Origin of the sequence: Photobacterium obscurum (genome assembly GCF_026191635.1) — a bacterium.
Classification (GTDB): domain Bacteria; phylum Pseudomonadota; class Gammaproteobacteria; order Enterobacterales; family Vibrionaceae; genus Photobacterium; species Photobacterium obscurum.
Window position 1 is genome coordinate 1 of the sequence record NZ_JAKRRW010000009.1, and the last position, 57,671, is coordinate 57,671.

Below are 57,671 nucleotides of genomic sequence, written 5' to 3' on the forward strand. Positions count from 1 at the left end.
TGATAGCAAGCGTATGCAAAGCATTTGAGCGTCACGAGGCAGATTGTGGAAGGTATTTATCCAGCTTAATTCTTCGGCACTAAGTAGATCTTGGTAGCGCTGTTCGATATTGTTGAGCAAGACTATAAAGTTTTGGAGGTAGTAATCTGGCTTTAGTTCAATGGGTTTCATAGTGATTACTTTATCGCATTTGATTTGATTCTCAATGGTTTAGGCACAAGCTAACTGTTAACATGCATGCCTGAACTCTACCTGATGAGGTCAATTGTGATTGCTCAGCTAAATATCTTTCTTCGTCTATGTATCTTACATTTTATTGTCGGCCTTTTCTCTCCGGTTTTTGCAGGCAATGCAACTGTTGATGGAGCTACTGATCTACCGGATGGTATTATCGGTGCTGTCTGCATTATTCGCCATGAAAACAAAATGATCATGATGTCAGAAGTTATTACGAAGAAAATTTCGTTACCTGGCGGTTATATTGATCAGGGAGATACTCCGCAGCAGGCTGCCGCACGGGAGGCATTAGAAGAAACGGGTATTGTGGTGACAGTGGGGGATTTGCTGCAATATCGAGGACGCGCAGCCATTTATCGCTGTGTGGCGGAGTCTCCAATTCTTGTGTCTTCTTTCAAAGATCATACTGGCCATCAAATTGTTGCATCATGGTTTTCACAACATTTTGCGACTGAAATACAGCGTGTCTACTTAATTGATCCCAGCGAGGTTGATCCTAAAGACTATCGTTATCCAGATGATGCTCCTCTGCTTGGTGATTGGCTTGAAAGAACTCCGTCGAGTGAGCTAGAAATTTATTCGGATCTCAGTGAGCAGGTAAACACTTTGCACCGCCTGGAGCTGACGTTGATTAGGCAGTTTCAGCAGTCGATAAAAGCGATGCCGGAAATATATCAGACAGTTTTTGAACGCGTAATGTACCTTGCCAACCTGCCTGGCGAATCCTTATTTATTGGCTTGTTAGTTGTGGTTGTCGCAGGGTTATACGGCCCTCTGGCACTGCTGCAGTTGGTTGTACTGTTGTTGTTGGCGATCTTTACCGCTTCATTGTTTAAGCTTGGTATAGCCTCACCTCGTCCGTCTTATATTATTCCTGAGTTACAGCAGATCAACGCCTATGGTTTTGGCTTTCCAAGTACCCATACACTGATGGCAACCATACTGTGGGGAATGTGCTGGTACATGCTAAGCCTGCGGGTTAGCCGTACTGTTAAATGGCTATCTTTGCCATTGTTCTTTTTGCTAGTTATTGGCCAGGCGGTTGCCCGAGTGTGGTTTGGGGTTCACTTCATCAGCGACACGATTGTTAGTATTCTGCTTGGCTTGGCAATGGTTTCTGCACTTATTGTGTGGCGAACTGCGGCACGTTCTTCGTTACAAGCCTGTATTGCCAGCAAATGGTTTTGGCTCTCGGTGGCTATTGCGATCGGGGTTACGGCAAGTCTTACCCTGGCTCCTGTCCATGTGTATATATTTGCAATCGTGCTGGGAATACTTTTTGCTGTAGAAGCGTTACCGATAAAGCCTGTAAAGGTTCCAGCTGTAGGCCGGTTAGTGCTGATGGTCATATTGGTGGTTGGTTTGGCCGCCATTGGCTATGGGGTTGAAGCCCTGGCAAATCAATCAACAGTGAGCCTAATTGTTTTGGCTATTCGGGTAGTCGGTTGGATACTGGCCGCTTTTTGGCTGGTAGCGGGCACCTCGTTGTTATCCCGTAAGTTGGCATCCTAGATTTAAGCAGTTGCACTCTGTCACACTTTGTTTCATACCCGTAGTGAGGTAAAGTGAATGCAATCGATTATAAAGAGAGGCCAGTAGTCGTAGGATACGACAGTTATGCTGGACAAGGAGAGCAATGTTACCCGCACTGACGCACCAGCACAGTATCGACGATGTTGTGCTGTCATACCTGAACGAGTTGGACACAGCCGGTTTTTCCGGCGATATCGAGCAAGCCTATGCCAGTAGATTAGCAGTTGCCACAGACAACAGTGTCTATCAGCTGTTACCGCAGGCAGTCGTATTTCCCCGCTCTGTGGATGATCTCATTCTGATTGGTCGAATTGGCCAACACTCTGATTATAAGCAAGTTACGTTCTCCGCCCGTGGCGGCGGCACCGGTACCAATGGTCAGTCGCTGACGCCTGGTATTGTTGTGGACTTGTCACGCCATATGAACCAGATCCTTGAAGTTAACCCTGAAGAGGGGTGGGTGAAAGTACAAACGGGTGTGATAAAGGATCAGCTTAATGATGCCCTACGTCCTTACGGCTATTTCTTCTCACCGGATCTTTCAACCAGCAACCGGGCAACGATTGGCGGGATGATTAATACCGATGCGTCGGGGCAGGGATCACTGAAGTACGGAAAAACATCAGATCATGTTTTGTCGCTTACTGCGGTGTTGGTTGACGGTTCGGTACTCAACACCGAGCCGCTAAGCGAGGATGCACTACTTGCCTTACCGCAGGTGGATGATCTGGCATCGGTTGCACTTCATACCTCATCACAGGTTTGTCGCGACAAACGCCAACAAATTATTGAAAAGTTTCCGCAATTAAACCGCTTTCTAACCGGTTATGATTTAAAAAATGTGTTCGATGACACGGTGACGTCGTTTGATATTGCCCGTCTGTTGTGTGGTGCCGAAGGGTCGCTGGCCTTTATCGCGGAAGCCAAGCTTAATATTACACCGATCCCGAAATCTCGCGCTCTAGTTAATATTAAATACGATAGTTTTGACTCGGCATTGCGTAATGCGCCAATGATGGTTGAAGCGCAGGCGCTATCGGTTGAGACCGTTGATTCCCGTGTGTTGAACCTGGCCAAGCAAGATATTGTCTGGCATACCGTCAGTGATCTTCTGACTGATGTGCCTGGCAAAGAGCTGCTGGGTATCAACATGGTTGAATTTGCCAGCAATCATCCGGAGGAAAACCAGCGTCAGGTTGAGGCTTTGTGTGCGCAGCTTGATGAGTTAATCGCGAAAAAGAGAAGCGGGGTGATTGGCTACCAGGTTTGTAATGATCTGGCCGGGATCCAAAAAATCTATGGGATGCGGAAAAAAGCCGTCGGTCTGTTAGGGGCGGCGAAAGGCAGTAAAAAGCCTGTCGCATTCGCTGAAGATACTTGTGTACCTCCGGAAAACCTTGCGGACTTTATCGTTGAATTTCGTCAGTTGCTTGATGAAAAACAGCTTGATTACGGTATGTTCGGCCATGTTGACGCCGGGGTACTTCATGTTCGCCCTGCGCTGGATATGTGCGATCCGAAGCAAGAACGCCTGATGAAGGAAATCTCTGATCAGGTTGTCGCTCTGGTTGCCAAATACGGCGGTTTGATGTGGGGCGAGCACGGCAAAGGCTTCCGCTCCGAATACGGTCCGGAATTTTTCGGTGACGAACTGTTTACTGAACTACGGCGGATCAAGGCTGCGTTTGATCCGGATAACCGGATGAATCCCGGCAAGATCTGTACGCCACTTCATAGCGACGCAGATCTAGTTAAAGTGGATGGGGTGAAACGTGGATTTTACGACCGTCAGATCCCGGTGAAAGTGCGGGACAGCTTCAAGCAGGCGATGGAGTGCAATGGTAATGGCTTGTGCTTTAACTACGATACCAGTTCGCCAATGTGCCCATCGATGAAGATCACCGCCGATCGTCGCCACTCACCGAAAGGCCGAGCAGGTTTGGTCCGTGAATGGCTAAGGCAGCTGTCTGAGCTGGGGATCGATCCGATCAAGCTAGAGACGGAACTGATGAGCCAGTCTCCTTCGGTGAAGCAGATCATCGACCGTTTCAGAAATAGCTTTGGCCGTCGCAAGGCTGACTACGATTTTTCCCATGAAGTTATGGAAGCTATGAACGGCTGCCTGGCCTGTAAGGCCTGTGCGAGCCAATGCCCGATTAAAGTGGATGTACCGAGCTTCCGTTCACGTTTTATGAACCTATACTACAGCCGTTATCAGCGTCCGGCGAAAGATTATCTGGTCGCTTATGTAGAGAGCTACCTACCATTAATGGCAAAAGCCCCCGCCACCTTTAACGCCTTTATGCGCCCTTCTTGGTCACAGAAACTAACCGAGAAAACGATAGGCTATGTTGATATGCCAAGCTTATCGGTACCGACGTTAATGGAGGGGCTAGATGGCCACCATGCCACGCGTTTCGACCTGAAATGGTTACAGGCTTTATCAGAACGTGAGCGTCAGGACTATGTGTTGATCGTTCAGGATCCATTCACCAGTTTTTACGATGCAGAGGTAGTAAGAGATTTTGTCTACCTGATTGAGAAGCTGGGCAAGAAACCAATGCTACTGCCGTTTAAGCCGAACGGTAAGGCCCAGCACGTGAAGGGTTTTTTGCGTCAGTTTGCCAAGACGGCTCGTAATACTGCCGACTTCTTAAACCAGCTTGCGGAATTGAATATTCCACTCGTAGGCGTCGATCCTGCCTTGGTTCTTTGTTACCGGGATGAGTATGCGGAAATGCTTGCTGACAAGCGTGGTGATTTCCATGTGCTAACGGCGCATGAATGGCTGATGCCTTTATTACAGGAGATGCCATCCTATCCGTTGCGACAAGATGATATTTGGTACTTGTTTGCTCATTGTACCGAGAAAACCAAGATGCCAAATGCTGAGAAGGAGTGGGCGGCTATCTTTGGTCAGTTCGGTGCCAATTTGATGCCTGTTTCTGTCGGGTGCTGCGGGATGGCCGGAACTTTTGGTCATGAGAAAGACAAGATGGCAATGTCGAAAGATATTTACAACTTGAGTTGGCAGCCAAACCTCGAACAGCTTGATACAGACCGCTGTATGGCAACAGGCTACTCATGCCGTAGTCAGGTGAAACGTATTGAGCACATTAAAATGAAACATCCGGTACAGGTGCTGCTGCGGGTAGTGAATAATCTGCCTTGAGGCTAACCCATAGGGCGAGAGCAGAAAAATATCAAGCGAGAGTCTGTTGGCTCTCGCTTTTTCGTAATTTTATACAGCTGTTAATCGTTTGGGCTCAGCCAGCGATAAACAAATCCGGCGGCAATAGCCCCCAGAATTGGCGCAACCCAGAATAGCCACAGTTGAGCCATGGCCCAGTCGCCTACCATAATGGCAGGGCCGGTGCTCCTAGCCGGGTTAACAGATGTATTCGTCACCGGGATACTGATCAAGTGGATGAGTACCAGGGCCAAACCGATTGCCAAACCAGCCATCGATGGTGTGGCGAGCTTATGGGTAGCACCGAGGATCACGATGAGGAACATGAATGTCATAACGACTTCGGTGATGAACCCCGATAGCATGGTATAGCCTCCGGGGGAGTGGTCGCCGTAGCCGTTAGAAGCTAGGCCGCCCGCAAGGTCAAATCCGGCTTGCCCACTGGCAATGATATATAGAACAAAGGCACCCAATATACCGCCCAATACTTGAAATACGATGTATTGGGCGACCTCATTGGCGGGAAAGCGCCCTCCAGCCCAAAGTCCAACGGTAACCGCCGGATTGAGGTGACAGCCGGAAATATGCCCGATGGCATAGGCCATAGTCACAACGGTTAAACCAAAAGCAAATGATACGCCAAGCAGACCGATGCCGACGTCGGGAAAGGCTGCTGCAAGTACTGCACTGCTACAACCTCCTAGGACTAACCAGAAGGTTCCGATAAACTCAGCCACTAGCTTCTTAATCATTATTGTTATCCTCAATGACAGGGGAACACCAGATCAGAGTATAGGAAGAGAATTTTCGAACTCCGTGCTCAAAATAGAAAAGTTAGCCTGTAGCTGATGTTGTTTGATAATACCAATCTGGATAAGTATGACACTTAGCTAGTGGTTAGCATCCAATAAGAAGTTTTCAAGTCGATCTGACAGCCATTCGATAACAACTCCCCGCCTGGTTTCATTTTCAATTATTTCGCCGTATGGCTGCCAGCTCGTTGCCTTATTGTGCTTGAGTACCTTGATGTCGCCATCGCGCAGGTGATCGTTTATCAGCAGGGCGGGTACATAAGACCAGCCCGTACCATCGAGTACTGCATCTCTGAGGTGTTCATAGAAGGGCAGGGCAATGAAATTGCTTGAGCGTGGCGTAACAGCTCGTAGACTCTCGTTTTCGATATAAGCAAGAGCGATTTCGGTATAGCGTTCTAAGTCGGTACTGATCACTTTCCTTAATTGGCTTAAGGGGTGGTCTTTGTGGGCTACCGACATCATACGAATCTGCCCAAGCTCCCGATGATAGACTGTCGGAATTTGATGGTCGCCAGGTAGCAGGCCGTAAGCAACGTCAATAACATTCTGTTTTACCATCTGTTCTAGTTCTGGCGGTGGTGCAACATATACAGAAATGCTGGTATCAGGAAAGCGTTCACTCATCTGTTGTACCAAACTGCGCCATAGCGATTCGGGCAAGGTATCATCGCGTGCAATTCGTATCGCAGACTCTACCCCATTAAGATGTTGGGAACATTTATTATGAATGTCATTCGCTATCATCAGCAAGCGCTCGCAGTCATTGGCAATTGCTTCGCCAATATCGGTTAATTGAACCTTGTTGCCGGTACGGTGTAATAGCTGAACACCAAGATCGTCCTCAAAAGCACTTAATGCTGCGCTTACGGTAGTGCGGCTTTTATTTAATTTGCGTGCCGCTTCCGTAATTGAACCGCTCTGGAGAGTGTGAATGAACATTTCTATTTGGTTAATTTTCACTGTATACACCCTAGATGAATGATTAATTGCATTTCATTGGTTAGTGTTATGGTTGTGGCGCTTGAGCGACGAAAAGATTGACACTGAGTGATTATAGCAACAAAAAATAATGAGTTAATATAGGGATATAAATTAGTCAATGAAGAATGCCCGACGAAAAGTACGTCGGCTGGTAGAGGTTAATATGTCTTGTAATGTGCAGCTAGAGCGTAGGCTGCTTCAGTTTTCAACCTTATCATCATTTCTGTTTGCCATGATGGGGATCGGCCTTGGGCTATGGATGGGATCTTTGGTTATCGTTTTCGACGGGGCCTATTCGTTTGTGAGCCTGGCGCTGACATTAGTGTCGTTAGGTGCTGCCGTTTATATTCGCAAGCCTGCTGTAAAAATGAAGCCGCAGAATGTAGCCAAGATTGAACCGGCGGTGATTGCGTTTAAAGGCATCGTAATTGCGGTAATGTGTTGCATTTCATTTAGTTCGGCTGTTATCGCTATTATGGATGGAGGACGTGAAGTTGATGCGGGATTGGCGTTATTATTTGGGGTCATTAATATTGTCGGCTGCTTGTTGACCATTTTGGTTATGGTCAAGAAAGGCAAGCAAGCCAACTCGGCACTGGTGGAAGCTGAAACCAAGCAATGGGTAATGGATACGGTGATTAGCGGAGCGGTAATGTGCGGGTTTATCATTGCCACTATTATGAAATACACTCAGCTCTCGGATTATTCTGTATATGCCGACCCGGTAATGGTGGTGATTGCTTCGATTTATTTCGTCATTGTCCCGATAAAAATGGTATTAGGTGCGGTTAACGAGCTTAAAACACTTTCAACAATTCAAGTTAGTGATACTGTTGCAAATGATGTTTAGGGAGGGGAAAGCGGGTTGGCGCTTTCCCTTACCGCTTATTGTTTTTGACCTAAAAGCAGAGTGCCTTCAATTTCACGGAAGTACTTGGCGGTATTGATGAGCGAGCTAGCAGTTAACGCTGGAACCCCATAAACCTCGACACTCACGTTGAACTTGGACTGCACTTTATCAACCAGAAGGTCGAAATCGCCATCGCCTGAAAGCAGAATAATATGGTCAACGTCAGGGGCATGTTCAATCACATCCAGTGTAATACCGACATCCCAGTCACCTTTCGCAGAACCATCACTGCGTTGGATAAATGGCTTTAATTTCACATCAAACCCAATCCCTCTTAGGATGTTCTGGAATTGGCGCTGTTTTTCATCACCCCGGTGGATAGCATAGGCATAGGCCGCGACAACCTCGCGGCCCTGAGTGGCTTCAGCCCAGAATGCATTGTAATCAAAATTACACCCGTAAGTATCTTTTACCGTGTAGTAAATGTTTTGTACATCGACGAAAATAGCGACTTTTTCCACAATAACTCAGACCAGATGAATGAAGTACACAGATTGCCTATTAACAGCTAAAAAAACAAGTTGATAATATAAATCCGGACAATTACTTGAGTATTGTATGGGTCTTATATCGGCGTATTCTTAGCAGATCAGGGGATTTGCGGCACTTGTAGATCGGGTTGAAAAATGTGACAGTTAACCCAGAGAAAGATTCAAATTTGAGAAGACAGTAATGATGAAAAAATTTGTGATGGCTAGCCTTTTTGTTTGCTCAACAGGAGTCTATGCGCAGAGTTGCCCGGTTAATGTACAGAACGAAATTCATATTGCCGGGGAGCAAGTATCTGTCTATCAAGAAGGCCAACCCAAAATGCTGATTGATGAAAATAATCAGGTTTACATCAATGGAAAGCAGTTAACACTGGACTCGATGCAACAGAAAGCCGTTGATACCTACAGCCAAGGCGTTAAAGAGTACCTGCCTAAGATGGCTGATATAGCTGATGATGGTGTGAGTATGGCCTCCGACATTTTGAAGGAAGTTTCAGAGGACTTTGATTCTAAGGAATCATTTACCAAGGTTGAGGCACTGATCGACGAATACGGGCAAAAAGCACAGCAAAAATTCTATCAAGATGGTGAGTTCGTGATGCCGACGAACTTGTTTGAAAGTGTTGACTCAGATTGGAAACAGGAATTTGAGCAAGCGATGAAACATGTCAGTGTTGAATCGATGTCAGGTTTATTTGCCGCATTGTCACAGGAAATGAAAAATGGAGAGATCAATTTCACTGAACTTCAACAGAAATTTTCTGAACTCAAAGTTCGTATAGAAGAGAAAATTCGCTCTCGTTCGGGCGAAATATCAATAAAAGCAAATGATCTTTGTGAGTCAATAACAGGCCTTGCAGAAGAAGAGCAAGAATTGCATAAGGCTATACCTGAATTGAAAGATTACCAGATGTTTGAAATATAATTTAAAGTATAGATTTGTAATAGTTTGTAATCTGCTTTGCAGCCATAAAATAAAAATGCCACTCAGTATACGAGTGGCATTTTTATATTGACCGGAAGGGGTATCTCGTTTTGGCACACGAAGTGTGAGCTGAGGTTGTATTTAGGTATCAGTAACAATAATGTCAATACGTGCTAACAAGTATAAGTGGCACATTTATTTCCCTTTGTGATTGTATCAATTAAAGCTCTTGCTAAAATAATAATTTGCAACGTTGCAGTAATGATCTGATTGTTGAACAGCATTAAGGCATAAATATATGGATATTAAACCGCTACATACAGCGTCATGTCACTGTGGAAGCGTGAAGTTTGAGCTGACATTACCTCGTGGGCTTGAGCACCTTCGTCGATGTGATTGCTCCATGTGTCGGCGCAAAGGGGCGATTGTAGCCTCGGTGTCTCTAGATGGTATTAAAATCACTGAAGGTGAGTCGTATCTTAGTCTGTATCAGTTTAATACCTATACAGCAAAGCATTATTTCTGCTCACGTTGTGGTATTTATACGCACCACCTGCGGAGGTCAAACCCTAATGAATATGGATTTAATGTTGGTTGCCTGGAAGGAGTGAATCCTTATGAACTTGAAAACGTGCCGGTTCACGATGGTATAAATCATCCATCAGATCACAACTGAAGCAAATGTCGGTGATAGGTATATACCCAAGTTACTTCAAGGTGTTGAAACAAACATTTTGCGGTTACTTGAGTATATATCTTCACCCTATAGAGTTAGGAGGTTTGAATTTCAGGTGTGTGAAGAAGAGAAATATAGTGCCATCATGTTGATTATGAGTTTTCTGAACAACATAGGTCTCTCGATAGAATATACATTGTTAGATGAGAAAACATTTTGTTCTGGAATTAGCCTTAAAGAAGGAAGGCTATATATTGATAGAGGAAAGTTATTCTCACCCGGAGAGCTGTTGTATCAAGCTGGAAAAATTGCTGTATCCCCATCTGTGGATAGAGCGAAGCTAAACGGTCATATTTTACATGAGCCATGTGACGATATGATGGTAATCGCCTGGTGTTGGGCTGCACTGAAGCATTTGAATTTAACCTCGGATGTCATTTTTGCTACAAGCCGTTATGGTGACAGCTCTTGTGAAATTATTGAGAAATTTAGTACGGGGCGCTCTATCGGTGTACCGCTATTACAGTGGGCAGGAATGACTAATGAGCCAACCCGGAATTTAAATGACAATATGGTTGTGTTTCCGGCAATGATCAAATGGCTTCGGGACTAACAATAAATTTAACCATGATCAAAAATAGGTAAAGGTATTGATTTCACAAGCTTAACCTATAACAAAAGTGTGCTAGGGTGAGTAATGTCGTCAGTTTGGTGTCTAGGGTGAACATATGTTAAAAATCGCCGTTATCATTGTCCTGTTACTCTTGGCTTTTTTGGCGACCAATTATTTGGATGAAAGCGCCCAGAAGAAAGTGCTTATCGGATTAGGTATTGTGATAGGCAGTGCTGTAGTGTTCTTGATGGCCACTGAGTTACTACGTTAGTTATCGTGATATTGCATCAGTAGAGATAAACAGGCCCAAGTTAAAGACAGATATAATAAAGCCCGCTTGATAGCGGGCTTTTATGTTTATCGCTTGCTTATTAGCGAGCTTTTGTGCGGTTTCGGTTTGGCTTGCCACCCTGACGCTGGCCACCCGCAGCGGGTTTACCGTTACCACCATTACGGTTCGGCCGGTTAGAGCCTGTGCTATTTCGGTTCCCCGACGGCTGCCCTGCCGGCTTATTGCCATTTCTGGTCTTTCCGCCTTGCTGGCTACCTTTGTTGTTACCGTTAGAGCGGTTGCCCGATTGGCGCTTACCGTCTTTACGGATATCCGGCTGATTCGGGTGTTTGGTAGCAAACCGTTTGGCACCATGGCGGCCTGAGCCTCGGCGTTGCGCCGGGGTCATCTCTGCTTCGCTGCCTTCTTCAGGTACGAGGCAGTTTGGTCGATCACCGATCAGATATTTTTTCCCCATTGATACCAGGGCTTCGCGGATCAGCGGCCAGTTCAGCGGATCGTGGTAGCGCAATAGTGCTTTATGCAGGCGGCGTTGACGCTCACCCTTGGCAACAAACAGGTCTTCACGCTTTTTGTACTTTACTCGTTTGAGTGGGTTCGTTTCCGAGTGATACATCGCGGTCGCGTTACACATCGGCGACGGGTAGAAGTTCTGTACCTGATCACACTGGAAGTCATTTTTCTTGAGCCAAAGCGCAAGGTTCAGCATGTCTTCATCAGTAGAACCTGGGTGTGCCGAAATGAAATACGGGATCAGATACTGCTTTTTACCGGCATCTTTGCTGTATTTCTCAAACATTTCCTTGAAGCGGTCATAGGTGCCCATGCCCGGCTTCATCATCAGATCCAGCGTACCTTTTTCGGTATGCTCAGGCGCAATCTTCAGGTAACCACCGACATGGTGGGTAACTAGCTCGCGGACATATTCTGGAGACTCAACCGCCAGATCGTAGCGTACACCGGAAGCGATCATGATCTTTTTGATACCATCAACATTACGTGCCTTACGGTAAAGGTCGATGGTATGTTTATGGTCTGTATTTAGCTTCTTACAGATTTCGGGGAAGATACATGACGGACGACGGCAGTTAGCCTCTGCACGCACATCAGAACAACCCAGACGATACATATTTGCTGTCGGGCCACCCAAATCTGAAATGGTGCCGGTAAAGCCCGGTACTTTGTCGCGAATATCTTCGAGTTCGCTCAAAATCGACTCCTGAGAGCGATTTTGAATGATACGCCCCTCGTGCTCGGTAATAGAGCAGAAAGAACAGCCACCAAAGCAACCACGCATGATATTCACACTGGTTTTGATCATATCGTAGGCCGGAATTTTCGCCTTGCCGTATGAAGGGTGCGGAACACGAGCGAAAGGCAGGCCAAACACAAAGTCCATTTCTTCAGTCGTCAGCGGAATTGGCGGTTTATTGATCCAAAGCTCACGATCGGCATGTTTCTGGATCAGGGCTCGTGACGAATATGGGTTGGTTTCCAAGTGCATCACGCGGCTTGCGTGCGCATACAGAATACGGTCGTTACGTAGCTTTTCAAACGACGGCAGGCGAATGACCGTTGTGTTTGAATCGTGGCGAGACGGTTGGACCTGCACTGGTTTGGCTTCGATCTCCGCTTTTTTCTCGGCTTTATTGCTTTCGCAGTTTTCTTCCGTCGCATAAGGGTTTGGCATGGCCATTGCCTTGCCCGGTTTTTCTATGCGGCTCGAATCGATTTCGCGGTAACCTTCCGGCAGCTCTTTCATGATCACTGCGGTACCGGCGATATTGGTCAGGGTTGCAATGTCTTCGCCATTGGATAGACGGTGAGCGACCTCAACCAGTGCACGCTCGGCATTACCGAACAGCAGAATGTCGCCTTTGGCATCAAACAACACAGAGCGACGAACTTTATCAGACCAGTAGTCGTAGTGTGACAGTCGGCGTAGGCTGGCTTCGATACCACCCAAGACGATTGGGGTTTCTTTATAGGCTTCACGGCAACGCTGGGAATAAACAAGAACCGCACGGTCTGGGCGCTTGCCACCTTCGTTGTTTGGGGTATACGCATCATCATGGCGTAGTTTACGGTCAGCCGTATAGCGGTTGATCATGGAATCCATGTTACCAGCGGTGATACCAAAGAATAGATTTGGCTTGCCCAGTGACATGAAAGCGTCTTTGTTATTCCATTCCGGCTGCGCGATGATCCCGACACGGAACCCCTGGGATTCGAGCAAACGGCCAATAACGGCCATCCCAAAGCTCGGATGGTCAACATAAGCATCACCGGTAACGATAATAATGTCGCAGCTATCCCAGCCCAGTGCATCCATTTCCGCCCGTGTCGTCGGCAGGAACGGCGCGGTGCCGTAGCATTCAGCCCAGTATTTTGGATAGCTATTTATTGGTGTTACTTCAGTGTGCATACATTGGCCTCAATCTTAGAAGGCGGGAATTATAGCCGCTTGGTAAATAACTGGCTAGCCCCGATATTCCCTGGGATTGGCGAGTACAGAAGGCATGATAATTCTGTTGATTAATCTTAGTGCGAATTTATGTAAAAAAGGCAGCATGGCTGCCTTAATCATTCGCTTTACTCTAGGGTGTGTCCCTCAATTATGTTGCGTCCATCGCTGCTGCTATTTTCAAGCAGAGCAACTTGAAAATTACGTGATTTGGTGGGCCAAATGAGTGATTTTTAAGGCAGTTATGCACAGAAAATAGCACAGCCCGAAGGGTTATGGCCAAAATCCACGCTAGCTGCCCCAAATAGCTTGAAGATAGAACCACTATGTTCATCACCATTTGGATTGCCATCACGAATTTTGGACCAATAACGATGGTGCAAATAATTAAGGGACACACCCTAGTCTAGTCATTTGTCCATGGTTGTAGTGAGTTAAAAATTACCACATTTCCCATAGTTGAGACTCAATTTCGTCTTCAATACTCTCTGGTAGAGTGCTAAAGAAATCGAGTTGTGTAACTTGTTCAACTTCATCAACAGTTGTAATGAAAGAAGGTAATTCAGATGAAGATACTTTTCGGTGCGGGAGAATAAATGCGATCGCATCATTGTAATTTGGATCGAGAATTACTTTATAGAAACGATTAGGAATGTAGACACCGTTACCAATATACGTTTCATTACCATCCCAAATCGGACCAGAAACAACATAAAGCTCGTCGTAAGTATTGGCCCATTCACGTACTTTTTCTTCAAGGGCTTTCCAGCCACCACGATTAAAACCTGGCAGTTGTGGTGCCATATTCGACATTAAGAAACTTTGCTGCATCGACTCCTGGGAGAAGTCCATGGTACCTGATGGTGCTAAGTGTCCTCGGTCATAGCCTGATTTTGTATAGTCACTGCTTGTTGCGCGGAAAACGGCAGGTAGCTCTTTATCAGTACGAAAGCTGTTAGAACGCTCATAAAAAGCATTCACACTCTCTTTAGTTATGTGGTACGCAACCCAGTTAGATACTTTATTCTGGTAATTATATCCTGCAGCATAACCGTCTCTGCATAAAATTTGATCGCTGCTGTTTGGTGTACCTTTTTCAAGGTGTTGGTGGCAGATTGCAGCGGAAGCGGATGCTGATAGGGCAATACCTAATATTGCAAATAAGAGGTGTTTCATGTTTCGTCCATATTAAGTGTGTATAGGACGGTCAATAATATTAATCATATCAATATGTCGGTATTGATATGCCTGTAGATTGTGATAGATATTTTTTATGAATTACAAGAGTGGGATTTTACGCACTTTATCAACAATATTAGTAGCATAGATATGATTGCGTGTCTTGAGGTCAGCGCTTGAGAATACTTGTTATCTTTTATAAAAAAGCCCACAAGGCTGTGGGCTTTTAGACTTCTAGAATTAGAGAGCTGGTAACTTTATGCTGCCGGTACCATGATTTGGGTAGAAATGATCACGATAATGATGCCAACAAAAACAGGAACCGAAGTACGTTTCACGACTTCAAATGGCGATAGTTTTGCCATTCCGGAACAGGCAACCACTACACCAGATACCGGAGAGATAGTACGGCCAAGGTTCGACGCCTGAAGCATAGGGATTACCAGGTAAGCAGGGTTGATGCCCATTTTGGCTGCAAGGCTTGGGATTAGTTCTACAAATGCGTAGAAAGGAGCATTACCAGAACCTGTTGTTACCGCGGCAATTGCCGTGATACCAACCAGTAGAACCATTAGGAAGATGCCGCCGGCACCTGCTACTTCTGCAAGGTGTAGTAGGTTGTCGATAAAGCCCACTGATTTCAGACCTTGAGCAAATACGCCGGCAGCAATTAACAGCATCACTACTCCGGAGAACGCATCCGCCATGCCTTTATAGGCCGCATCTAAACCTTCAAATACTGCGGTTGAATTACGGTGGCGAGCAAGCTCGATAAGTGCAGACAGGAACATACAGATAACCAAGATGGTTACGATGTGCAGTTCAGGCAGCAATTTACCACTAAATAGAAGAACACCGATAATAGGCGTGAAAGGAAGAATGCAGAAGAATTTCGGTGCATTAACTTCTAGCTCGCTGACATCCAGTTTTTCATGAACGACACCTTCTTTATCATCAAGGTAGCGCTGCCAGAAAAAGTGCGCCACAGCCATGCCGATAATCGCGACGATTGAAATCGGTAATGTCGTCTTGAAGGCAAAGTCGATCAGCTCCATACCTGCTGATTCAGCAGCGACTACAACATCACCTGAAGTAGGAGAAAGAATGATTGCTGCAGGTGATGCACAGATAGCGGCTGCCGCACCACGGCTGATACCCATGTTAACCATTAACGGGAACAGCGTAGCCATTAGCAAAACACCAAGGCCAGTTGCAGACGATACTGCTAATGACATCAGGCAGGCAACAAAATAAGTTGCCACCATAAGTACATACGGTGACTTGATGAACTGAAGTGGTTTAGAGGCCATTTTAACCACCATGTCGTTAGCACCGATCTTAGTCATGTAGGCTGCGAAACCACACAACATCATGATCATCATGCCAAGTCCGCCGGCACGATACATCAGTAGGTATTTGATGTACTCGAATACGTCTGTTAACGGGTTGCCTGTCGATGTCACGCCAGTAGGCAGTACGTTTTTACCTAACGCCGCAGTGATGGCCAGTAGAATAATACCGCCAGTTAAAAGCACTCCAGTTGCTGTGTATCCCTTGAAGATGTAACGACCTACACCCACTGCAACCAGAAGACCAATTAATAGTTCCAACATGGAAATGTCCTCTTAAACCACAAATAAAACAAAAAAAGCGAAAATGTGTATTTTCTAAAATACTTTCTTACACAATATTTATGATTAATTTACCTAAAAGTTAGGAAATCAACGACATAAAATCAGCCCATTCATGATCTAAAGCAGTATTTTTAGTGGGGTATTATCATTGTGCTACTGTGATGATAATTTTTATAAAAGCCACTGTGAATGCAAGGTTAACTACGGTTTTTGGTCTATATATTGAGCAGTTTGCCGCTAGGGCCGCTAATACGGACTATCACGGCAGCAAAATATTAGGAGAAGAAATTTTAAATGTAACAAAGCTGGTTTATTGGCAATGTTTTTTAACAAACTCCATAAATGCCCGATCAGCGACGGATAAGTACCCATTTTTGCGCCAGGCAATAGCAATATCGAGAAATACAGCTTGCTCAAACGGGATTGGGACTAACCCTTTTTCATGCTCTGTGACCATCTCAAGCAATGCGGTGATGGCAAAGTCATTACGTACAATCTTCAAAATCATCGGCAGAAGATTCGTCTCAAAGGCAATGTTGGGCTGAAACCGGTATTGATGGCAGATCTCGTCAATGAATTCACGGTGAAAATAGCCCGGTTTGAACATGACTAATTCTTGTTCGAAGAAATTGCGAAAACTGACAGTTTGTTGGCGGGAGAGGGGATGCTCTTCACTGGCGACGGCGACCATTTGCGAGGTGAGTAAATGTTCGGTCTGCAAGCTGTCTGGTACTTCTGCGTTGTGAATAATACCAAGATCTAGCTCGCCACTGAGTAGCATTTTCCGGATTGACTGGGTACCAGCTTCCACAATGGTCAGTTTCAAATTGGGGTACTGGCTCTTAAACGCCATGAGGATCTCAGGAAAGAAATAGGATCCCAGCATACTCGGTAACCCTAGACGTACTTCGCCTTTCTCTAATCCTTTTAGTTCGGCCATTGCGATATTGGCATCTTTCATTTGTTGCAGGATCAGCCTCGCGTGTTCAAGCAAGATATTACCTTCATGTGTGAGTACGACCTTGCGATCATTTCGGTGAAACAGAGGTAACTCTAACTGATTTTCCAGCTTTTTTATCGCAATGCTCAGTGCCGGCTGGGCAATATGGAGCTGTTCGGCAGCACGGGTGAAGTTGCCGGTTTCAGCAAGTGTGACGAAGTAAGTGAGTTGGCGTATATCCATGGCTATAAACAACATTTATCATCTTTATAGTTTTAATATATTTTCATTATTGTAAGTAAATTGCTACCGTTTTATGAGTTCTCTATCTTTCTCTCAATTAATACGGTATGGCAGTCACGACAATGATCGACATTAAAACCCCCGCTTATAGACGGGCAAGTTTAGCGCTGGCATTGGGTTCATTTCTGGTGTTTTGTAACCTCTACCTTTTTCAGCCAATGCTGCCGTTGATGGCTAATGAATTTTCAGCCAGTGCGACCCAGGCTAACTGGCTGCTGGCAGCAGGAACATTGGCACTGGCTATCATGCTTGTGCCGTGGGCGGTTGGTTCGGAAATTATTGGGCGTCGTAAGGTGATGCTCATGAGCCTGTTCTTGCTGCCTGTTGTCGGGTTGCTGATGCTATTTGCCGACAACCTGCTGATGCTGAGCCTTGCCAGGGCTGGGATGGGCGCGGCCTTGGCCGGTTTTGCAGCGGTTGCCGTCGCTTATATGGCCGAGGAGTTTACCCCCCGGGCCTTGATGGTTGCTGTTGGTAGTTATATCAGTGCGAATTCATTAGGTGGGATTGTCGGGCGTTTGGCGGGTGGTTTTATTGCAGATACCTGGGGGTGGAAAGTCGCGGTGATTGCCATGGCGGTATTCAGTCTTGTCGTTGCACTGATTGTTTTGAGGCTGCTTCCGCCTCAACAGCATTTTGTTGCTCAAAAGAGCCAGCTCCGAGGGCACATGCGGAGTGTTATCCAGCATCTAAGGCAGCCGGTACTCTGGTATGCGATGTTGATTGGTGGGGTGAATTTTGCTCTGTTTGTGAACCTATACAGCGTGATGGGCTTTCGCTTGGTAGCTGAGCCCTACTCAGTGCCTGTTAGCTGGGCATCGATGATATTCCTCTGTTACCTCAGTGGTACATTGACCGCAAAATTCAGTGGAAAATGGAGTCAGACGCATAGCCCGGTTACTGGAATGTTTATCGGGACCACGGTAAGCGTCGTAGGGATGTGGGTTGCGGCTGCCGATAATATTCCGGCGATGATGGCCGGTTTGATGTTGATCAGCTCCGGTGCATTCTTTACCCACTCATTGGCCTATGGCTGGGTAAGTCAGAAAGCTACGACGGCCAAAGCGACGGCGACGGCACTTTATCTGGTGCATTACTATGCCGGGGGAAGCTTGGGAGGATTTTACCTGATAGCTTGTTGGCAATACGGGGCATGGCCTGCCGTGCTTGCTGGGGGCTGCGTATTGTACGGTCTTATTTATTGCCTGTGTTTTCGTTTGATAAAAGAAAAAGCCGCAGTAGAAGGTGTTCAGCCTGCGGCTTAAGGGACAAACTCTATATCGGCATCAGTATTTAAACTGACCGACGACATTATCCAGTTGTTGCGCCATTGCCGAAACCCCACGGCTGGCTGTCGAAGATTGATTCACCGCGGTTGCCGTGCTGATGGCCAGTTCCGAGATACGGGTGATATTTTGATCGATTTCGGCTGAAACCATAGCCTGTTGCTCCGAGGCCGAGGCTATCTGCAGGTTCTTGTCCGAGATTTCCGTAATGGCAGCCACGATACGGTTGACCGCTTCAGTTGCCTGATTGGTCTGGCTGACGGTAACCTCTGTTTGGGCCTGGCTCTTCTGCATAATCGTTACGCTCTGCTCGACACCGTCGTGCAGTTTTTCGATGGTCTGTTCAATTTCTTGGGTTGAACTGTGAGTGCGTTGAGCCAGCAGACGAACTTCATCAGCAACAACAGCAAAGCCACGCCCATGTTCACCGGCCCGTGCAGCCTCGATAGCCGCATTGAGTGCCAGCAGGTTGGTTTGCTCGGTAATATCGCGGATAACCGCAATCACTTTGTTAATGCTGGTACTATCGTCTTCAAGGCGCTCGATTAGAGTCTGAGCCTCGGCGATATCGGAAGCTAGGGCCTGTATGCAGTCGCCGGCCAGCTGGCTGGTTTGCAAACTGCTTTGAGCCTCGGTTTTAACCCGCTCTGCAGAGTCTGCTGCATCATTAATATTGCTGGCAATTTCATTGCTGGTTGCCAGCAACTGGTTAATTGCTGCCGCAACATTGGCAGACTCTGCCTGTTGCTGTTCGGCGTTAGTTAAACTGTTGTCAGAGGCCGTGGTTGACTCATTCGCTGCTGTAGAAAGCTGTTGCGAAATACCGGCTGTGCTAGAGATGATCGACTGTAGCTTCGAGGTGAATTTATCAAAGGAGTTGCTGAGCTGAGCCAGCTCGTCTTTGCCGTTATCGTTCATTCGTACTGTTAGATCACCGTTGCCTTCGGCAATATCTTTCATCATATGGTTAACGCTGCTTAGGCGTTTGGTGATTTGACGGCTGAACATCAGCAGCACCGCCAGCATCATCAGAGTCAGGCCGATTCCGCTTGCCGCCAGCGTAACTTTTTCTTGCTTCTGAAGGCGATGGATCTCACTGAGGATTTCCTGTTCAAGCTGCTTTATTTGCTCTTCAACCACATGGACTGTTTTTCTTAATTTGCCATAGAGCCCCTCGGTGTGGCTTAAACCGATAGTGGTGTAACCTTCAACCAGCTCTTCGAACATCATCTGGTACATGATCAGGCTGCGCTTTAGCGCCTTTAGCTCAGAGCGGCTGTAAGATTTGTCCTGAATTGTACTTTGCAGGGTGTCTAGGTTGTTGTTGAAATAGGTGAGGTGATCAGGATTTTTGGTGATAATGAAGTCTTTCTCGTTGCGTCTTAGTGTAAGCAGCATGCGATAAAGCTGCTCATCACCGGTTGCGAGGATTTTTTCCTCGGCATCATTAGCGGCATTGCCGATGTTGCCCCGTAACCCTTCGTTCATGCTGAGCCCAATAAGGAGGCTCTGGTCGGCAATAAGGCTGAATTGGTTTGAGTACTGCTCGAGTAAAGCCAATAGCTGTTCAAATTGGTTGTTATGCTGTTCACTGTATTGCTCAAGGATGGATTTTATTCCATCAATCCGCTGGCTTAGTGCAATCTGATCCTGGTTGAATTTCTCGATATATTGCGGATCTAGCCGAGAGAGGAAATCCTTTTCATGCCGGCGTAATTTTAGTAAATCCGTATTGCTATGTGCCGTTTCTTGCGCGGCAAACTGCAGCTTTTCTATTTTGTTGAAAGAGCTGGCCTCGAATAGACCGAAGGCAATCATCGAAATGGCAAGAATAAAGCTGAACAGGTAGAGTTTGGCCTTAATTGTGTGAACAGAAAGTAGATGCATTAACGACTCCCATAGTGGTTATCAACACCGTTACTGAACGGTGATATCCATGGGGCTGGTACCTGTTGCCGGCAGCGCTCAAGCGCAACTGGTAACAATGATAGCTACTGCATACTTCAGCTATAGGATGGTCATCCTGACGCTCCCCCCGAATTTAGCCTCTCTATCATCATTGAACGAGAGGTCGTTACCAGAAAAATAATCTGAGCCTAGATTTAACTACGCTGGTGACTATTTTTCTAGCACACAAATAACTATAGGATCTATATCAGGAAATTGGTAAAAAAATGGAAAGAGGGTCAAACGACCCTCTGGGTATTACTCGATAGCCATGGCCAGTAGCGAGACTGGGTGAATAGTCTCAAGGTCGGTATTTTCTTCGATTTGCCATTTGCATGTTTCACAGTCAGTGATGGCAAAGTCTGCGTTTTCATGGCGAATTTGTTTAAACAGCTTACTGCCAATGGCCATCGAGGTGTCGTAGTTTTCTGTTTTGAAACCGTAGGTACCTGCAAGCCCACAACATTGGCTATCCAGCACAACGACTTCTAGCCCCGGGATCATTTTCAGCAGTTCAATGGTGTAAAGGCTACCGCCAGTACGCTCAAGGTGACATGGAGTGTGATAAACCACTTTTTTGTTGATTGGTTTCATTTTTGGCGTTTTGCCATTCATGAAGCTTTTTAACAAAAAGCGTGTGACGTATTCAATCTTGTCTGCCACCTGCTGGTTATCGACTTTTAGTACGCTTGGGTACTCTTCACGTAGGGTGAAAGAGCAGGTAGATGATGTTGAAATGATCGGCGCATCATACTTTTCAATCGCTTCGGAAAAATTCTTCACATTAAGGCGAGCATTTTTCTTGGCTTTGTCAAAGAAGCCATTGGCGATTAACGGTACGCCACAACACTTTTCTTTGTCCAGCAACTGAACGCCGATACTCATTGCGTTCATCACTTTGACGAAATCTTTACCCAGCTGGGGGTGGTTGTAGTTTACATAGCAACCGTGGAAGTAATGCACCTGTTGTGGATACAGTGCCTGGCTGGTGCAGTTTTGCTTGTACCAGCGGCGGAACGTGCCGTGGGAATACTTAGGCAGGCTTTTATGATCATGCACGCCAATGGTTTTGTGCATGATTTTCTTCACCGGCTTCAAACCGGTGACCGCGTTGATAACAGGGGCAAACGGTGTTGCCGCAGAGCCCATGAGATCAGTATGGCTGAGCACGAAATCTCGAATTGTCTTGATGTTCATTGGCATTTTGGCGTGCTCATCACGCGCCACTGCAATCATATCGCCAATTTTAACCCCGGAAGGACAAGCTGTTTCGCAGCGCTTGCAGTTTGTACATAGCTTCAGGGTTTCGTCATAGAATTCAGGACTTTTAATTCGTAGACGCTCGCCATCGGGACCACACTGTTTTGGCCCCGGGTACTCAGGGTTAGCCTTGGCAACAGGACAGTAAACGGTGCAGACTGTGCACTTAATGCATTGATCAAAGCTAGTGTCTTTTTTTAGAAGGCTCATGCGATAGTCCTTTCTTGTTGCTTTTCTTCTGTTGTTTGGTTCGAGTTCTGTGCCGCAATCATCTGTTCAGCTACATAGTAGCCAGTGCTGATTGCCACACCGCTGCCGCAGCCTTCAAAAACCGGGTCATAATGGGCGAGTAGGGCGCCCGCGCAATAGAGGTTGCTGATTCTCTGGTTATTGATAGACGGTTGTAATTGTGCGTTGCAAGTCACGCCCATTTTTAGAAACGGATGACTTTGCTTGGCAAAGAACTGAGATTGGTACCAATGGTCCCGGTGCGGCAGATCTGTCATATCCAGGCCGAATACCGGCTCTTCGACTTTGTGGCGCTGGGCACTCATACCGCGGCTGAAGAAACTGCCGCTCGCAATGAGGTAGTGATTGGCCGTTAGCGGCATATCGTGATGATTTTTAGTGTAGATTCGTTTAAGCACTCCGTTTTCGAAATCGCCTTTGCGCACCTCATCGCCAGAAAGGATCAATCCCCCAAGAGCCTTGAAGTGCGATTTCATCGCTTCTTCAATACGGATCCCTAGCAGGGACGGTGGCATGGTCGGGATTTCACAGATCTTGTAACCGGTTAAGCCTTCCAGCAGCTTGATGGTAGCCGCGCCGTCACCATTGCCGAACATGGCTGGCAATATGACGAGATCGGCCTGGCCGACTTGATGGATCATCGATTTGGCAAAAGCATGAAGCTTGGATTCGTCACGTAGAACGCGAGAGACATCGATCGAGCGAAACTCGCACGGATTACGCTGCATGTTATCAAAGTCAGGCAGTTCAACCGCTGCTGTTTTGATCGCGACATCTTTGAATTGTGGCAGCTTTGCAAGGTTATCGGCAGCAAGCTGAGGCTGAAAGTCACGGAAGCCGTCGATAGTAACCAAGGCGATTTTGTTCAGGCCTGCAGCTACATCAGTAAGGGAAAATTGATGAACCGTCTGCTGAGATAACCACGTCGAACGGAATGTCCCCATTGGGGTGACGCGAAAGTGGTTTGAGTCGTCATCTTGAGCCGTTAGGTATACGCCGCGTTTTTCCATTGTAGCTTGGTACCAAGCCAGTGCTTCACGGGTCGTTTCGCTTCCCAGTTTGCTATAAGGGTGTTCGGGGCTCTGTGCCTTCAGGGCATCAAATGCTCTAAATGGGTTGGCAACCGGTTGGCCGTCTGGCAGGTGGCTCAGTACATCGATAGAACCTGATGAAAAGTGCAGGGCACTTTGGCCGGCAGCAATAACGGCAGTTTTCAATCCGGCTTCGGCACAGCGGATCGCACAACTCAGGCCGGCCACACCACCGCCAATAATTAAGCTATCAAATTTCATTGCGCGACCTCATCTGATGTTTCGCTGGTAGTGTTTGTTTGTGTAGGCGTTTGGGCCATTGGAGAAAGGGCTTGTTGTTCCGGTAGATCACTGACACCGAACAGGCCTTCGTAAATCCAGTAAGTGAATTCACCTTCACGCAGTGCATCGCCCCAGAATACCGGTTTGATCCCTTTCCAGCGTTCTTCAAGGAATTCGCTTAGTAAGTGGCTGGCTTCGGTACCGGATGTTTTGCCGTACTCGGAGAACAGGCCAGCAGCGCGGTAAGAACAGAGTTCACCTTGGCACGGCCCCATTCCAACACGAGTACGACGACGTAAATCTACCAAGTTATGAACATCTAGTTCTTTTATGGCATATTCCACTTCACCGCAGGTTACCATCTCGCATTCGCAGATCACGGCCTGGCTTTTCTTGTCGCCCTTGAGAAATTTCTCTGCGCGCTCGCCATGGCGATAATAGGCTGACTGATAAACAGGTTTTGCCAGGCTGGCCGTTTTCTTTGTTTTCTCGGTAGCTTGTTCTGATCCCGGCAGCGGCTTCTCGTGGGTGATACAGCGTTGGTTGTTGCCAAGCTTCTTAGCAACAAGATCTGTTGTCCATTCTGCCATCATACGGTAGGTCATCAGCTTGCCGCCGGTGATGGTGATGAAACCGTCCATCCCGTCGCGATCGGCATGATCGAGCAGTACAATACCGCGACTGATATTGCGCCCGCTGGTATCGCCATCGACAGCTACCAGTGGACGAACACCGGCATAGGCACGGAGTACGCGAGTATTGGCCATGATCGGTGCCAGTTTGGTCCCTTCTTCAAGCAGAATATCGATTTCCTTGCTGGTTACGTGCAAATCGTCGATCTTGTCGTAGTCGATACGTTCAGACGTTGTACCGATCAGGGAAATCGTATCGCCAGGCACTAGGATATCTGCATCAGATGGTTTACGGCAGCGGTTGATCACCAGGTTGTTGATACGGTAGTCGAGGATCAGCAGCGATCCTTTCGCCGGGAACATCTTGATCGCCAGATCGCCATATTCACAGATCTGCTGACCCCAGATCCCGGCTGCATTTACAACCTGTTTGGCGCGTATCTCAAAATGTTCACCCGTTTTTAAATTTAGACAATTCACACCACGAACAGTATGGCCATCGCGAATAAGGCCGGTGACCATTGTATGGTTGAAAAGTCGTGCTCCGTGCTCAACGGCATCAAGCACATTAGAAGCCGCAAGGCGGAATGGATCCAGTGTGCCGTCAGGCACTTTCACTGCCCCAATCAGGTTGGGATTACAGTTTGGCTCTAGTTGTAATGCTTCCTGCGGCGTGAGCTGCTCAACATCAATATCGGCAGTCAGGCAAGCGGACAGAAAGTGTTTTTGAAAATCGAGGTCGTCATCAGGCAGCGAGATGAAAAGCCCCTGTGTATCTTCAACACAATGGCGAGCTATATTCTTTAGAATTCGATTTTCCTGAATACATTCTTTGGCCGATTCCTGATCGGTTACGGCGTATCGGGCTCCGGAGTGGAGTAGGCCATGGTTGCGGCCAGTCGTACCCGATGCAAGATCATCCCTTTCAACCAAGATGCAATCCATACCGCGTAACGCGCAATCGCGCATAATGCCTGTACCGGTTGCGCCTCCACCGATGATAACAACGTCTGTTTCAAACCAACTAGTCATGTTCGTTTTCGCTTATTGTTTTTGGTCAGTTACACAGGAACTGTTTGATTCCCTTTCTTATAGGCATAAATATGCCATTTTTATTAAGGGTATTATTTGATCTATTACACATAAATGAGCGTTCGCGCATTCGTTCGCGCTTAATGATGTGTGTTTGGGCGAAAACTAAACAAAAAAAGAACCCGAAGGTTCTTTATTAATGGAAGTGAGAATTGTTTATGTAGTTAGGCTAACGCCTTGCGACGCTCATTGCCCTGATATTGATAGCCTACGGGGTGGAAGCGGGAGCAATCTCGGCCTGAGTCTTTACACTCATATAAGGCACGGTCTGCCCGCTCGATCATTGAGGATAGCGTATCCCCTTGTAAGAAAGAGGCTATACCTATGCAAGTTGTTATTTTTAATCTAGTTTCGTTGAATCCAATTGGAAGCTCTAGTCGCCGGATATGGTTTAGCATCCGATCGGCAATAGTTTCAGCCATGTCTGCATTGCAGCGGGGAAGAAAGAGGATGAACTCTTCGCCTCCGTAGCGACCGAATAAATCGGTTTTACGAATCTGGCTTTGCATAAAGTCGGTAAAACCACGCAAGACTTTATCACCTGCGCCGTGCCCCCATGTATCATTTATGCGCTTAAATTTGTCGATATCGAAAAGCAGAACTGAAAATGGTGCGCCTTTGATATCACAGCTGATTAGAGATTTTTGTGCTAGTTGCAATAGCATACGCCGGTTATAAATACCCGTTAGCGGATCCAGGGTGGCCTGGCGGTATAGCCGCATCAGCATAGAAAGCTTGGATAATTGTGACCAGATGACCATGACAGCCAGCACATTTTGTAGCCAGTAATCGGCCAGATTTTCCGGGGTGAATAACCGCTGCGCTTGAAAATCGACAAACAACTGTGTGCCTGCGGTAATCGCCAGTAGTCCAAGACTTTCCTTCAGGGTAACAGGGAGGATGGTCAAAATGGCGACATGGAGAATAGGTAGAAGAGTATATCCGTATTCGAATCCACTGTAGACGATGGGATAATCGAGTTGATGCATTGAATAGAGATAAAACAGGTTAAGCCCGATCACCATCAAGCTCATACACCATTGAGCATGTCTTAGGGAGGTTTGTTGGTTGTTAATTCTCGCGATAAAAAAGAGTGCGGCACCAAGGAGAACTCTAGCAATTACGATACTGGAGTCTTGATGCGCGGGCAGATAATACAGATCAAAAGGAACCCATAAGATAATCAAGATGCCCCAGACAATGGAAAGCATTGAAATACGGTTACGCAAATAACCACTGCGGGTATTCTGAAAACTGGCTGTATGCGCTTTGGCACTCCATAAATCAGGAATATACAGTTTGAGTGTTTTCAACAGGTGCTCTTGATTGTCTTGCATTCCCTTAGCCAGCTTAGTCATTTGGCTCCTGTGATTAAGTCTTTGACAGCCTGATTTAGATGAATATTCTGTGTATAGCGGGCTGGACAAAGTCAACACAAATTGTCCGTGAACTAAGGGATAATTATTCTACATATTGAATAAACAAACAGTGATACTGATCCAGTAAATTGATTGATATTTCTAATGGTATTGACCGAATTTATTGTATGCGAACTCGGAATTTGATGCTTGAAACGAGCCGCGATATACGCTGTCGAGGACTTGATTGTGCAATCGAGCAATGAACTTGCTATTATTCCCCTCCTCATTTTGAACAACACAAGTTAAATCATGTTTACAGGTTATCTGACGTTTCTTATTCCTGCTTTGTTAGGCGCCCAATTGATTCTGACCCTGGTACTGACCAAAGGTGAAATTTGCCCAGGCCAACGTGGCAGGGTACATAAAACGTTACCTGTAATTCTTGTTGGCTGGGTGTTGGCGATTAGTAGCCACCCTGTCTCATTACTGCCATTGCTGACACTGGGATATTTCACTTTCAAAGTGAAAACAGGAAAGACCCGCGATGCGGGGCCGCTTCCGGTGCTTTATGCTGCCAATTTGTTTGCCGCTTTGAGCTGGCTGATGCTGCTGCCGACAATGAGCTACCCGCAAATGGGACTGAGCCTGATGGCGGTTGCCTTGTTTGGTGCATCATTGGCACACCTATTGTTGACCCAGGCACGCACTCGTCTGCAGGCGTTCCACCGACTGCTGCCTTTCACTGGATTTGCCAGTGCGATCATCAGCGTGCTGTTAATGCTGTGGTTGCTGACTGGTATGGAGGAATCGACTGTACAGGCAATGACCACAGATGTTGTCGGTGCGCTGGTGTTACTGGTGATGTCATTACTGGTCTGGGCAGGACATATCTTGCTGACCAAAAAGGTTAACCGCTGGCAGCTTCTTGCAGCATCACTGTTACTGGTCGCTTCGGGCGGGATGCAGTTGGCATTATTCTGATCATCGTGAATTGAAACAAGCCCTTCTTATTAGAAGGGCTTCTTTTTAGTTAGATAATGACTATGCTTATCTTTAGGTACAGCTCAGTAGTGCGCAAGATCTAAGGGGATTAGCATGGAAATTAGTAATCTACTAAATATGGATGGCAATATTGTGCTTGGTATTGTCAATGAAAGGCTTCGCCTGGAGTGCTCGACCATTGAGGAGTTAGTCAGTCGGTACGAGCTAGATTTTGATGAACTGAACAATAAGATGGAAGCGATGGGGTATCACTACGATCCCATCAGTAATCAGTTTAAATAACGGTTGTTCTGCCATTAGTAGGCACTTAAGTGGCTTTGATTCCCTCTAGGTGGGTTTGGCATTGTTGTTTGGCGGTTGCAAAAAACGCCTGTAAATAATGCCTTTCCCGTTCAGAGGCGCGAATGGCGGCAAACAGACGCCGCCATAACCCTTCTCCCAGTGGTTTACTGACCACCAACCCCTGACGAGCAAAATCATAGATTGCCCAGTTGGGCAGTGCCGCCACCCCTAATCCTGCAGATACCATCTGTACGAGCATTAGCGTATTGTCAGCTTGCTTCCAGTTCATAGGTTCGATTTCAGCGGGTTGTAAGAAATGCTTAACAACATCGAGTCGGCCTTTTTGAACCGGATAGCTAAGCATTGTCTGGTCAGCGAGATCTTCCGGAGTGATGTACTCCTTGCTGACCAATGGTGATTGTGGAGAAACCACCAGGCGCATTTCAAAATCAAACAGCGGCTCGAAATGTACCTCGCTCCGGGCTTGAATATCTGAGGTGATCACTAAATCGAGCTCGCCGGCACTAAGCGCGGGCAGTGGTTCGAAACCGAAGCCGGACGAGAAATCCAGTGTCACGCTAGGCCAATGGATCTGGTATTCCTTCAATGCGGGCATCAGCCATTGAAAGCATGAGTGACACTCGATGGCCATATGTAACCGGCCATTGGCGTCTTCCTTCAAGCTGGCCAGCTCGTGCTCGGCCTTTGCTATTCGCGGGATCAGTTCATCAGCCAGTCTTAAGAGGATTTCACCTTCAGCCGTAAATTTCACCGGACGAGTTTTCCTCAAAAAGAGTTGTCCGCCCAGCCGTTGCTCCAAATCTTTTAGTTGATGAGAGAGGGCTGATTGGGTCAGGCATAGGGTGTTGGCTGTGGCTGTCAGCGAACCTGTGTCTCGGAGTACCGATAATGTCCTAAGGTGCTTAATTTCAATCATGACGTTTCTACTATCCCTGTCACTAATAACTTATACCCAAGCAATCTGGGTATATTTCCCTTTTAGTTGTTGAAAGTGAAGCCTTTCTCAACGTCATGAGGGATGATCCTTTGAATTTAATGTACCTGCAAATCAGAGCGGTGTAAACATCTAGACGTCTATATGGGGGTGGGTTGAATGAAGTCGTGATTATTAAATTCTTTCATGATCATAGTGAATGATAAGAAATTGTTCATGTAATTAAGTTAAGTCATTGTTTAGCCAACCACGACGACTAAGCACGAGAGACATAACAATGACAACGAATTTAGATAAAACGGCAGCCTCGAATGAAACAACCACCTCAGCGAAAACAATCACCCATGTTCTTGGTTATCCGCGAATTGGTAGCCAGCGTGAATTAAAGTTTGCCCAGGAGAAATACTGGCGAGGTGAGATAGAACAAAGCGAACTCAAACAACTGGGCAGTCTGCTACGCCATCGCCACTGGGGGGACCAGGCTGGTGCCGGTTTAGATTATGTCTCGGTCGGTGACTTTGCCTGGTATGATCATGTTCTTGGCACCAGTATGCTGCTTGGCCACATCCCTCAGCGTCACAACAATGGCTTTCCTGACTTGGATACCCTGTTTCGGGTTGCTCGCGGCAAGGCTCCGACAGGATGCGCCTGTGCGGCTTCAGATATGACGAAATGGTTTAACACCAATTACCATTACATTGTCCCGGAGTTCACCAAAGACGATCAGTTCAATGTCAGTTGGCAGCAACTATTTGAAGAAGTGGCCGAAGCGAAGAAAGCCGGATATGACGTAAAGCCAGTTCTGTTAGGGCCGCTGTCTTATTTATGGCTTGGCAAAGAGAAAGAGCCGGATTTTGACCGTCTGTCGCTGTTGCCTCGCTTACTGACGGCATATCAGCAGATTCTGAACAAATTGGCAGGGCTTGGTGTGGAGTGGGTGCAGATTGATGAGCCAGTACTGGCGCTTGAACTGCCAAAAGCCTGGTCGGACTCATTCAAACTGGCCTATCAGGTATTGAGTGGCAGTACAAAGTTACTGCTGACGACGTATTTCGATCATATTACTCACTATCTGGATAAGATTGTGGAACTTAAAGTAGATGGTTTGCATATCGATTTGTCTGCATCACCACAACAGTTAGGCGAAGTCATCGTGGCATTGCCGGAACACTGGGTGCTCTCCGCCGGAGTCATTAACGGCCGTAATGTATGGCGTGCCGATCTTGCTCAATTGCTCGAAACTTTACGGCCGATTAAAGAACAGCTTGGTGAACGTCTCTGGTTGGCGAGTTCATGCTCCCTGCTGCACAGCCCGATTGACCTAGACTTGGAAACCGAGCTTAAGCCCGAAGTGCGTCAGTGGCTGTCGTTTGCCAAGCAGAAATGTCGGGAAGTAACGTTGCTGGCTCACGCCCTTGATGGTAGTGATTTGGCGATACAGGAATGCCAGCACTACAGTGCTCCGATTAAAGTCCGGGCGACTAGCGATCTGGTAAACGATGCCGATGTTCGTCAGCGTTCTCTGGCGATCACACCGAGCTTGGGTGATCGTAAGGCACCGTATGCCGAGCGTGCCCGCCAACAGCGTGCAGCATTGAACTTGCCCTTGTTGCCAACGACAACGATTGGCTCCTTCCCCCAGACTGATGAGATACGCCTCCAACGGAGGGATTTTAAAGCAGGGCGACTGACTGAGGCTGGCTACAATACCGCATTAAAGAGGCATATAGCCAATGCGATTGAACGTCAGCAGGCTTTGGATCTTGATGTGTTGGTGCACGGTGAGGCCGAGCGTAATGATATGGTTGAATATTTTGCCGAGCTGCTGGAAGGTTTCGCGGTGACGCGATTTGGCTGGGTACAAAGTTATGGTTCGCGTTGCGTTAAACCTGCCGTCATTGTATCGGATATCTACCGCGCCAAGCCAATGACAGTTGAGTGGACAACCTATGCCCAGTCTTTAACCTCTAAACTGGTGAAAGGAATGCTAACTGGGCCGGTAACGATTCTTGGCTGGACGTTCCCGCGTGAAGATTTAACCCGAGAAGAGATAGCCAATCAAATTGCGCTGGCGCTGCGTGATGAGGTTGCAGATTTGCAATCGGCAGGCATTAAAGTGATCCAAATAGATGAACCGGCTATTCGTGAAGGGTTACCGTTGAAAGCATCCGAGTGGCAGGGATACCTTGATTGGGCGGTCAATGCATTCAAGATTTCCGCGGCCAGTGCCGAGCCGTGTACGCAGATCCATACCCATATGTGTTATAGCGAATTTAACGATATTATCGAGTCAGTTGCGGCGCTGGATGCTGACGTTATTACGATCGAAACATCGCGATCAGATATGGAACTGCTAAAAGCTTTTGAAGAGTTTGATTACCCCAATGAAATTGGGCCGGGTGTTTACGATATTCACACTCCTAATATTCCTGCGGTAGAAGAAATAACTCAGCTGGTAGAAAAAGCAGAGGCCCTAGTACCAGCAGAGCGGTTATGGATTAACCCTGATTGTGGTTTAAAAACCCGAAACTGGGAAGAGACCGAAGCGGCATTGGGTAATATGGTCAAAGCAGCAAAATTACTCAGAAAACAATGGCAAGCGAAAGCCGTTTAGCAGAGCTGTTTAGTCGATATACCCAAGTAACCTCAAGATGCTCGTTTCAGCGAGAATTTCCAGGCGCTAAGGTCAGGCGCTGATTTGCAGATATAGCGTTCTACATCAAAAATCAGCAACGCAACATTAGTGCCTGGAAAACTCGCCCTTCGGGAGTGATCCAGCCCGCCCACTTCTGTGTTAAATGCATTCGAAAAGACCAGTCATTCCCTCGCACATTTTCCTTGAATTGAACTGGCTGGCATCAATCTGAATCCTGCATCTTGAGGTAACTTGGGCATAGATAAGTGACATAAAAAAGGAAAAGAGCGCGATTGCGCTCTTTTTGAATTAGGAGCTGATAAATACTGGAAAAATTATAAAAGTTGTCTTAAATGAATAAGATGCGCTAATTATTTTCGAATGGATCTTATGGAACGACGACTGTATTACATTACGTTATTCTCTGTTATGACGGGCATAGTACTGTCGTGCCTTCTCTTTGGCTTGTTCTATCAAGTTGAAACGAAAAATATCCAGCAACAATTTCAGGCAGAAGTAGACAAGAAAGCCGATGCCATTACCCAGGCAATGGAGTTGCACTTTGAAGCACTGTATAGCCTGAGATTGGCTTATGATAATTATGGTCTGTTGGGCCATGATGAGTTTCTGTCACTAGCTGAGACGATTATATCCCGCCACCCTTCAATTCAAGCCTTGGAGTGGATCCCCAGGGTGCCAGACAGTGAAAGGGCAAACATAGAAGCACAATTATCCGAAGGAAATCCAAATCTTTTTTTTACCGAACGCGTAGCCTCCGGTGAAATGGTCCGAGCATCTGATCGGTCTGTCTATTATCCTGTGCATTTTATCGAGCCGATGGCGGGTAATGAGGCAGCCTTAGGCTATGATCTAGGATCGAATGCTCTTCGACTTGATGTGATACACCGTGCACGAGACACCGGTACACTGCAATTATCTGAAGGACTGAAATTGGTTCAGGCCAATGATGAACATAGTGGGTTGCTGAGCTTCATTCCTGTATATCAAATGGTATCTCCCCAGTCGGTGCAACATCGAAGGGATACGCTGGTAGGCTTCGTACTTGGGGTCTTTAAGTTGGGAGAAATACTCTCTGAGACTTACATCCGTGGTGAAGAAGATATCATGGAATTTAAGCTGATCGACATAGGGGCCTCGACGGATAATAAGGTGTTATTCAAGCAACCGAATATTGATGCTCCGGAACAGTTATTAGAGCTGGACTTTCGCTACACCCATTCAGTGCTTGATCTCGGTGGGCGCCGTTGGGTTATTGAAGCCACGCCGACCCAAACGTATTTTGCCCAGAAAAGAACTCAAACACCGTGGGCTGTGTTTGCGGTTGGAATATTCTTTTTTGGCCTTTCCTCTTGGTTTGGCTTAGTGACGATGAGGCAAAACAAGCTTTTCCTCGAAGAAATTGATATTAAAAATCAGGCATTGAATCAGGCGAATGCAAAGCTTGAACGACTGACCAAAACAGATGGTTTAACGGGTATTGCCAATCGACGATTCTTTGATGAATATTTTGAGCAAGAGTTCCGGCGGGCTCAGCGCGAAGATAAGCCGATAGCCTTGCTCGTTATCGATATTGACTATTTTAAAGAGTTCAATGATGCCTACGGACATCAGGCAGGAGACCGCTGCCTGAGATTGGTAGCCAGTGAACTTGAGCGTGTACTCAAGCGCCCGGCTGATATGATTGCACGGATTGGCGGCGAAGAATTCGGAGTACTGCTGCCAAATACCACTAACGGTGAAGTGGTTGCGAAACAATGCCGTACAATAGTAGAACGATTAAGTATTGAGCATTGTGGGGCGGGGGAGCTGGCGTTTGTTACCGTATCGATTGGGGCTGTATCGGCAGAAAGTGCCAGAGGACAGACAGCAGATACTTTCTTCAATACTGCAGATTCGGCACTTTACCAGGCCAAGAAGGCGGGGAGAAATCGAGTGAGGGCGATTAAAGTTCGGCGTGAACTAACCGCGGATCTGGCATCGTTATGCTAGGGTGTGTCCTTTAATTATTTGCAACATAATTGAGGGACTCCCCCAAGTAAACAGGACGAGTTTTATCTCGTCCTGTTTGCTATAAATTATTTCACGTCTGAACGTTTGAATGTCAGTGTGTGATTGGTATTGGTCAACGTTAGCTCGTTGCCTAGAACCGTTGCGTCACTCCATTCCATTAGGGTACCGCTCATGACTCTTTCCATCTCCATTGCAGGCTCTGGACAGGCCATCATAGTCATCCCCATTTTTTCGATACGCAGCTTGCCATCTTTTAATTCAGCCTGCCCGAAATAACGGTTACAACCCGAGTGGCCATTAGCTGCCATATCTTGGTTTAATTCAAGGGTTGGCGCTTTAAACGGTTCCGGTAGTTCTATCGCTTTATTATCAACTTTGGTTAGTATCCAGTTATGAGTAACAATATCTGACTTGGCGACCACAGAGGTATCTTCATTGCTGGCTGCACAGGCAGCAAGGATAATAGGAAGGGCTAAAGCGGCTAGAAAACGTTTTTTCATAATGTATGATTCCCGGAGTAGGTTGTTATGTAGCGTATTCGAGCATAGGTTTCCTGAATATTCAGTTAACGACTTACACTAATAATTGTACGCTGTTTCTTATTTAATTGACCTTAATATAGAGTAAGAGTTCATATTAGTGAACAATTACAGATTAGAAAAGGTCACTGATTATGTAAATTGTTGTTATATAGTGGCTCACAGTATGAGTTACTAGGGTATAACCAGTTTGCCCGAATGCCTAAAGGTTTGTGTTAGAAGGCTGTCATATTATCCGATTTAAATTATGGGCTATCAGACTTGGCGTAGAAAGATAAGTATCACTATTTGCTGGCGTGATTCTCTGGGATGATCTTATGGCTTTAATGTATGAATGATGCTCGCTTACTCAGTTTTAATTGAATCTACATTTTCTTATCGACGGTATGTAGGTGTACGTCTTGTTGTGGAAACGGAATAGATAATCCTTCTTTGTCGAAGCGCATTTTGACCTCACGGGTTATATCCCAATAAACATCCCAATAGTCATCCGTTTTTACCCAAGGACGAACAATAAAGTCGACAGAAGAGGTATTAAGCACATGCAGCTTGATGGTTTTTTCTGGGGAACGTAATACGGCAGGATGAGAATCTACGATGTCATTGAGCACACGTTCCGCATGCTCGACATCGTCGTTATAACTAATACCAAATATCATATCGACCCGCCGCACTCGCTCATGGGTCACGTTCTTAATGGTATCTCCCCAAATCTTACTGTTCGGGATGATGAGGATCTGGTTATCGAAGGTTTTGATCGTAGTGCTTACCAGGCTCATGTGGCTTACCTTGCCAGAGGCGCCACCGGCTTCGACAAAATCACCCACATCGAATGGGCGGTAAATGAGTAGCATCATGCCGGATGCAAAGTTAGACAGGGTATCTTGTAGTGCAAAGCCGATAATGACACCTGCGACACCGAAACCAGTTAAGATCGGGGTCATGTCGAGCCCGATTTGAGAAAGGGCGAACAGTAATCCGATAATAAAAACGCCTTTACCCGACATTGAGATAAAGAACTCTTGCATCAGCTGTGACATGCGTAGATTGGGAGATGATACTGCACGAGTCACAATTTTGCGGGTCAGGTTTTTGAGGAGCCTGAAAATGAAGATCACCAGGCTGAAAATAAAAATCTTAAATAGAACCTGAGGGGTATTTTCAATCAACCACTGCCCAAGGTCATATAGCCAACCTGATAGTATTGACAATATAACCTTAGGGTCGAGAATTTCGTTGGTTAAATTACCTGTTACCTCAAAAAGCTGCTTGGTATAAGTTGTCGTATCGAATTGTATTTTGTTTGCCAGCTCCACGAGAAATTGCAAATTATCGATATCGCTGGCGACTTTACGCTGGGCAAGAGTATGTAATAACTGGATGGCGGCTTTTTCACCTTCTGCGGCAGACTTAAGCTGCTTTGCCAATAAGGTTTCTTGTTGGCGGTCGAAGGTTAAAGAAGCTGACATAAAGTCCAGCAGGTGCTCTAGATCATTGATAAGAGATTGATTTTTTTGGGGCTGAGGTTCTCCAAGCAGTTCAAGCCACTGGTAGTTAATCCACTGTTCGCCAAGCATTCGAGTATAGAAACGGCGTGATTCATCCAAGGCCTTCTGGACGATAAGCTTTTCTTCTTGAATTGCGGTGTCGAGTTGCTTTTCCTCTGTGGCGATTTTTTCGGCTAGGAAGGTCGAGGCTTTTGCGATGAAGCCGACTTGTTGCTTTACGTATTGCTTCAGTACGGGTTCTGTCTCATCAGTACGGTTGTTGATCAAGTCTTTGATTATCTTGCGAAGTTCGTCATTCTTGTTGAGCAACTGCATTTCAATGACACTTCTGGCCGAACCTGTTTTGGCTTGTGACTCCTGATAAAGCGTAGTGATCTCGCTGTCCAATCTTTTTAGCTGTTCAGTGGCATCGTTAGCTTGTTCTGCAGCCAGCAACGATGACACAAATAATAAAGTAATCACCAGTATACGCATATTGCAACTAACTCCAGCGAGCAGAGGACTGGCAATGCACCGGGCCTGCTCCACCTGCTGTAACTAGAGAAGCATGATGTTTGTTAGTCCAGATCCTGCTGACATAAAAAACGATGTCGGGGAAGTTGCCAGCACCAATCGGGTGTCCAGCATTCCTGATTAAGGATAATCGTCATTGGTTTATGTTGAAGGCTTAAAATGTAGATTAGCAGGTCATAATGCTGACGGTCGCTGATTAGAGTATCGCAACCTGAGGCAGCAATGGTTTCTGCCATGAGCTGCTGTTCCAAAGTTGTTGTTGTACAAAATGACATTAAATCATGATGTTGGCAGCAGGCGGAAAACTGGCGGGCGAGGGACCCGGACGATTGCAAAATACCGATTAGCCGTGGATGTCGCTCCATTTGGGTTAGAAGGTCAACCCAAGTTGCTGCTTGCGTAATTTCTTTACATGTTTGCATAACAACACCCTCGATATAAGCAATAAAATGCTTTTAAGTATATAAAAGAACAAACAAAAATGTTTTTGAAAAACAGTGTTTTTATACTAAGTGGCGATAGGAGTGTTGTGTCAGGCGAATGTAAAAATTCACGTAAGGATAAAAACGTGAGCAACTTTATAAAGCTCGCTTGGGTATAACGACAATAACAGAAAAAAGCCCATACCTCTTTTGAGTAATACAAAGAGGTATGGGCAAATAGCGAGTTATTATAAGGTGTTAATAAAACACAAAGTTGTTGATTCTTTGGGCTTTCCTTATGCCAGTGCAGTATTTCCTTGAGTGCTTGCTACAGGAGTAGGTTTATTGGGAATACGAAATATCAGCGCATAGCTTACCGGTAAAACGATTAAGGTAAGTAATGTTGCAAAGCCCAGGCCGAAGATGATTGTTACGGCCATTGCCATAAAGAAGGGGTCAAACAGTAACGGGATCATACCGAGCATGGTGGTGATCGCAGCCATCCCTACAGGGCGTACACGGCTAACTGACGAGTCGAATATGGCGTCATAGGCTGATTTTCCTGATTCAATCTCAGCGCGGATCTGATCAACCAGAACAATCCCGTTTTTGATGATCATCCCACTCAAACTGAGCATACCGAGAATAGCCATAAAGCTCAGTGGTGCGTCCAGTAGCAACAGGCCTGATGCAATACCAATCATTGCAAGCGGGACATTGAACCAGATAACCAGAGGTTGCCTGACTGAGTTGAAGAGAACTACAGTGATCAGGAACATCGCCAGATAGCCTAAAGGCAGTGAAGAGAAGATACTTGCCTGCGCATCTCGTGACGTTTCGTATTCTCCACCCCATTCAAGGGAGTAGCCGTTAGGCAGTTCGATAGCCTCAACTTTTTCGCGTAGTTTGCGGTGTACCGAGTCGGCAGTTTCACCACTACCAAGTACCGGATCGGCAAGCACAGTTAGCACTCGCTTACGGTCACGGCGCATGATGATAGGGTTCTCCCATTCGGTATCGAATGAGGAAACCACCTGAGTAACGGGTACGAAGGTGTTATTTTCCGCACTCCATACCTGCAGTTTCAGCAAACTATTAGCATCAAGTCGTTCCTGCTCGGGAGCTCGAGCGATGATTGGCATCAGGTGCGACTGTTCGCGGTAGGTGCCGACAGTTTTACCGCTGAAGTTGGTCAGCATTGCCGTATCAAGATCCAGCTTGCTGATACCGACTTCACGAGACTGGGCATAGTTGATTTGCGGTCTGACAACTGTAACCTGGTTACGCCAGTTGTGACGGACATTCTCGGCGCTAGGTTCGTCGCGGATGATTTGCTCGGCCTGATGAGCTAGCTGGCGTAAAACCTGTGGGTCTTCACCATAAAAGCGCGCTTCGATCTTGGCGGCCGGTGATGGGCCGTTTTCCAGGAGTTTCACTCGAAACTCGGCTTCAGGATAGTTATCGCGCAGATAGGCGGTTAGTTGAGGCATATTAGCGCTCTGCACTTCCAGGCTATCCATTTCGATGATTAGCTGGGCATAGGCATCGTAGCCTTTTTCTGGCACGTAAGGCAGTACAAAACGCTGTGCTCCTTGGCCGATAACAGAGGTCAGGTTTTTCAGGCCGACATTGTTTTCGGCTTCGTAGTTGAGGATTTCGCTCTCAATTTTATTGACGAATGCTTCGGTGCCACGAATATCGGTCCCTTCCGGCATCCAGATATCAACAAAAAAGATAGGAGTGCTCGATGGTGGGAAGAATACATTCTTCACCTGACCCATGCCGAAAATAGCGGCGACCAGCATAGCTACAACCAAGCCGAGACTAACGATACGGAATCGCATCGCTGCTGTAAGTAAACTGCGGTAGAGGTTAAAGAACCAGCCTTGGTAGAGTTCCTGCGGCTCGTCACTGATCTCTCCGTCCTTGAATAACAAGTGGCAGAAGAATGGGGTGATCGTGATTGCGGTGATCCAGCTGATGAATAAGGAAATCAGCAGTACCTGGAACAGAGAAGCACAAAACTCACCGGTTGAGTCCTGAGACAAACCAATAGGGGCAAACGCAATGATTGCAATGATGGTTGCGCCCAGTAACGGCCATTGAGTCTGCTTGACAACCTGGCCCGCGGCTTCAAAGCGGGTTTGGCCGCGCTGGATGCCAATGAGTATGCCTTCGGTTACCACGATGGCATTATCGACCAGCATGCCTAGTGCAATAATCAATGCTCCCAGTGAGATAATTTGGAGTTGGATTTCCAGCACATTCATGACGATGAACGTACCAAAAATGGTAAGTAGCAGTACCACCCCCATCAACAAGCCGGAGCGAAGCCCCATGAATACCAGTAGGACAACAATAACAATAGCGACAGACTCTGCCAGGTTGATTAGAAAACCTGTAACGGAAACGTCGACTACGGCACCTTGATCGTACACGGTATTGAGCGCCATCCCGACTGGCAGGTGAGACTCCAGTTCGCTGATCTTGGCGGAAATGGCCTTGGAAACATCGACAACGTTGACACCGGTACTGAATGAGATACCCATGGATAGCGCGTTGTTGCCCATGTTGTGATATAGCAGTGTTGGTGTTTCTGTCACCGTTTTGTAGACGGTTGCAATATCGCCCAGATAAACCAGATCAGCGCTGCCAGGAGGGCTAACCAACAGACGGTTCATTTCGGAAACATCAGCAAACTCACCGGTCGGGTGAATTCGGATCCGTCCGTCACCTACCCGGATCTTACCGGCATTGGATACCACATTCTGGTTTTCAATCTGGCCATAGATGTAATTCTGATCCAAACCTAGTGCTGCCAGCTTTTGCTGGCTGATCTCTACAACAACCTGTTCTTGAGGAGCACCCACCACCGATACCTTCTTGACCCCGTCAATCAGAACCAGTTCGCGGCGTAAATAGTTGGCGTAGTTTTCCAGTTCGCGATAGCTATAGCCTTCACCCTGAATATTCATCAAGATGCCAAAAACGTCGGAGAAATCGTCAATGACCTGAGACGGTGCGACTCCCGGCGGCAAGTCGGCCATTGTATCATTGACCTTACGACGCAGTTCATCCCAGATCTGGGGAAGCACATTGGCATCGTACTCGTCTTTCATCTCGATTTCGATTTGCGACAAGCCTGCGCTATTGATCGAGGTAATATGCTTGACCTGCTGCATTTGTTGGATGGCATTTTCCAACGGCAGGGTGACTTCTTCTTCCACTTGTTCTGGTGAGGCGCCTGGATAAGGTGTAATGACCAGCGCATTCTTAAGGGTGAACTCTGGGAATTCCAACTGGCCGAGACCAGTGAAAGAAATACCGCCGCCGATAAGCATCAGCAGAACGAACATCCAACTAATAACTTTGTTATTGATACTGTAGTGTGCGATGTTCATCGGTTAAACGCCTCGTTCCCAGCGAAGAGGTTTAACTTCCATATTTTCTTTTATTGCATTGGCTCCGACTGCAACGATTTGATCGCCTTTTTCAAGGCCAGAGATAACTTCTATCCCATTAGTGCGTACTTGACCTAACTGCACTTTTACCGGCTCAAGACTGCTACTCTCTGGATGGTAGCGCCATACTTGAGTGGTATTGCTGTCGTCACTACGAACAATGGCTGAAACAGGTAAGACAGTGATGGCTTGCTGGGTTGCTCCCAGTGCCGACATATCCAGCAGCAGCTCGGCACTCATGCCCGGCAGTACGTTCAGGGTTTCCGGTGGAGTCAGGCTAAATACCACTTCATAGGTTTGGCTGCCAGGGCTGACTTTACCTGCGTGCTCTTTATATTGCACTGGGTATGTATCTGGCAGTGGCGTGGTGGTCAAAGCCGGTGTAAAGCCATTTTCCAACGATAGCGTCTTCGGGGCATGGAAGCGAACCAGAGGCTTTAAAGCCTCATCAAACGGAACGTTTTTTAGTGACAACAACAGAGATTCTGGAACCTGAATCTGAACATCGATTTGTTGATTGCCTTGCAGCGATAACACAACCTGTGTCGCCTGAATCATCTGGTGGTTATCAAGATTTACTTTGGCAACTGTGCCGGCAAAAGGCGCGACTAAACGTGTGTATGCGAGCTGATCACGTGCGGTAAAAAGTGCCGCCTGAGCAGATTTCAGGGTGGCTTTTGCCGTATCAAACTCTGCCTTGGAAATTAGCTTGCGCTTATACAGTTCTTGCTTACGCTGAAAGTCAACATCTGCCAGTTCATGGTTTGCTTCAGCGTTTAGTAGGGCATTTTTTGCATCTCGATCATCGAGCATGGCCAATAGCTGACCTTTTTCTACTCGTTGGCCCTCCGAAAGAGCCAGCGTTACCAGTTCGCCATTAATACGAAAGGCCAAATCAGCCTGCTGGCTGGCAGCAATTTTAGCGGGGAAAACACGCAGTTGTTGAGTTGCATTGTCGTCGATGGTCATTAGTTTTACTGGGCGGACGGTGGCAGATTGCGAGATAGCGCTTTCTGCCTCACCGCATCCGGTAAGGGTGGCTGAGAGCATGACTGCAAGCAGGCTGAGTGTTGCCGATTTCATCGTGATATTTCCTGTTGTTATATTTCGTGTAAAACTATAACCTGCATTAAAGTTGCTAAAAACCAAACTATTTGGAAACATGCGTTCTATATTTTAGAACCAATAATGGCAATATTTAGCTTTACAATAATGGTGATTTTTGAACACTCGGGTGAAAGATGAAAACGGAAGACATTAAACTATTCCATCAAATCGTTGATGCCGGCAGCCTGGTCCGTGCTTCGGAAATTTTCGACTTACCGAAGTCGAACCTTAGCCGTCGCATTAAAGGTTTGGAAGAAGAGCTGAATATCCAGCTTTTTCATCGCCATAATCGCTCGATGCAACTCACGGATGCGGGCGGTAAGTTCTATGAAAAGACCAAAAGTATCTTGAGTGACTTGGAAACGAGTATTCAGGAGATCACCGCCCCAACTTACGAACTGTCAGGCCATATAAGGGTTCAGTTATTACCGCTACCAAATATTGTCGACATGGGCAGGTTGATTTTTAAGTTTATGGACTTGTACCCCAAGGTGACTGTTGAGGTGATCAGCTGTTCCGAAGAATCTAATCTGGTCGAGAATCATATTGATGTTGCACTGCGGGTAGGGGAAAAGCTGGAAGATTCCAGCTTGATTGCCCGTCCGCTTAATTCGGCTTCGTTTGGTTATTATGCTACCCCCGAGTATATCGCCAAGCATGGGATGCCTAACTCGCCGGAAGAAATACAGAAATTTAACTTTATCCGCTATCGTTTTCCCAGCGGTCAGATACTGAATGAGATCCCTTTGGGTAACAATGAGTCGATTGCGGTATCTGGTAACCTGGTGATGAATAGTGTTCCGCTGATCATGGAAGCCTGTTTGCAAAACCGTGGTGTGGTGTTTATTCCTGAGTTTCTGGCTGAGTTTTACATCAAAAAAGGAATGCTGGTGAGGCTGCTTTCCGATTTTGAACCGACAATGAAATACGGCTGGTTGGTATACCCGTCGCGTAAACATTTGTCTTTGACGGTGAGAACGTTTATCGACTTCATGTTGACTGAGTTTGAAAATATGCCGATGTGTTCAGAGGTGGAGGCTGATGTGCGTGGGATGGCAGTGTGATTTGTCGTGTATATTCAGTGAAATTTGGTCGGTTTGAGCGATGAATATTGCGCAAGTTTAAACCGTTTAAACCTTGGAACAGTGCTGAAAACCCATGGTGTGAGCTATACCTCGGAAGTATAGGTTGCAGTTAAATAATAATCACGGCTAATAACGCATGTCGACTACTTAGGATGATTATGGCTAATAAAAAATTTGTGAAGATTTGCCTGCTTGAGGGGATTGATGACAGCTTCAGGGAAGCTGAAAATGGTTTATTTTACAGTACACAGGGTGAAGCCTTTATTAATAAGAGCCATATTTCTACCTTCTTTATTGATGATGAAGAGTCAACGATTTCAATTTCGTTGGGGCTAATACGTGCTTATTTAAGATATCCAAACAAAGGCGATGAGTTTCAACGGGTGAAAAGTGAACTGAATACACTAGTAGAGTAGTTTTCCTGCTCTAGACACCGGGATCCCATAACAGCCATGCTGTGAGTTAGCCTGACTTTATGGGGTTTAGCCATACTATGAACACATTGTTTCCTTACATAGACATTTCTAATGAGATTCTGCCTTACTGATCGTATATATTTTAGCAACCGCTGAAATGGTAATAATGAGGATAGGAATGAAGTTAGATGCGATCCTTTGGGATTACGATGGAACTATTGTTAATTCGGTTCCTAAGAATATTGAGATTACCAAGAGCATTTTATCGATCGTTGCTCCTCACCTGACAGGGAACAACCTGCCGCACTACCTCCAAAGTGAACACGCTTATCACGAAGCAAATCATGCCGCGAAAAACTGGCAGGAGCTGTATACCGACTATTATGGTATGTCAGAGTCTGAAATGTTGGATGCCGGTGCGTTATGGGCTGAACATCAATTGAGTAATACCACTCCTGTTAAACTGTTTGCCGGCATTGATTATACGGTTCAGGGGTTATCTTCCATCCCTCATGGTATTTGCTCTCAAAACGCTTCACAGAATATTGTTAATGTTTTATCTGAGGCCAAGGTCGACTCCTATTTTAAAGCTGTCATTGGTTATGATGATGTGACGCGTGATTGCCAGAAACCTTCACCTGAAGGCGGCTTGGCTTGCTTGGATAGGTTGTTCGATACTCCAGAAAATAAGACGATCATGTATGTTGGCGATCATGAAGCTGACGTACAATTTGCTCGTAATATACAGGGCGCGCTTGGCAATCAATCTAGTGTCATTGCCGTTGCTGCCGCTTACAGTGGTGCAACTCCGGAAAATTGGATTACCAAGCCAGATCATGTCATCCGTTCTCCAAGCGAGCTTCTGACCATCTGCGAGAAGTATTTGTAACTTATAGCTGGAAGTTTTATACCCAAGTGACTTGGGTATAGGGCTTAATGTTTGCCGTGAAGCTCAACTAGTAGATCAATCACTTCAGAGTGCCGACAGTTATCAGCTTTATCTCTGAGCCAAACACTCCCCCCCTATATTGTTGAAGGCCTCTATAATAAAACTGTCGCTATGGACAGATTGCGACGAGGAAGCTTAATCGAACGCCTTTTACTTTGTGCGCCGAGAATTGCCGAGAGGCGCTCGACAAGTACTCATCATCCAGACGAGAGGAGGTGACAACTGTGCCGAAGTTTATAGATACCCATCCTATGCAGCCATTCACGGCGGACGCCCTGAGAGAGTTGCAGAATGCGCCACCGGATGAGTTCGGTGTTACGCATCACGACATCCTGTTCAGCGAGAAGGACAATAAGATCTATTGTGTGCTGGACGCTCCGAACCTCGAAGCGATCGAAAAGCATCATGCGAAGGCCGGCATTGCGTGCGAGTTCATTCACGAAGTGAAGTCGACTCGCGGGTGAGGAAAAGCCTTTGGCCGGCGTTAGTATAGATAGCGTTGGGAGTCGAGGTAGAAAAACAAAAAAAGCCCCCTTCAAGAAGGGGGCAAGAGTACCATCGCTTTTATTATTCGCTTAGATAGCCTGCGAGCTGAGGAAGTATTTAGTATTGCTCGCTTAGCCGAAGTCACCGTTAACATAACCACGGGTACGGTCGTCGCGTGGGTTGTTAAACAGTGCGTGTGTATCATCGTGCTCGACCAGTTCGCCCATCAGGAAGAAGGCGGTTCGGTCTGAGATACGTCTAGCCTGCTGCATCGAGTGAGTTACGATAACGATCGTGAAGTCTTTCTTTAGTGACTCCATCAAATCTTCAATTTTCTTGGTAGCAATTGGGTCAAGCGCGGAGGTCGGTTCATCCATCAGGATCACTTCCGGCTCCATGGCAATCGTACGGGCGATACACAGACGCTGCTGCTGGCCACCAGACAGGCCGAAAGCGTGTGACTTCAGGCGGTCTTTTACTTCGTCCCACAATGCTGCGCCACGCAGTGACTTTTCGACCACCGCATCAAGGCGTTTTTTGTCCGTGATGCCCTGGGCACGTAGGCCATACGCGACGTTCTCGTAAATGCTCATCGGGAATGGGTTTGGCTTCTGGAATACCATCCCGACTTTGATACGAAGCTGTGCAACGTCGATGTTGCCGTACACATTTTCGTTATCCATGGTTAGCTGGCCGTCAATTTTCACCCCCTCGATCAGGTCGTTCATGCGGTTCAGGCAGCGGAGCAGGGTAGACTTGCCGCAGCCGGACGGGCCAATCAGTGCCGTTACCTGACGGTTAGGAATGGGTAGGCAGATCTTTTTCAGTGCCTGGTTTTCGCCGTAGTAAAGGTCAAGGTTTTCAATGTTGAATTTATTCATGGTTTTCTTCCTCAAAAATTAGTAAGTCGCAGTGTTGAATCGGCTAGCAATCAATTTAGTAAGCATGTTAATAACAAGAACAATCACAATCAGAACGGTGGCGGTTGCATACGCCTGATTCCATTCATGGATGGTGTATAGCTCCTGCGTTAACTTATACAGGTGAACGGTTAGCGTACGGCCAGAGTCAAGCATGCTCTCTGGAATACGGGCAACCATACCTGCTGTCATGAATACCGGTGCCGATTCACCGATTACACGACCTACGCTGAGGATGATGGAGGTTACGATACCAGGCATCGCGCTTGGTAGAATAAGTCTCCAGATGGTGTAAATTTTAGAGGCCCCCAAACCATATGAACCTTCACGGTAAGTTTGCGGTACAGCCATTAATGCTTCTTCCGTGGTACGGATAATTACCGGAAGAATTAAAATACTAAGAGTTAGTGCACCTGACAGAATCGAGTAACCAAAGCCAAGTACCACCACAAAGAAGGTCATACCGAACAGGCCGTAGATAATCGACGGAATACCTGCCAGCGATTCGGTACAGAAGCGGATCACCTTAACCAGTTTGCTGCCGACTTTGGCATATTCAGTCAGGTAAATAGCTGTCATGATACCCAGTGGTGCGGCAACAGCGATAGAAGCAGCAACCATGTATAGGGTCGACACAATCATTGGCCAGATCCCAGACTCTTGACCAATCGTGGTGTAATTGCTGGTAATGAAAGACCAGTCAACATGTGACAGACCGTTACTTAGAATGTACCAGACGACCCACAGTAGAAAGCCAACTGTGATACCGGCAGACAGCCAGATAACACTCAGTGAAATTTTATCTTTTAATTGCTGCTTTGCAGCATTGGTAGATTTTAAAGACATAGTGATTACCTCGCGCGCTCACGGTTCAGATAAAGGAGAGCGGCATTTAGCATCATAATAAAGACGAGCAAGACAATACCGGTTGCGTATAGTGCACTTGCGTGAACACCGGTTGCATAAGACATCTCAATGGCGATGTTTGCTGTCAGTGTACGCGCCGAGTCTAGAAGGCCTTCTGGCATGGCTGGTGAGTTACCCATTACCATGATGATGGCCATGGTTTCACCAAGTGCGCGAGCAACACCGAGAATGACTCCGGTCATGATGCCTGAGCGAGCTGCAGGCACGAGCAATTTGAAAATAGTAAACATATGAGATGCACCCAGCGCCAAAGAACCTTCTTTGTAGCTACGAGGTACAGCTCGAATTGAGGTTTCAGAAACCGTAATTACCGTTGGTAAAATCATGATTGCCAAAACAATGATTCCCGCCAGAACCGTGTTACCGGCAGGCACAGTAAAGATGTCCTGAATCAATGGCACAATGATAACCAAACCGAAGAAACCGTAAACCACAGACGGGATACCGGCCAGTAGCTCGATCATCGGGCGAATAATATTCGCAAGACGTGCCGGAGCGACTTCGGCAATGAAAATAGCCGTTAGTACACCGATTGGCACACCGATAACAACCGCACCGGCAGTTGATACGACGGAGGCCACAATCATTGGTGCGATACCATAAAGTGCTGGTGGCAGCCAGTCAGTACCTAAAACGATACCTGAAATACCAGAGTGCTCAATGGCAGCATAGCCTTCCCGGAAGATGAAATAACCAATTGTGATTAACGATAAAATTCCCAATGCTGCACTGGCAAGGAATAGGTATTTAAAGAATACTTCGCGCCAGTCGATTTTATCTTTGGCTTTTAGCGAAGACCTTTTAGTCGTGGTTTCTATATTATTTGCGATGGTCATAAGTACTACTCCAGATACTGATCAAGCAAAGGGCTTATTCAAATACCGAGGAATCAAGAAAGACCGGTCACCGCCATCAAGACGCCGACCGGACAAAGTTTTAAGCATTATTAGTTAATAGAGATGAAGCCTTTGCCTGCAACGATTTCCTGAGCTTCTGAGCTATTCACCCACTTTAAGAACTCAAGTGCTGCTTTTGATGGGCGGCCTTCTTTGTATACAACCAGGAATGGACGCTGAACACCGTACTCACCTGATTTTATCGCTTCAACAGAAGGCTGATGGTTGTCGATTGCCAGAGGCTTAACAGAGCCGTCTACCGAGCCCAGAGATATGTAGCCAATAGCAAACGGGTTGTTCGCTACAATGGTTTTCAGTTGGCCGTTGCCGCTGGCAACCTGCGCACGCTGAGAGATAGCAGATACTTTAATACCGTTGATTTTCTTCTTCAGTGACATAATGTCTTCGAATGCACCACGTGTACCAGATGCTGTATCACGTGTTGCAACTACGATTGGCTTGTTTTCGCCACCAACCTGATTCCAGTTAGTGATTTCGCCTTTGTAGATTTTAGAAACTTCTTCTTTTGTTAGGTCGGTAACTGGGTTGTTGTTATGAACGACAACGGCAATGCCATCGCGAGCAATAACCACTTCTTTAATATTGTCGGCTTTTTCCGAAGATTTAAGATTACGTGAACTCATACCAAGGTCAGATGAACCATCATGTGCTGCACGAACGCCGGCAGAAGAGCCCGGACCTTGAACCTCGACAGTTACATTATTAGATTTTGCATAGGTTTCACCAAGTACTTCCATGATTGGCGATACGGAGCTTGAGCCTACAACAGAGATAGTCTCGTTTGCTGCTGCAGTGTTGAATACCATTGAACCTGCTAGGGCTAGCGCACCAATAACCTTTGTTTTCATTTTCCTAATCCTTAAAAAAGCTGGCCTTATTGCCAATAGGTTTGAATGAACGAAGCCAAGATTAGGAGAGTTTCATGACAATCATGTTTCAGAAGTTTGAACACTCTATGACGGTCGTCATGGATGGATAATAAGTGCTTGGTTGATTTTGGGGGGGGAAATTCACTTATTGATAGCGCGTGGTGATGATGGCGTCTGGTTGTATTTGTTTGCTTAATTATTATTTGGGCCAATTTCAAGCTTTACTGGCAAATAATAGCTTTTTCCATGTTTTTAATGGACAAATATGTGAGCTGGATCTATATTTCTGCCCTTTGCTAAGTTAATTTTTAATATTTTTTATTCGCTTGTACGGATACTCGAACAATCTTTACTGGGGCTGTAATGCAATTTTCATTGAAAAATTTATCAATTCGATATCAGGTGTTACTGCCTGTTATGCTGATGGTTGTCGTTTTGCTGGTATCTTTGCTAACAACAAAAACAAAGTTAGAAAATGAACAACATATCATTTCGACCAATACTGAGAACCTTGTTGATTATAAAGATACGCTTGCCGGTATTGATGATCGTATTTATCCGTTACGTATAAGCGCGGTATATGCGATTTATGATGCCAAACGCCGTAGTTCGTTTCTTAATGAGTTAAAAATGACGGCTCGAGATGTTACTGCAGAGCTGCACCTGCTTGAAAAGGTACCTGATTTTAAAGCTGACTCTGAGAAAGTTCGTAGTACTATTAATGACTATATTAATTATTCGACGAGAGCTGTTGATGTACTTACCCGTCATGATAACGGTGAAGTGAGTGATGCTGAGCTTGATAGTTTTATCGCACAATATCGCCAGATTGGTAATGCAATGGTTGGTTCTATTAACCAGCTATCACAGCGTGTGAATACTTATTCGAAGCAGAGCATGACAGAAAGTGCAGAAAACAATAAAGCACTGATGTCTACTGCATCAATGGCAATTTTCTTGATTTTCGTGGCTGTACTGGCAATTGCTTGGTGGCTATCAGGCCAGATCGTTAATCCAATTGTAAAGCTGCAGGCTGTGATGCGTGAAGTGGCGTCAGGAAGCTTGCGTGTTCGTGCCGAGCAAGATGGCACCAACGAAATTGCCCAGCTGAGTGGCGATGTGAATTCGACGGTTGAGCAGCTTCGAAATACTGTTGATGCGTTAGTCCGTATCAGTGAAGATGTTGCTTCGGCGTCAACTGAGCTTGCGGCAGTAATGACTCAGTCTGAAGCTAATGCCCAGTCAGAACTCAATGAAATTGATCAGGTTGCTTCGGCGGTCAATGAGCTATCGAGCACCGCGGATAATGTGAGTGATAATGCAACCGCGGCGGATTCTACAGCTAAGCAAACCGATGAACTGGCAAGAGAAGGTTTGGATATTTTCGAGAAGAGCAATGCGGCTAGTCTTCAAATGACCCAGACATTGTCTGATGCGGCGGGTGTTGTGACTCGTCTGAAAGAGCAATCTGAACAAATTAGCAAGGTCATTGAAGTTATTCGAGGCATCTCGGAGCAAACAAACCTGCTGGCGCTGAATGCTGCGATCGAAGCGGCACGTGCCGGTGAGTCGGGCCGTGGTTTTGCTGTCGTTGCGGATGAAGTTCGTATGCTTGCGGCGCGCACTCAGGATTCGACTCAAGAGATCCAGGCGATTATCGAAGAGCTGCAATCACAGTCAAATAATGCCAATGACAGTATGCAGCTTAGTCTTGAGATGCTTGAACGTAACCAAGAGCTGGCAACCCGAGCAAATGAGGCGCTGGTTGGGATCACTGAATCTGTGGTTCAAATTAGTGATATGAACACTCAGGTAGCGACGGCTGCTGAGCAGCAATCGCAGGTGACACAGGACATCAACCGTAACGTCACTAATATGTCTGAAATTGTTAATCAAAATGTCGCTGGTATTAGTCAGAGTGCCTCTGCAAGTAATGAACTATCCCAGCTAGCAGAAAAACAGAAGCAACAACTGTCTTTCTTTAAACTTTAACCTCGCATACAATTTGATTAAGGCCTGTGTTAAACAAGCCGTATAAAGCCCGTTTTATACGGGCTTTTTTGTTTTTATGTCATATACAGTTTCTAGAATTAGGTTCTAGGATTTAGTCAAAGGTACTCATGCTCAAAAAAGCTCAGCAAATGGTGGTGTTTAACGCACTGACCAAGCAGCAAAGTTTTACCCGTGCGGCACAGCTATTAGATATTTCCAGGACTCAAGTTAGCAAACAGGTGCAGCAATTGGAGCAACGGCTTGGCGTTCAGCTCGTTCAGCGCACGACCCGATCTTTTGCGCTGACAGAGGCGGGGCGCCAGTTTGCCGTTCACTGCGCCAGTATTGTTGATGAAATAAATGAGGCCGAGAGTGAATTGCTGCTTGATTCAGATACGCTTCAGGGCGCTTTACGGGTTGGGATTGCCCAGTCATTTGCACTGAACCATATTGGCCCTTATATTTCTGAGTTTCATGAACAGTATCCGCAATTGGATCTCGAAATGAGCCTGTTTGACCATCGTGTCGATCTGATATCGGAACAGCTGGATTTGTGGATTGGTATTATGGATTCGCCGCCGGAAGGTTTTGTCGCCAGGCACTTGACTGACTGTCAGTTTGTGCTTGCTGCTAGCCCCGAATACCTGGCAAAACACGGAGTTCCATATCATCCTGAAGACCTGAAGCAGCATAACTGTATTACCTACTATAGCCGTGAGCGAAAAGACACGACGTGGAGTTTTTGTCGCGAGCAACAAGATCTGCAGATTAAGGTAAAAGGCAATTACCGGGTTGACTCCGCAGACGCTATCAGGGATGCAACCCTGGCCGGAAATGGTATTGGTTACTTGGCCACTTACTTGCTGAAAAATGAACTCAGGGAGGGGAGGCTAATCCGTTTGATGCCAGATTGGCAACTGAACCAGCATATGCCGTTGTATGCCATCTATCCTCGACATAAATTCTTGCCAGCAAAAGTGAAGGTCTTTATCGACTTTGTGCGTAATCATATTGGCGAACCCGCATACTGGGATCGTAATTTATTCTGATCCCAGTATGCATATATCCTCTGATGAGTCTGGGGTGCAACGCCTTGGCAGGATGGGATTATGCTCTAGTGGTACATTATGTATTTCGTTTGGCTATAAGGTTCTAATTCATATTTAGATTCCAGGAAGGTGATGAGATTGACTAGATCGGTCACTGTTAATACATCGTTGAAGACTGGCATAACCGATTCACCTTCAACCTGAATCTTCGTTGTATCATATCCCTTGGCTAAGCGATGTGACGGGTTGATGACTGAAGTGACAAGTTCTGGATAGGTTTTTAGGCTCTGGACCTTCCCGCCAAGGCTGACCGACAGCGTGTCTTCAGTACCTTCTGGTCGTTCATACCCTTCCACTTCATGGCAGCTTAAGCATTGCATGCTTAAGAATACCTGCTCTCCTTTGGCTACATCTCCGGCTGGCAGACTGAAGCCTGTTGCACTTTGTTCACACCCGCTAAGCCCTATCATAATTAGCAGTATGGTTAGTATTTTTAGCTTGTTCATGACATATCACTCCGTGTAAGCGCAGTACCAACATGCAGTTGGCGATTCGAGAATGAGTATAGTAATGACAAGTGTAGAGTAAGATTTGGCGATTTTGGGATAAATAGTTACAAAAAACACATGGTTAATTTGTCTGAAAACGGATGATGATTTGACCGAGCAGACCTGAGCAAACGGTGCCGGTCAGCTTCTGCATGCCGCATAAAGACGCTTATCGAGCACACAGAGCTATGGCATAAAATGCTCTGATTGTCAGCTGTGGTAACAACAGTATTCGCCTGAGGAACCAATTGGCCGATTTCGTTTGCTTTGATGATAATTTCTACAGAATCTCTGCTAAGTGTATCGAAACTGTAAATAGGCGTAACAATTTGAACCTTGTCACAGTTTTTTAAATCCATACAATGCCGCCGCAATCGTTTACTAAAAGACTACATTGGAGAATGGCCATGGGCTATTTGGTCAGCATCTTAGGCATTATTACGCTATTTGCGGTTGCTATTTTATTTTCAGAAAATCGTCGTGCTATCAGCTGGCGTGCTGTTGGTGGGGCGTTTGCAATTCAAATTGTGTTTGCAGGCTTTATCTTATACGTGCCGGTGGGACGTGAAGTACTGAATACTGTGTCTAATGCCGTCTCTGGTGTTATCGACTATGGCCGTATTGGCTCAGAGTTTTTATTTGGTGACTTGGCAAAATTCAAAATCGGCTTTATTTTTGCCGTTAATGTTTTGCCTACAATCGTATTCTTCTCAGCATTGATCTCTGTTCTTTATTACCTCGGTATCATGGGGTGGGTGATCCGTGTTCTCGGTGGTGGGCTGCAACGCCTGTTAGGTACGAGCCGTACAGAGTCGATGTCGGCAACGGCAAACATCTTTGTTGGTTCTGTTGAAGCACCTTTAGTTGTTCGTCCTTACCTGGCCAAAATGAGCCGTTCTGAACTGTTTGCTGTAATGGTCGGTGGCCTTGCATCGGTTGCTGGTGGTACTTTGGTGGGTTACGCCGGTCTGGGTGTTGAAATCAGCTACCTGATTGCAGCCAGTTTTATGTCTGCGCCTGCTGGCCTGATGATGGCAAAAATCCTGGTTCCGCAGACTGAAGAGTTGAGCGAAGAGCCTCAAGTGGAAGATGAAGACGAAGGCGCACCGGTAAATATCATTGATGCCGCTTCTCAAGGTGCGCTGAGCGGCCTGCAGATTGCAATGGCTGTTGGTGCAAGCTTACTGGCAATTATTAGTTTGATTGCATTGCTGAATGGCGGTCTTGGTCATATTGGTAACTGGATTGGCATTGAGGATCTTAGCCTGGAACTGCTATTCGGTTATCTATTTGCACCTGTTGCATGGCTGATCGGTGTTCCTTGGTCAGAAGCTACTGTTGCTGCGAGCCTAATTGGTAAGAAGATTGCGGTTAATGAGTTTGTGGCATTTGCCGATCTAATCGCGGTTAAAGATCAGCTAAGTGAACACTCACAGGCTATCGTTACTTTTGCACTGTGTGGTTTTGCCAACTTAACTTCTATCGCTATGATGATGGGTGGTCTTGGCGGTGTGGTACCAAGCCGCCGACCTGATATCGCACGACTAGGCATGAAGGCTATTTTTGCGGCAACACTCTCTAACTTGATGAGTGCAACGCTTGCAGGAATCTTCCTATCGTTCTAATGTTATTGCTTCAATAGCATGATAAACAAGATAAAAAAAGCAGAGAGCCACTTGGCTCTCTGCTTTTTTATAACTTATATGTAGGTAAAAGAAAGCCCACGCGAAGTGGGCATTCTTTTCGATTGCATCTAAGACCTAAGGACAAAATTAATTCTAGTGTGGCAGCGCATTGGTTTATGTCTCAAAAGTGATACGAAATACGAATTAGTTTTGTTCCCCTCATCATCCTCGTCTTAAGACGTTACTCTATGTCTCATGTCGCTTTTAGGTGACATCCCATTAAAGCTTCCAGTGGCGTTCCCTTTGGGCGCGTTTAAAATCCCTTTATACTACGTTAATAAATTTCAATTTAGACACTAGATTTTCAATTTATCGCCTTGTCTAAAAGGATTTTAACTCTCGCTGAATTGATCAGATAATTAGTGGATTTGGTATTAGCATTCCAACAAAAGAAATGTCGAGAAAAAGTATGAAGTCACCTGTCGATAGCCTACTGAATAATCATGAAAAGCTCATTCATTCGGAAGGGGTTAAAGTCACCTCGCATACCCAGCGTGATGATGGGGATTGGGTATTGCATACACTGATGATTGAGGCCTGTGATGTACCGTTTAAATTTAAACGCAAGAAAAGGTACAAAAGCCTGAAAGGAGCGAAGGTTAATATGACCTACTACCCTGGTATAGAAACTGTCGCAGGCTTTGAGATTGAGGTTATGAAGGTGGTTAGGATTAAGCTGTATTAGTATTAGCTATTTCACAATGTTGATTTTCTTTGGTTGGCGGGTTACTTAAACTGTCAGAAATTGGTGTTTGATGATGGCAATAGGCGCATGTCTGAATATTAAGCTCTAGAACGTGGATTAAAGTTGCGTTGTTACAATGACGGCAGGAGCCTAAAAAAATAAGCGAGTGGTTCTTTTCTTTGGGCAGTTCAGCAGACATCTCAGATTCCTTTCCGTTTGTCTTTCAGTGTACTTAAAATGTAGGCTTTATTAACTAAAAGGGTAGACCAAATATGTTGGTATGCAACCTGGTTTAGTGCGCTTGCTTATACCATACCTATAGCTTGTAAGTCATAGAGTTATTTTATGTAACTCACCTCTTAGTTTTTCGCAATTACTATTTTCTTTATTGATGCTGTCTTAGCATTTTGTCGCTGTTATGCCGTTGGCGATTCAAGCTTTGCATAAACTGATTGAACACGACAATTTTATGAGCGAGTTCAAATTTATCAGTAATTTATGCATAGCGAGTCAGACGAAATCTATAGTAAAAGTTGAACTAACAAAATAGTTACAACTTGGATTGTAACAATGTGCAAGGAGAGCAAGATGGTTTTCAAGGATGTCATCAAGAAACTAGCAGTATCTGTAACGGTTGCCGGTGTGCTGCTGACCCCACTTTTTGCTAATGCAGCCAAGGTTGAATATAAGTGGAAAATGGTCACGACTTGGCCGAAGAATTTTCCAGGCCTTGGAACTGGCGCCAATGATCTCGCCAAACTGATTGGAGAAATGAGTAATGGCCGTATTCAGGTAAAAGTTTACGGAGCGAAGGAGCTTGTTGGTGCATTGGAAGTGTTCGATGCGGTATCACGCGGTACTGCCGAGATGGGGCACGGCGCGGGGTATTACTGGAAAGGAAAAGTACCCGCAGGTCAATTTTTTGCCGCTGTTCCTTTTGGGCTGACGGCGCAGGAAATGAATAGCTGGATCTACAGTGGTGGAGGCTTGGCGCTCTGGCAAGAAGCATATGCTCCTTTTGGCATTATCCCGATGCCAGCAGGCAATACCGGTGTTCAGATGGGGGGGTGGTTTAACAAGGAAATTAATTCACTCAATGATCTGAAAGGATTAAAGATGCGTATTCCAGGCCTTGGCGGTGAAGTACTCAAGCGCGCGGGGGGGACTCCGGTTTTATTGCCCGGTGGGGAAATATTTCCGGCACTGCAGTCAGGTGCTATAGATGCGACAGAGTGGGTCGGCCCTTATAACGATATGGCTTTTGGGCTTCATAAGGCGGCGAAATTTTACTACTACTCTGGTTGGCATGAGCCAGGTACTACGCTTGAGGCGCTGGTCAACAAGAAGGCTTTCGAAAAACTTCCCAAAGATTTACAGGCAATCGTCTTGAATGCCACTCGGGTTGCAAATGCCAATATGCTGGCGGAATACACGGCACGAAACAATGCGGCTTTGGGACGCCTGGTTAAGGAGCATAAGGTCGATTTGCGTCCGTATCCGGCCGAGGTACTTGAGCAGCTAAAGGCATTGTCTGAGCAGGTGGTTGAGGAAGAAGCTCAAAAAGATGCGATGAGCAAGAAAGTCTATGCGTCGTATAAAGCATTTCGCGATCAGGCTGTTGACTGGCATGAACTTTCCGAACAGTCATACCTCAATGCAAGGAATCCGCAATAAGTGATACGTGTCGGCTTGAAATTCCAATATCGTAAATAACGGGATGAATGTTGTATGGATACACCTTCTCCTTTGTTGCTTCGCCTGATTCGAACTATAAATCGATTTAGCGATTTTACCGGTCGGATTGTGTCATGGTTTGTGCTGGCTATTGTTCTCATCACCTTTCTCGTGGTTGTGATGCGCTATATTTTCAATATCGGTTCGGTATTTCTCCAGGAATCAATTACGTACTTTCACAATTATGTAATTATGCTTGGGGCGGCTTATGCCCTCCTGAAAGGAGCCCATGTCAGGGTCGATATTTTCTACCGTCCTATGCCGTTGCGAAAAAAAGCTTGGGTTGACCTCATTGGCTTTTTCCTATTACTGCTTCCCACTTGTGGCTTTGTATTTTATATCTCCTGGGAGTATGTTGCCTTCTCTTGGCAGATGCTGGAGGGCTCGCAAGAGGCGGGAGGGATTAATGCCCGTTATTTGTTCAAAACCTCAATTTTGCTGATGCCAGCACTGATGATCCTGCAGGGGATTGCTGAATGTCTAAAATGCATCCTGATATTGAGCGGCTATGAATCAGCTGTTGAGGCACTGAATGAACACGTCGAGGAGCATGGGTTATGATTGAAATGCTGCCACTGCTGCTGTTCGGCTTTGTGTTTATTGTCTTGCTGGCTGGCTATCCAGTTGCGTTTTCCTTGGCCGGTTCTGCATTATTATTTGCCCTCATAGGTACGTTTACTGAGACTTTTGACCCGGTATTTCTAGAAGCCATTCCGAATCGCCTTCAAGGCATACTGTCCAATGAGCTCTTAATCGCTATTCCGCTATTTGTGTTTATGGGCGTCATGCTCGAGAAGTCGAAAATAGCCGAAGAGTTGCTCGATACAATGGGGCTGGTGTTTGGTGGTTTGGCAGGCGGATTAGGACTATCTGTTACTTTGGTTGGTATGCTGCTGGCTGCCAGTACCGGGATTGTTGGTGCGACGGTCGTGACGATGGGGCTACTTTCTTTGCCGACAATGGTGCGACGCGGCTATTCGGCAGAAGTGGCGACAGGTACTATCTGCGCGTCAGGCACCTTAGGTCAAATTATTCCTCCTTCCATCGTTCTTGTTTTACTGGGTGATGTGATTTCTTCTTCGTACCAGCAGGCGCAACTCGATCAGGGGATCTTTGCACCAGAAAGTATTACCGTCGGCGATCTGTTTCTTGGGGCTTTGATCCCGGGGTTTATTTTGGTTGGGCTTTATTGTATTTACCTGATCATCATTGCTGCAGTGGCTCCGGAAAAGGTTCCACCGATCCCTAAGGAAGAGCGTAAGGTCAGCAAAGAGTTGTGGATGCAGGTACTAACGGTTCTTTTCCCGCCTATTCTACTAATAGTGTTGGTGCTGGGCTCAATTCTGGGAGGGATCGCAACACCGACAGAGGCCGCATCAGTTGGCTCTGTCGGGGCAATGCTTCTTGCCAAGGTAAAGAAGAGCTTTACTGTTGGTATATTACGGGAAGTAATGCGAAGCACGACCGAAGTGACGGCCATGGTATTTATGATCCTGATCGGTGCTTCAGTGTTCTCGCTGGTATTCCGTGGATTTGGCGGTGATGATCTGGTTCGCGAGTTTCTCACTAATCTGCCCGGAGGTGTGTTTGGTGCAGTATTACTCGTTATGTTAGTCATGTTCCTGCTGGGTTTTTTCCTCGACTTCATCGAAATCACCTTTGTGGTCATTCCGATTGTCGCCCCGATCTTGCTGAGTATGGATCTTGACCCGGTTTGGCTGGGCATAATGATTGCGTTAAATCTTCAGACCTCTTTTCTGACGCCACCATTTGGCTTCTCACTCTTCTATTTGCGTGGGGTTGCTCCAGATGCCATTTCAACCCAGCAGATATACCGTGGGGTAATCCCCTTCATTGCTATTCAGTTGTTGGTGATCGGGATGTTGGCGTACTGGCCGTCCTTGGCAACCTGGTTGCCTGACATTGTTTATGGCTAGTTTATCCGCAAGTCATTTGGATTAGCCTTGTTAGAAATAGCACGTCGATATAATGGTGACGTGCTCGTTTTTATTTGTCCTCAATCAGAACCACGACTAATTCACGAGGACCATGGGCACCATAGGCAAGTGTTTGTTGAATATCCGCTGTTTTTGATGGCCCTGATATCAATACTGAGTTGGTTGGCATACCTGTGTGCCAGGCTTGTTCATGCATGAGTTCGGTAAAATTATTCGCCAGTGTGGACCGCTTGATGATTGCAATATGGGTGGGGGGAACCAGAGAGAGGGTACGAGGCTCTTGGCTGTCGGGCCACAGAACCAGCGTCCCGGTATCGGCAATTCCTGCCAGGCAATGGGTGATACCGGCATCGACCTGCTCGAACAATTTAGTTTTCAACCTCTTAATGTCACGTTCAAAGACTACCGGTTGAGCCTGTTGGGTGGCCTGTTCAATGGCGGGCAGAAACTCTCCTCCAGTTCCTATCGCGATGTGACTCAGCTGTTTATCTGCGAGGAGCTGACTTAATACGCTCTCCAGTTGTTCGGCAGTGGTGCTGAAAACTTCAGCATGGCTTGCCGTTAGGCCGTCAACAAATCGTTGTTGGAGCTCTGTTTCAGAAGTCGCCGTCCAGGGTTGATAGGCTGAGGTGTCTGAATGCCTTAGGGGGGCATCGACTTCACGGAGGCGAGA

General features: G+C 46.3%; 48 protein-coding genes and 1 pseudogene (1 of these 49 running past the window's edge). 23 read left to right on the forward strand and 26 right to left on the reverse strand.

The features are described from left to right. A pseudogene (locus MD588_RS26125) lies at window positions 1–171 on the reverse strand (VRR-NUC domain-containing protein); the annotation flags it as partial. A gap of 96 nt (window positions 172–267) precedes the next feature. Here MD588_RS26125 and MD588_RS12805 point away from each other — a divergent pair. Then, a complete protein-coding gene (locus MD588_RS12805) occupies window positions 268–1,749 on the forward strand; it encodes a bifunctional NUDIX hydrolase/phosphatase PAP2 family protein (protein WP_265697707.1) in 1,482 nt (493 codons plus the stop codon). Between the two features lie 124 nt (window positions 1,750–1,873). After that, a complete protein-coding gene (ydiJ, locus tag MD588_RS12810) occupies window positions 1,874–4,942 on the forward strand; it encodes a D-2-hydroxyglutarate dehydrogenase YdiJ (protein WP_265697708.1) in 3,069 nt (1,022 codons plus the stop codon). An 80-nt stretch (window positions 4,943–5,022) separates the two neighbouring features. Here ydiJ and aqpZ read toward each other — a convergent pair whose 3' ends face one another. Further along, a complete protein-coding gene (aqpZ, locus tag MD588_RS12815) occupies window positions 5,023–5,709 on the reverse strand; it encodes an aquaporin Z (RefSeq protein WP_265697901.1) in 687 nt (228 codons plus the stop codon). A gap of 141 nt (window positions 5,710–5,850) precedes the next feature. Then, window positions 5,851–6,735 carry a LysR family transcriptional regulator gene (locus MD588_RS12820; RefSeq protein WP_265697710.1) on the reverse strand — a complete coding sequence of 295 codons (885 nt, stop codon included), beginning with the start codon at window positions 6,733–6,735 and terminating at the stop codon, window positions 5,851–5,853. Between the two features lie 184 nt (window positions 6,736–6,919). Between MD588_RS12820 and MD588_RS12825 the strand changes: the two genes are divergently transcribed. Then, the gene (locus tag MD588_RS12825) at window positions 6,920–7,606 is read left to right on the forward strand and encodes a cation transporter (RefSeq protein ID WP_265697902.1); all 687 of its coding nucleotides are present in this window, start codon (window positions 6,920–6,922) and stop codon (window positions 7,604–7,606) included. A gap of 35 nt (window positions 7,607–7,641) precedes the next feature. Here MD588_RS12825 and MD588_RS12830 read toward each other — a convergent pair whose 3' ends face one another. Next, window positions 7,642–8,127 carry a LabA-like NYN domain-containing protein gene (locus MD588_RS12830; protein WP_265697711.1) on the reverse strand — a complete coding sequence of 162 codons (486 nt, stop codon included), beginning with the start codon at window positions 8,125–8,127 and terminating at the stop codon, window positions 7,642–7,644. Between the two features lie 211 nt (window positions 8,128–8,338). Between MD588_RS12830 and MD588_RS12835 the strand changes: the two genes are divergently transcribed. The 4 genes from MD588_RS12835 (at window position 8,339) to MD588_RS12850 (ending at window position 10,642) form a co-directional block, all read left to right on the forward strand. Further along, on the forward strand, window positions 8,339–9,082 hold the full coding sequence (locus MD588_RS12835; RefSeq protein WP_265697712.1) for a YggN family protein: 744 nt from the start codon (window positions 8,339–8,341) through the stop codon (window positions 9,080–9,082). A gap of 298 nt (window positions 9,083–9,380) precedes the next feature. Continuing rightward, window positions 9,381–9,758 carry a GFA family protein gene (locus MD588_RS12840; RefSeq protein ID WP_265697713.1) on the forward strand — a complete coding sequence of 126 codons (378 nt, stop codon included), beginning with the start codon at window positions 9,381–9,383 and terminating at the stop codon, window positions 9,756–9,758. A 115-nt stretch (window positions 9,759–9,873) separates the two neighbouring features. Next, window positions 9,874–10,371 carry a hypothetical protein gene (locus MD588_RS12845; RefSeq protein WP_265697714.1) on the forward strand — a complete coding sequence of 166 codons (498 nt, stop codon included), beginning with the start codon at window positions 9,874–9,876 and terminating at the stop codon, window positions 10,369–10,371. A gap of 115 nt (window positions 10,372–10,486) precedes the next feature. After that, complete coding sequence (locus MD588_RS12850; RefSeq protein ID WP_265697716.1) at window positions 10,487–10,642, forward strand: hypothetical protein; 156 nt, start codon at window positions 10,487–10,489, stop codon at window positions 10,640–10,642. Between the two features lie 100 nt (window positions 10,643–10,742). Here the strand turns inward: MD588_RS12850 and MD588_RS12855 are convergent, their stop codons facing one another. From MD588_RS12855 to MD588_RS12870, 4 genes are all read right to left on the reverse strand, one after another. Continuing rightward, window positions 10,743–13,088: a YgiQ family radical SAM protein gene (locus MD588_RS12855; RefSeq protein WP_265697718.1), complete on the reverse strand. Its 2,346-nt coding sequence runs from the start codon at window positions 13,086–13,088 to the stop codon at window positions 10,743–10,745. Window positions 13,089–13,568: 480 nt separating this feature from the next. Then, window positions 13,569–14,303 (reverse strand): DNA/RNA non-specific endonuclease, encoded by a 735-nt coding sequence (locus tag MD588_RS12860; protein ID WP_265697719.1) that lies wholly within the window; start codon window positions 14,301–14,303, stop codon window positions 13,569–13,571. Window positions 14,304–14,563: 260 nt separating this feature from the next. After that, window positions 14,564–15,919 (reverse strand): anaerobic C4-dicarboxylate transporter DcuC, encoded by a 1,356-nt coding sequence (dcuC, locus tag MD588_RS12865; protein ID WP_265697720.1) that lies wholly within the window; start codon window positions 15,917–15,919, stop codon window positions 14,564–14,566. Between the two features lie 331 nt (window positions 15,920–16,250). Further along, window positions 16,251–17,123 carry a LysR family transcriptional regulator gene (locus MD588_RS12870; protein WP_265697903.1) on the reverse strand — a complete coding sequence of 291 codons (873 nt, stop codon included), beginning with the start codon at window positions 17,121–17,123 and terminating at the stop codon, window positions 16,251–16,253. Window positions 17,124–17,245: 122 nt separating this feature from the next. On the opposite strand from MD588_RS12870, the gene MD588_RS12875 reads away from it, so the two are divergent. Then, on the forward strand, window positions 17,246–18,448 hold the full coding sequence (locus tag MD588_RS12875; protein ID WP_265697721.1) for an MFS transporter: 1,203 nt from the start codon (window positions 17,246–17,248) through the stop codon (window positions 18,446–18,448). A 21-nt stretch (window positions 18,449–18,469) separates the two neighbouring features. Here the strand turns inward: MD588_RS12875 and MD588_RS12880 are convergent, their stop codons facing one another. The 5 genes from MD588_RS12880 to MD588_RS12900 form a co-directional block, all read right to left on the reverse strand. Next, window positions 18,470–20,356, reverse strand: coding sequence for a methyl-accepting chemotaxis protein (locus MD588_RS12880; protein WP_265697722.1), 1,887 nt, complete (start codon window positions 20,354–20,356; stop codon window positions 18,470–18,472). Window positions 20,357–20,674: 318 nt separating this feature from the next. Further along, entirely contained in the window at window positions 20,675–21,886 is a 1,212-nt protein-coding gene (gene glpC, locus MD588_RS12885; RefSeq protein WP_265697723.1) for an anaerobic glycerol-3-phosphate dehydrogenase subunit GlpC, read from the reverse strand. After that, window positions 21,883–23,217, reverse strand: a complete 1,335-nt coding sequence (glpB, locus tag MD588_RS12890; RefSeq protein WP_265697725.1) for a glycerol-3-phosphate dehydrogenase subunit GlpB — start codon at window positions 23,215–23,217, stop codon at window positions 21,883–21,885. Before glpB ends, glpC begins: the two co-directional genes overlap by 4 nt. Next, window positions 23,214–24,902, reverse strand: a complete 1,689-nt coding sequence (glpA, locus tag MD588_RS12895) for an anaerobic glycerol-3-phosphate dehydrogenase subunit A (RefSeq protein ID WP_265697726.1) — start codon at window positions 24,900–24,902, stop codon at window positions 23,214–23,216. Before glpA ends, glpB begins: the two co-directional genes overlap by 4 nt. A 224-nt stretch (window positions 24,903–25,126) precedes the next feature. Continuing rightward, complete coding sequence (locus MD588_RS12900; RefSeq protein ID WP_265697727.1) at window positions 25,127–26,320, reverse strand: GGDEF domain-containing protein; 1,194 nt, start codon at window positions 26,318–26,320, stop codon at window positions 25,127–25,129. A 312-nt stretch (window positions 26,321–26,632) separates the two neighbouring features. Here MD588_RS12900 and MD588_RS12905 point away from each other — a divergent pair, with 312 nt between their 5' ends. Then, window positions 26,633–27,304: a hypothetical protein gene (locus tag MD588_RS12905; RefSeq protein ID WP_265697728.1), complete on the forward strand. Its 672-nt coding sequence runs from the start codon at window positions 26,633–26,635 to the stop codon at window positions 27,302–27,304. Between the two features lie 114 nt (window positions 27,305–27,418). Then, entirely contained in the window at window positions 27,419–27,607 is a 189-nt protein-coding gene (locus tag MD588_RS12910; RefSeq protein ID WP_265697729.1) for a DUF4250 domain-containing protein, read from the forward strand. A 25-nt stretch (window positions 27,608–27,632) separates the two neighbouring features. Here MD588_RS12910 and metR read toward each other — a convergent pair whose 3' ends face one another. Further along, window positions 27,633–28,544 (reverse strand): HTH-type transcriptional regulator MetR, encoded by a 912-nt coding sequence (gene metR, locus MD588_RS12915; RefSeq protein ID WP_265697731.1) that lies wholly within the window; start codon window positions 28,542–28,544, stop codon window positions 27,633–27,635. A gap of 295 nt (window positions 28,545–28,839) precedes the next feature. On the opposite strand from metR, the gene metE reads away from it, so the two are divergent. Then, window positions 28,840–31,176, forward strand: coding sequence for a 5-methyltetrahydropteroyltriglutamate--homocysteine S-methyltransferase (gene metE, locus MD588_RS12920; protein WP_265697732.1), 2,337 nt, complete (start codon window positions 28,840–28,842; stop codon window positions 31,174–31,176). A gap of 411 nt (window positions 31,177–31,587) precedes the next feature. Beyond that, on the forward strand, window positions 31,588–33,207 hold the full coding sequence (locus MD588_RS12925; RefSeq protein ID WP_265697733.1) for a CHASE domain-containing protein: 1,620 nt from the start codon (window positions 31,588–31,590) through the stop codon (window positions 33,205–33,207). Window positions 33,208–33,293: 86 nt separating this feature from the next. On the opposite strand, the gene MD588_RS12930 is transcribed toward MD588_RS12925, so the two are convergent. The 5 genes from MD588_RS12930 to MD588_RS12950 all read right to left on the reverse strand — a co-directional run bounded on the left by MD588_RS12930 (window position 33,294) and on the right by MD588_RS12950 (window position 40,754). Beyond that, window positions 33,294–33,728 carry an META domain-containing protein gene (locus MD588_RS12930; RefSeq protein ID WP_265697735.1) on the reverse strand — a complete coding sequence of 145 codons (435 nt, stop codon included), beginning with the start codon at window positions 33,726–33,728 and terminating at the stop codon, window positions 33,294–33,296. 404 nt (window positions 33,729–34,132) lie between these two features. Continuing rightward, on the reverse strand, window positions 34,133–35,749 hold the full coding sequence (locus tag MD588_RS12935) for a mechanosensitive ion channel family protein (RefSeq protein WP_265697736.1): 1,617 nt from the start codon (window positions 35,747–35,749) through the stop codon (window positions 34,133–34,135). 83 nt (window positions 35,750–35,832) lie between these two features. After that, window positions 35,833–36,210 (reverse strand): hypothetical protein, encoded by a 378-nt coding sequence (locus MD588_RS12940; protein WP_265697738.1) that lies wholly within the window; start codon window positions 36,208–36,210, stop codon window positions 35,833–35,835. 296 nt (window positions 36,211–36,506) lie between these two features. Next, the gene (locus tag MD588_RS12945; RefSeq protein ID WP_265697739.1) at window positions 36,507–39,611 is read right to left on the reverse strand and encodes an efflux RND transporter permease subunit; all 3,105 of its coding nucleotides are present in this window, start codon (window positions 39,609–39,611) and stop codon (window positions 36,507–36,509) included. A gap of 3 nt (window positions 39,612–39,614) precedes the next feature. Beyond that, window positions 39,615–40,754 carry an efflux RND transporter periplasmic adaptor subunit gene (locus MD588_RS12950; protein ID WP_265697740.1) on the reverse strand — a complete coding sequence of 380 codons (1,140 nt, stop codon included), beginning with the start codon at window positions 40,752–40,754 and terminating at the stop codon, window positions 39,615–39,617. A gap of 158 nt (window positions 40,755–40,912) precedes the next feature. Between MD588_RS12950 and MD588_RS12955 the strand changes: the two genes are divergently transcribed. From MD588_RS12955 to MD588_RS12970, 4 genes are all read left to right on the forward strand, one after another. Further along, window positions 40,913–41,842, forward strand: a complete 930-nt coding sequence (locus MD588_RS12955; RefSeq protein ID WP_265697741.1) for a LysR family transcriptional regulator — start codon at window positions 40,913–40,915, stop codon at window positions 41,840–41,842. A 179-nt stretch (window positions 41,843–42,021) separates the two neighbouring features. Next, window positions 42,022–42,279 carry a hypothetical protein gene (locus MD588_RS12960; RefSeq protein ID WP_265697742.1) on the forward strand — a complete coding sequence of 86 codons (258 nt, stop codon included), beginning with the start codon at window positions 42,022–42,024 and terminating at the stop codon, window positions 42,277–42,279. 178 nt (window positions 42,280–42,457) lie between these two features. Beyond that, window positions 42,458–43,168 carry an HAD family hydrolase gene (locus MD588_RS12965; RefSeq protein ID WP_265697743.1) on the forward strand — a complete coding sequence of 237 codons (711 nt, stop codon included), beginning with the start codon at window positions 42,458–42,460 and terminating at the stop codon, window positions 43,166–43,168. Between the two features lie 284 nt (window positions 43,169–43,452). Continuing rightward, a complete protein-coding gene (locus MD588_RS12970) occupies window positions 43,453–43,692 on the forward strand; it encodes a nickel-binding protein (protein WP_265697744.1) in 240 nt (79 codons plus the stop codon). Between the two features lie 153 nt (window positions 43,693–43,845). Here the strand turns inward: MD588_RS12970 and pstB are convergent, their stop codons facing one another. The 4 genes from pstB to MD588_RS12990 all read right to left on the reverse strand — a co-directional run bounded on the left by pstB (window position 43,846) and on the right by MD588_RS12990 (window position 47,326). After that, entirely contained in the window at window positions 43,846–44,595 is a 750-nt protein-coding gene (pstB, locus tag MD588_RS12975) for a phosphate ABC transporter ATP-binding protein PstB (protein ID WP_265697745.1), read from the reverse strand. A gap of 18 nt (window positions 44,596–44,613) precedes the next feature. Beyond that, on the reverse strand, window positions 44,614–45,480 hold the full coding sequence (gene pstA / locus MD588_RS12980) for a phosphate ABC transporter permease PstA (protein WP_265697747.1): 867 nt from the start codon (window positions 45,478–45,480) through the stop codon (window positions 44,614–44,616). 5 nt (window positions 45,481–45,485) lie between these two features. Beyond that, entirely contained in the window at window positions 45,486–46,397 is a 912-nt protein-coding gene (pstC, locus tag MD588_RS12985) for a phosphate ABC transporter permease subunit PstC (protein ID WP_265697748.1), read from the reverse strand. Between the two features lie 110 nt (window positions 46,398–46,507). Next, a complete protein-coding gene (locus MD588_RS12990) occupies window positions 46,508–47,326 on the reverse strand; it encodes a phosphate ABC transporter substrate-binding protein (protein ID WP_265697749.1) in 819 nt (272 codons plus the stop codon). A 384-nt stretch (window positions 47,327–47,710) separates the two neighbouring features. Here MD588_RS12990 and MD588_RS12995 point away from each other — a divergent pair, with 384 nt between their 5' ends. Both MD588_RS12995 and MD588_RS13000 read left to right on the forward strand, forming a co-directional pair. Then, window positions 47,711–49,339 carry a methyl-accepting chemotaxis protein gene (locus tag MD588_RS12995; protein WP_265697751.1) on the forward strand — a complete coding sequence of 543 codons (1,629 nt, stop codon included), beginning with the start codon at window positions 47,711–47,713 and terminating at the stop codon, window positions 49,337–49,339. Between the two features lie 128 nt (window positions 49,340–49,467). After that, the gene (locus MD588_RS13000; RefSeq protein WP_265697753.1) at window positions 49,468–50,388 is read left to right on the forward strand and encodes a LysR family transcriptional regulator; all 921 of its coding nucleotides are present in this window, start codon (window positions 49,468–49,470) and stop codon (window positions 50,386–50,388) included. Window positions 50,389–50,453: 65 nt separating this feature from the next. On the opposite strand, the gene MD588_RS13005 is transcribed toward MD588_RS13000, so the two are convergent. After that, entirely contained in the window at window positions 50,454–50,894 is a 441-nt protein-coding gene (locus MD588_RS13005) for a c-type cytochrome (RefSeq protein ID WP_265697755.1), read from the reverse strand. A 449-nt stretch (window positions 50,895–51,343) separates the two neighbouring features. Here MD588_RS13005 and MD588_RS13010 point away from each other — a divergent pair, with 449 nt between their 5' ends. Both MD588_RS13010 and MD588_RS13015 read left to right on the forward strand, forming a co-directional pair. Continuing rightward, window positions 51,344–52,561 (forward strand): NupC/NupG family nucleoside CNT transporter, encoded by a 1,218-nt coding sequence (locus tag MD588_RS13010; RefSeq protein ID WP_265697757.1) that lies wholly within the window; start codon window positions 51,344–51,346, stop codon window positions 52,559–52,561. Between the two features lie 469 nt (window positions 52,562–53,030). Then, the gene (locus MD588_RS13015) at window positions 53,031–53,306 is read left to right on the forward strand and encodes a hypothetical protein (protein ID WP_265697758.1); all 276 of its coding nucleotides are present in this window, start codon (window positions 53,031–53,033) and stop codon (window positions 53,304–53,306) included. Here MD588_RS13015 and MD588_RS13020 read toward each other — a convergent pair. Beyond that, window positions 53,293–53,505 (reverse strand): hypothetical protein, encoded by a 213-nt coding sequence (locus MD588_RS13020; RefSeq protein WP_265697759.1) that lies wholly within the window; start codon window positions 53,503–53,505, stop codon window positions 53,293–53,295. The two genes, MD588_RS13015 and MD588_RS13020, sit on opposite strands and share 14 nt — an antisense overlap. A 389-nt stretch (window positions 53,506–53,894) precedes the next feature. Here MD588_RS13020 and MD588_RS13025 point away from each other — a divergent pair, with 389 nt between their 5' ends. The 3 genes from MD588_RS13025 to MD588_RS13035 are packed head-to-tail and all read left to right on the forward strand — an operon-like array spanning window position 53,895 to window position 56,977. Then, window positions 53,895–54,980, forward strand: coding sequence for a TRAP transporter substrate-binding protein (locus MD588_RS13025; RefSeq protein WP_265697760.1), 1,086 nt, complete (start codon window positions 53,895–53,897; stop codon window positions 54,978–54,980). Between the two features lie 54 nt (window positions 54,981–55,034). After that, on the forward strand, window positions 55,035–55,601 hold the full coding sequence (locus tag MD588_RS13030; RefSeq protein ID WP_265697762.1) for a TRAP transporter small permease subunit: 567 nt from the start codon (window positions 55,035–55,037) through the stop codon (window positions 55,599–55,601). Window positions 55,602–55,606: 5 nt separating this feature from the next. Next, the gene (locus tag MD588_RS13035; protein ID WP_265697905.1) at window positions 55,607–56,977 is read left to right on the forward strand and encodes a TRAP transporter large permease; all 1,371 of its coding nucleotides are present in this window, start codon (window positions 55,607–55,609) and stop codon (window positions 56,975–56,977) included. Between the two features lie 70 nt (window positions 56,978–57,047). On the opposite strand, the gene MD588_RS13040 is transcribed toward MD588_RS13035, so the two are convergent. After that, window positions 57,048–57,671 carry the 3' portion of a LutC/YkgG family protein gene (locus tag MD588_RS13040; RefSeq protein WP_265697763.1) on the reverse strand. It continues 27 nt past the right edge of the window, so 624 of the gene's 651 nt are visible here — the last part of the coding sequence; its start codon lies beyond the right edge, outside the window — the gene reads right to left on this strand; its stop codon occupies window positions 57,048–57,050.

Bases quoted from the DNA above. Each gene is read 5' to 3' on its own strand.
- ydiJ (WP_265697708.1), top strand. From the start codon at position 1,874: ATGTTACCCGCACTGACGCACCAGCACAGTATCGACGATGTTGTGCTG.
- MD588_RS12825 (WP_265697902.1), top strand. From the start codon at position 6,920: ATGTCTTGTAATGTGCAGCTAGAGCGTAGGCTGCTTCAGTTTTCAACC.
- MD588_RS12835 (WP_265697712.1), top strand. From the start codon at position 8,339: ATGATGAAAAAATTTGTGATGGCTAGCCTTTTTGTTTGCTCAACAGGA.
- MD588_RS12840 (WP_265697713.1), top strand. From the start codon at position 9,381: ATGGATATTAAACCGCTACATACAGCGTCATGTCACTGTGGAAGCGTG.
- MD588_RS12850 (WP_265697716.1), top strand. From the start codon at position 10,487: ATGTTAAAAATCGCCGTTATCATTGTCCTGTTACTCTTGGCTTTTTTG.
- MD588_RS12855 (WP_265697718.1), bottom strand. From the start codon at position 13,088: ATGCACACTGAAGTAACACCAATAAATAGCTATCCAAAATACTGGGCT.
- MD588_RS12860 (WP_265697719.1), bottom strand. From the start codon at position 14,303: ATGAAACACCTCTTATTTGCAATATTAGGTATTGCCCTATCAGCATCC.
- dcuC (WP_265697720.1), bottom strand. From the start codon at position 15,919: ATGTTGGAACTATTAATTGGTCTTCTGGTTGCAGTGGGTGTAGGTCGT.
- MD588_RS12870 (WP_265697903.1), bottom strand. From the start codon at position 17,123: ATGGATATACGCCAACTCACTTACTTCGTCACACTTGCTGAAACCGGC.
- MD588_RS12875 (WP_265697721.1), top strand. From the start codon at position 17,246: ATGATCGACATTAAAACCCCCGCTTATAGACGGGCAAGTTTAGCGCTG.
- MD588_RS12880 (WP_265697722.1), bottom strand. From the start codon at position 20,356: ATGCATCTACTTTCTGTTCACACAATTAAGGCCAAACTCTACCTGTTC.
- glpC (WP_265697723.1), bottom strand. From the start codon at position 21,886: ATGAGCCTTCTAAAAAAAGACACTAGCTTTGATCAATGCATTAAGTGC.
- glpB (WP_265697725.1), bottom strand. From the start codon at position 23,217: ATGAAATTTGATAGCTTAATTATTGGCGGTGGTGTGGCCGGCCTGAGT.
- glpA (WP_265697726.1), bottom strand. From the start codon at position 24,902: ATGACTAGTTGGTTTGAAACAGACGTTGTTATCATCGGTGGAGGCGCA.
- MD588_RS12900 (WP_265697727.1), bottom strand. From the start codon at position 26,320: ATGACTAAGCTGGCTAAGGGAATGCAAGACAATCAAGAGCACCTGTTG.
- MD588_RS12905 (WP_265697728.1), top strand. From the start codon at position 26,633: ATGTTTACAGGTTATCTGACGTTTCTTATTCCTGCTTTGTTAGGCGCC.
- MD588_RS12910 (WP_265697729.1), top strand. From the start codon at position 27,419: ATGGAAATTAGTAATCTACTAAATATGGATGGCAATATTGTGCTTGGT.
- metR (WP_265697731.1), bottom strand. From the start codon at position 28,544: ATGATTGAAATTAAGCACCTTAGGACATTATCGGTACTCCGAGACACA.
- metE (WP_265697732.1), top strand. From the start codon at position 28,840: ATGACAACGAATTTAGATAAAACGGCAGCCTCGAATGAAACAACCACC.
- MD588_RS12925 (WP_265697733.1), top strand. From the start codon at position 31,588: ATGGAACGACGACTGTATTACATTACGTTATTCTCTGTTATGACGGGC.
- MD588_RS12930 (WP_265697735.1), bottom strand. From the start codon at position 33,728: ATGAAAAAACGTTTTCTAGCCGCTTTAGCCCTTCCTATTATCCTTGCT.
- MD588_RS12935 (WP_265697736.1), bottom strand. From the start codon at position 35,749: ATGCGTATACTGGTGATTACTTTATTATTTGTGTCATCGTTGCTGGCT.
- MD588_RS12940 (WP_265697738.1), bottom strand. From the start codon at position 36,210: ATGCAAACATGTAAAGAAATTACGCAAGCAGCAACTTGGGTTGACCTT.
- MD588_RS12945 (WP_265697739.1), bottom strand. From the start codon at position 39,611: ATGAACATCGCACACTACAGTATCAATAACAAAGTTATTAGTTGGATG.
- MD588_RS12950 (WP_265697740.1), bottom strand. From the start codon at position 40,754: ATGAAATCGGCAACACTCAGCCTGCTTGCAGTCATGCTCTCAGCCACC.
- MD588_RS12955 (WP_265697741.1), top strand. From the start codon at position 40,913: ATGAAAACGGAAGACATTAAACTATTCCATCAAATCGTTGATGCCGGC.
- MD588_RS12960 (WP_265697742.1), top strand. From the start codon at position 42,022: ATGGCTAATAAAAAATTTGTGAAGATTTGCCTGCTTGAGGGGATTGAT.
- MD588_RS12965 (WP_265697743.1), top strand. From the start codon at position 42,458: ATGAAGTTAGATGCGATCCTTTGGGATTACGATGGAACTATTGTTAAT.
- pstB (WP_265697745.1), bottom strand. From the start codon at position 44,595: ATGAATAAATTCAACATTGAAAACCTTGACCTTTACTACGGCGAAAAC.
- pstA (WP_265697747.1), bottom strand. From the start codon at position 45,480: ATGTCTTTAAAATCTACCAATGCTGCAAAGCAGCAATTAAAAGATAAA.
- pstC (WP_265697748.1), bottom strand. From the start codon at position 46,397: ATGACCATCGCAAATAATATAGAAACCACGACTAAAAGGTCTTCGCTA.
- MD588_RS12990 (WP_265697749.1), bottom strand. From the start codon at position 47,326: ATGAAAACAAAGGTTATTGGTGCGCTAGCCCTAGCAGGTTCAATGGTA.
- MD588_RS12995 (WP_265697751.1), top strand. From the start codon at position 47,711: ATGCAATTTTCATTGAAAAATTTATCAATTCGATATCAGGTGTTACTG.
- MD588_RS13000 (WP_265697753.1), top strand. From the start codon at position 49,468: ATGCTCAAAAAAGCTCAGCAAATGGTGGTGTTTAACGCACTGACCAAG.
- MD588_RS13005 (WP_265697755.1), bottom strand. From the start codon at position 50,894: ATGAACAAGCTAAAAATACTAACCATACTGCTAATTATGATAGGGCTT.
- MD588_RS13010 (WP_265697757.1), top strand. From the start codon at position 51,344: ATGGGCTATTTGGTCAGCATCTTAGGCATTATTACGCTATTTGCGGTT.
- MD588_RS13015 (WP_265697758.1), top strand. From the start codon at position 53,031: ATGAAGTCACCTGTCGATAGCCTACTGAATAATCATGAAAAGCTCATT.
- MD588_RS13020 (WP_265697759.1), bottom strand. From the start codon at position 53,505: ATGTCTGCTGAACTGCCCAAAGAAAAGAACCACTCGCTTATTTTTTTA.
- MD588_RS13025 (WP_265697760.1), top strand. From the start codon at position 53,895: ATGGTTTTCAAGGATGTCATCAAGAAACTAGCAGTATCTGTAACGGTT.
- MD588_RS13030 (WP_265697762.1), top strand. From the start codon at position 55,035: ATGGATACACCTTCTCCTTTGTTGCTTCGCCTGATTCGAACTATAAAT.
- MD588_RS13035 (WP_265697905.1), top strand. From the start codon at position 55,607: ATGCTGCCACTGCTGCTGTTCGGCTTTGTGTTTATTGTCTTGCTGGCT.